Source organism: Kribbella sp. NPDC026596 (assembly GCF_040638415.1).
In the GTDB taxonomy this organism is placed as follows: Bacteria; Actinomycetota; Actinomycetes; order Propionibacteriales; family Kribbellaceae; genus Kribbella.
The window spans coordinates 1-46,295 of the sequence record NZ_JBEZYF010000069.1; the positions used below are offsets into that span (position 1 = coordinate 1).

46 protein-coding genes are annotated in these 46,295 nt (G+C 68.5%); 32 read left to right on the plus strand and 14 right to left on the minus strand.

What is annotated here, in order from left to right:
* Positions 1-107: 107 nt before the first annotated feature.
* Both AB0E63_RS37490 and AB0E63_RS37495 read right to left on the minus strand, forming a co-directional pair.
* Complete coding sequence (locus tag AB0E63_RS37490; protein WP_360376865.1) at positions 108-1,274, minus strand: class I SAM-dependent methyltransferase; 1,167 nt, start codon at positions 1,272-1,274, stop codon at positions 108-110.
* A gap of 9 nt (positions 1,275-1,283) precedes the next feature.
* A complete protein-coding gene (locus AB0E63_RS37495; RefSeq protein WP_360376868.1) occupies positions 1,284-1,892 on the minus strand; it encodes a peptidoglycan-binding domain-containing protein in 609 nt (202 codons plus the stop codon).
* A gap of 295 nt (positions 1,893-2,187) precedes the next feature.
* Between AB0E63_RS37495 and groES the strand changes: the two genes are divergently transcribed.
* The 9 genes from groES (at position 2,188) to AB0E63_RS37540 (ending at position 10,932) form a co-directional block, all read left to right on the plus strand.
* Entirely contained in the window at positions 2,188-2,484 is a 297-nt protein-coding gene (gene groES, locus AB0E63_RS37500) for a co-chaperone GroES (protein ID WP_130384566.1), read from the plus strand.
* A 162-nt stretch (positions 2,485-2,646) separates the two neighbouring features.
* Positions 2,647-4,266, plus strand: a complete 1,620-nt coding sequence (gene groL, locus AB0E63_RS37505; RefSeq protein WP_360376870.1) for a chaperonin GroEL — start codon at positions 2,647-2,649, stop codon at positions 4,264-4,266.
* Between the two features lie 157 nt (positions 4,267-4,423).
* On the plus strand, positions 4,424-4,906 hold the full coding sequence (locus tag AB0E63_RS37510; RefSeq protein ID WP_360376872.1) for a GNAT family N-acetyltransferase: 483 nt from the start codon (positions 4,424-4,426) through the stop codon (positions 4,904-4,906).
* A gap of 110 nt (positions 4,907-5,016) precedes the next feature.
* The gene (gene shbA, locus AB0E63_RS37515; protein ID WP_360376874.1) at positions 5,017-5,631 is read left to right on the plus strand and encodes an RNA polymerase sigma factor ShbA; all 615 of its coding nucleotides are present in this window, start codon (positions 5,017-5,019) and stop codon (positions 5,629-5,631) included.
* Complete coding sequence (locus tag AB0E63_RS37520) at positions 5,624-7,009, plus strand: hypothetical protein (protein ID WP_360376876.1); 1,386 nt, start codon at positions 5,624-5,626, stop codon at positions 7,007-7,009. The genes shbA and AB0E63_RS37520 overlap by 8 nt, the downstream gene beginning before the upstream one ends.
* Before the next feature lie 127 nt (positions 7,010-7,136).
* The gene (gene guaB / locus AB0E63_RS37525; protein ID WP_360376878.1) at positions 7,137-8,648 is read left to right on the plus strand and encodes an IMP dehydrogenase; all 1,512 of its coding nucleotides are present in this window, start codon (positions 7,137-7,139) and stop codon (positions 8,646-8,648) included.
* 26 nt (positions 8,649-8,674) lie between these two features.
* Positions 8,675-9,781, plus strand: coding sequence for a GuaB3 family IMP dehydrogenase-related protein (locus AB0E63_RS37530; protein WP_360376880.1), 1,107 nt, complete (start codon positions 8,675-8,677; stop codon positions 9,779-9,781).
* 4 nt (positions 9,782-9,785) lie between these two features.
* Positions 9,786-10,508, plus strand: coding sequence for an alpha/beta fold hydrolase (locus AB0E63_RS37535; RefSeq protein WP_360376882.1), 723 nt, complete (start codon positions 9,786-9,788; stop codon positions 10,506-10,508).
* Positions 10,509-10,530: 22 nt separating this feature from the next.
* Positions 10,531-10,932 carry a hypothetical protein gene (locus tag AB0E63_RS37540; RefSeq protein ID WP_360376884.1) on the plus strand — a complete coding sequence of 134 codons (402 nt, stop codon included), beginning with the start codon at positions 10,531-10,533 and terminating at the stop codon, positions 10,930-10,932.
* Here AB0E63_RS37540 and AB0E63_RS37545 read toward each other — a convergent pair.
* Entirely contained in the window at positions 10,929-11,489 is a 561-nt protein-coding gene (locus AB0E63_RS37545; RefSeq protein ID WP_360376886.1) for a TIGR03086 family metal-binding protein, read from the minus strand. The two genes, AB0E63_RS37540 and AB0E63_RS37545, sit on opposite strands and share 4 nt — an antisense overlap.
* Positions 11,490-11,537: 48 nt before the next feature.
* Positions 11,538-12,989 carry a hypothetical protein gene (locus AB0E63_RS37550; RefSeq protein WP_360376888.1) on the minus strand — a complete coding sequence of 484 codons (1,452 nt, stop codon included), beginning with the start codon at positions 12,987-12,989 and terminating at the stop codon, positions 11,538-11,540.
* 125 nt (positions 12,990-13,114) lie between these two features.
* Here AB0E63_RS37550 and AB0E63_RS37555 point away from each other — a divergent pair, with 125 nt between their 5' ends.
* The 5 genes from AB0E63_RS37555 to AB0E63_RS37575 all read left to right on the plus strand — a co-directional run bounded on the left by AB0E63_RS37555 (position 13,115) and on the right by AB0E63_RS37575 (position 19,360).
* Positions 13,115-14,707 (plus strand): succinic semialdehyde dehydrogenase, encoded by a 1,593-nt coding sequence (locus AB0E63_RS37555; protein WP_360376891.1) that lies wholly within the window; start codon positions 13,115-13,117, stop codon positions 14,705-14,707.
* Positions 14,704-16,413 (plus strand): GMC family oxidoreductase, encoded by a 1,710-nt coding sequence (locus AB0E63_RS37560; protein ID WP_360376894.1) that lies wholly within the window; start codon positions 14,704-14,706, stop codon positions 16,411-16,413. Before AB0E63_RS37555 ends, AB0E63_RS37560 begins: the two co-directional genes overlap by 4 nt.
* Before the next feature lie 664 nt (positions 16,414-17,077).
* The gene (gene bioB / locus AB0E63_RS37565) at positions 17,078-18,073 is read left to right on the plus strand and encodes a biotin synthase BioB (RefSeq protein WP_360376896.1); all 996 of its coding nucleotides are present in this window, start codon (positions 17,078-17,080) and stop codon (positions 18,071-18,073) included.
* A complete protein-coding gene (locus AB0E63_RS37570; protein WP_360376898.1) occupies positions 18,073-18,261 on the plus strand; it encodes a hypothetical protein in 189 nt (62 codons plus the stop codon). The genes bioB and AB0E63_RS37570 overlap by 1 nt, the downstream gene beginning before the upstream one ends.
* Before the next feature lie 19 nt (positions 18,262-18,280).
* Positions 18,281-19,360 carry a hypothetical protein gene (locus AB0E63_RS37575; RefSeq protein ID WP_360376901.1) on the plus strand — a complete coding sequence of 360 codons (1,080 nt, stop codon included), beginning with the start codon at positions 18,281-18,283 and terminating at the stop codon, positions 19,358-19,360.
* Positions 19,361-19,428: 68 nt separating this feature from the next.
* Here the strand turns inward: AB0E63_RS37575 and AB0E63_RS37580 are convergent, their stop codons facing one another.
* Both AB0E63_RS37580 and AB0E63_RS37585 read right to left on the minus strand, forming a co-directional pair.
* Entirely contained in the window at positions 19,429-19,665 is a 237-nt protein-coding gene (locus tag AB0E63_RS37580; protein ID WP_360376903.1) for a hypothetical protein, read from the minus strand.
* Positions 19,666-19,734: 69 nt separating this feature from the next.
* A complete protein-coding gene (locus AB0E63_RS37585; protein ID WP_360376905.1) occupies positions 19,735-19,917 on the minus strand; it encodes a hypothetical protein in 183 nt (60 codons plus the stop codon).
* 196 nt (positions 19,918-20,113) lie between these two features.
* Here AB0E63_RS37585 and AB0E63_RS37590 point away from each other — a divergent pair, with 196 nt between their 5' ends.
* From AB0E63_RS37590 to guaA, 8 genes are all read left to right on the plus strand, one after another.
* Positions 20,114-20,554 carry a hypothetical protein gene (locus AB0E63_RS37590; RefSeq protein WP_360376907.1) on the plus strand — a complete coding sequence of 147 codons (441 nt, stop codon included), beginning with the start codon at positions 20,114-20,116 and terminating at the stop codon, positions 20,552-20,554.
* The gene (locus AB0E63_RS37595) at positions 20,551-21,489 is read left to right on the plus strand and encodes a zeta toxin family protein (RefSeq protein WP_360376910.1); all 939 of its coding nucleotides are present in this window, start codon (positions 20,551-20,553) and stop codon (positions 21,487-21,489) included. Before AB0E63_RS37590 ends, AB0E63_RS37595 begins: the two co-directional genes overlap by 4 nt.
* Positions 21,490-21,578: 89 nt before the next feature.
* A complete protein-coding gene (gene bioA, locus AB0E63_RS37600) occupies positions 21,579-22,892 on the plus strand; it encodes an adenosylmethionine--8-amino-7-oxononanoate transaminase (RefSeq protein WP_360376912.1) in 1,314 nt (437 codons plus the stop codon).
* Entirely contained in the window at positions 22,892-24,013 is a 1,122-nt protein-coding gene (locus tag AB0E63_RS37605; protein WP_360376915.1) for an 8-amino-7-oxononanoate synthase, read from the plus strand. Before bioA ends, AB0E63_RS37605 begins: the two co-directional genes overlap by 1 nt.
* Complete coding sequence (bioD, locus tag AB0E63_RS37610; RefSeq protein ID WP_360376918.1) at positions 24,010-24,663, plus strand: dethiobiotin synthase; 654 nt, start codon at positions 24,010-24,012, stop codon at positions 24,661-24,663. Before AB0E63_RS37605 ends, bioD begins: the two co-directional genes overlap by 4 nt.
* The gene (locus AB0E63_RS37615) at positions 24,660-25,763 is read left to right on the plus strand and encodes a hypothetical protein (RefSeq protein WP_360376920.1); all 1,104 of its coding nucleotides are present in this window, start codon (positions 24,660-24,662) and stop codon (positions 25,761-25,763) included. The genes bioD and AB0E63_RS37615 overlap by 4 nt, the downstream gene beginning before the upstream one ends.
* A gap of 35 nt (positions 25,764-25,798) precedes the next feature.
* Positions 25,799-25,996, plus strand: a complete 198-nt coding sequence (locus AB0E63_RS37620) for a hypothetical protein (protein WP_360376922.1) — start codon at positions 25,799-25,801, stop codon at positions 25,994-25,996.
* Between the two features lie 10 nt (positions 25,997-26,006).
* Positions 26,007-27,569: a glutamine-hydrolyzing GMP synthase gene (gene guaA, locus AB0E63_RS37625; RefSeq protein WP_360376925.1), complete on the plus strand. Its 1,563-nt coding sequence runs from the start codon at positions 26,007-26,009 to the stop codon at positions 27,567-27,569.
* Between the two features lie 15 nt (positions 27,570-27,584).
* Here guaA and AB0E63_RS37630 read toward each other — a convergent pair whose 3' ends face one another.
* The 3 genes from AB0E63_RS37630 to AB0E63_RS37640 all read right to left on the minus strand — a co-directional run bounded on the left by AB0E63_RS37630 (position 27,585) and on the right by AB0E63_RS37640 (position 32,455).
* Entirely contained in the window at positions 27,585-30,230 is a 2,646-nt protein-coding gene (locus AB0E63_RS37630; protein ID WP_360376927.1) for a hypothetical protein, read from the minus strand.
* Complete coding sequence (locus AB0E63_RS37635) at positions 30,227-31,984, minus strand: HSP90 family protein (protein WP_360376930.1); 1,758 nt, start codon at positions 31,982-31,984, stop codon at positions 30,227-30,229. The genes AB0E63_RS37630 and AB0E63_RS37635 overlap by 4 nt, the downstream gene beginning before the upstream one ends.
* Before the next feature lie 72 nt (positions 31,985-32,056).
* Complete coding sequence (locus AB0E63_RS37640) at positions 32,057-32,455, minus strand: hypothetical protein (RefSeq protein ID WP_360376932.1); 399 nt, start codon at positions 32,453-32,455, stop codon at positions 32,057-32,059.
* A gap of 210 nt (positions 32,456-32,665) precedes the next feature.
* Here AB0E63_RS37640 and AB0E63_RS37645 point away from each other — a divergent pair, with 210 nt between their 5' ends.
* Positions 32,666-33,628, plus strand: a complete 963-nt coding sequence (locus AB0E63_RS37645; RefSeq protein WP_360376935.1) for an endonuclease/exonuclease/phosphatase family protein — start codon at positions 32,666-32,668, stop codon at positions 33,626-33,628.
* Here the strand turns inward: AB0E63_RS37645 and AB0E63_RS37650 are convergent.
* Entirely contained in the window at positions 33,623-34,438 is an 816-nt protein-coding gene (locus AB0E63_RS37650) for a TetR/AcrR family transcriptional regulator (RefSeq protein WP_360376938.1), read from the minus strand. The two genes, AB0E63_RS37645 and AB0E63_RS37650, sit on opposite strands and share 6 nt — an antisense overlap.
* Before the next feature lie 73 nt (positions 34,439-34,511).
* Here AB0E63_RS37650 and AB0E63_RS37655 point away from each other — a divergent pair, with 73 nt between their 5' ends.
* The 4 genes from AB0E63_RS37655 to AB0E63_RS37670 all read left to right on the plus strand — a co-directional run bounded on the left by AB0E63_RS37655 (position 34,512) and on the right by AB0E63_RS37670 (position 37,649).
* On the plus strand, positions 34,512-35,345 hold the full coding sequence (locus tag AB0E63_RS37655) for an NAD(P)H-binding protein (protein ID WP_360376940.1): 834 nt from the start codon (positions 34,512-34,514) through the stop codon (positions 35,343-35,345).
* Between the two features lie 32 nt (positions 35,346-35,377).
* Positions 35,378-36,394, plus strand: coding sequence for an Rv2578c family radical SAM protein (locus AB0E63_RS37660; RefSeq protein WP_360376943.1), 1,017 nt, complete (start codon positions 35,378-35,380; stop codon positions 36,392-36,394).
* 466 nt (positions 36,395-36,860) lie between these two features.
* Positions 36,861-37,322: a hypothetical protein gene (locus tag AB0E63_RS37665; protein ID WP_360376946.1), complete on the plus strand. Its 462-nt coding sequence runs from the start codon at positions 36,861-36,863 to the stop codon at positions 37,320-37,322.
* A gap of 27 nt (positions 37,323-37,349) precedes the next feature.
* Entirely contained in the window at positions 37,350-37,649 is a 300-nt protein-coding gene (locus AB0E63_RS37670; protein ID WP_360376948.1) for a hypothetical protein, read from the plus strand.
* 179 nt (positions 37,650-37,828) lie between these two features.
* Here AB0E63_RS37670 and map read toward each other — a convergent pair whose 3' ends face one another.
* On the minus strand, positions 37,829-38,596 hold the full coding sequence (gene map, locus AB0E63_RS37675; RefSeq protein ID WP_360376950.1) for a type I methionyl aminopeptidase: 768 nt from the start codon (positions 38,594-38,596) through the stop codon (positions 37,829-37,831).
* A gap of 53 nt (positions 38,597-38,649) precedes the next feature.
* On the opposite strand from map, the gene AB0E63_RS37680 reads away from it, so the two are divergent.
* Together AB0E63_RS37680 and AB0E63_RS37685 are read left to right on the plus strand one after the other, a co-directional pair.
* Positions 38,650-38,937, plus strand: coding sequence for a helix-turn-helix transcriptional regulator (locus AB0E63_RS37680; RefSeq protein WP_360376952.1), 288 nt, complete (start codon positions 38,650-38,652; stop codon positions 38,935-38,937).
* Positions 38,938-39,120: 183 nt separating this feature from the next.
* A complete protein-coding gene (locus AB0E63_RS37685) occupies positions 39,121-39,663 on the plus strand; it encodes an rRNA adenine N(6)-methyltransferase family protein (RefSeq protein WP_360376955.1) in 543 nt (180 codons plus the stop codon).
* Positions 39,664-39,699: 36 nt separating this feature from the next.
* Here the strand turns inward: AB0E63_RS37685 and AB0E63_RS37690 are convergent, their stop codons facing one another.
* Both AB0E63_RS37690 and AB0E63_RS37695 read right to left on the minus strand, forming a co-directional pair.
* Positions 39,700-41,436, minus strand: a complete 1,737-nt coding sequence (locus tag AB0E63_RS37690; RefSeq protein WP_360376958.1) for an ABC transporter ATP-binding protein — start codon at positions 41,434-41,436, stop codon at positions 39,700-39,702.
* Positions 41,433-43,151 carry an ABC transporter ATP-binding protein gene (locus AB0E63_RS37695; protein WP_360376961.1) on the minus strand — a complete coding sequence of 573 codons (1,719 nt, stop codon included), beginning with the start codon at positions 43,149-43,151 and terminating at the stop codon, positions 41,433-41,435. The genes AB0E63_RS37690 and AB0E63_RS37695 overlap by 4 nt, the downstream gene beginning before the upstream one ends.
* A 133-nt stretch (positions 43,152-43,284) precedes the next feature.
* Here AB0E63_RS37695 and AB0E63_RS37700 point away from each other — a divergent pair, with 133 nt between their 5' ends.
* On the plus strand, positions 43,285-44,250 hold the full coding sequence (locus tag AB0E63_RS37700) for a glycerophosphodiester phosphodiesterase (protein ID WP_360376963.1): 966 nt from the start codon (positions 43,285-43,287) through the stop codon (positions 44,248-44,250).
* An 86-nt stretch (positions 44,251-44,336) separates the two neighbouring features.
* Here AB0E63_RS37700 and AB0E63_RS37705 read toward each other — a convergent pair whose 3' ends face one another.
* Positions 44,337-44,684: a PspC domain-containing protein gene (locus AB0E63_RS37705; RefSeq protein WP_360376965.1), complete on the minus strand. Its 348-nt coding sequence runs from the start codon at positions 44,682-44,684 to the stop codon at positions 44,337-44,339.
* Positions 44,685-44,841: 157 nt separating this feature from the next.
* Here AB0E63_RS37705 and AB0E63_RS37710 point away from each other — a divergent pair, with 157 nt between their 5' ends.
* Together AB0E63_RS37710 and AB0E63_RS37715 are read left to right on the plus strand one after the other, a co-directional pair.
* A complete protein-coding gene (locus tag AB0E63_RS37710) occupies positions 44,842-45,333 on the plus strand; it encodes a SigE family RNA polymerase sigma factor (protein ID WP_360376967.1) in 492 nt (163 codons plus the stop codon).
* On the plus strand, positions 45,330-46,199 hold the full coding sequence (locus AB0E63_RS37715; protein ID WP_360376970.1) for a PASTA domain-containing protein: 870 nt from the start codon (positions 45,330-45,332) through the stop codon (positions 46,197-46,199). Before AB0E63_RS37710 ends, AB0E63_RS37715 begins: the two co-directional genes overlap by 4 nt.
* Positions 46,200-46,295 lie beyond the last annotated feature (96 nt).

Genomic DNA, 46,295 nt, shown 5'->3' on the forward strand with positions numbered 1-46,295 from the left:
TGCTCCAACAAGCCGTCGACACCGACCCCCACCCCCTCAAGGAACTCATCGGCGGCTGAGCGGCAACTGCACTCAAGCAGAGATGCAGGTCATATGTTCGAATGCACTCAGAATGCAAGTCCGGGCTGGATGCGGTGGCAGGAGTAGGCGACGGCGTCTCGGCCGATGCGAGTGATGATGAGAGTAGCTGTGGCGGAGCCCTTGGGGGCGAGCTTCTTGCGGAGCTGCGCCGGATCGACATCAACCCCGCGTTTCTTGATCTCCAGCGTCCCGATGCCCTGCGTACGGACCCAGGAGCGCAGTGCCTTCTCCTTGTACGGCAGCTCCTCGACCACCTCGTACGCCGAGGCCAGTGGAGTCGGCGCGAGCGTCGAGCCGGTGACATAGGCGATCCGTGGATCCAGCAACCACCCATCGACCGCGGCCGCCACAGCGGTCACCAGACCGGCGCGCACTACGGCCCCATCGGGCTCGTAGATGTACTGACCGACCGGACCGCTCTCAACCTGCGGCGCCTCGGTGACACTGGCTCCGCCGGGTAGCAGAGTCGCCCGCCGCGCCACACCGGCGTACAAGGCGCCAGACCACAGGGCAGCCTCCTTCACCTCGCCGGCGTCGCTGATCCACTCCGCCTCGACTCCGTCGGGTACGGCGTCGTGCGGGATACCCGGTGCGACCTTCACACACACAGTCCGCCGCAGGAGCTCCGTCACAAAGGACCATGGCGGCGAATAGGCGTTGTGGTCGAACACCCGCCGCCCATCGGCCCGTCGCGCCGGGTCGGCGAACACCACGTCGTACGGCGTGAGGTCGGTGGACTCGGCGTCACCCACCAAGACCTCACCGGGCAGCTCGAGCGCGGCAAGGTTGGCGCGGGCCGTGGCTGCGGTCTCCGGGTCGCGCTCGACACCAGTGACCCGCAGGCCGGCGCGGGCGGCGCTGATCAGGTCGCCTCCGATGCCGCAACCCAGGTCGACCACGCTGCCTCCCGGCACGGCGGATGCGATGCGTGCGGCTCGGTGTGAGCCGACAGTGGTTCTGGTGGCCTGTTCCAGGCCATCCGGGGTGAAGTACATCCGCGTGGAGTCCGTACCGAACTTGGCGACGGCTCGGTGGCGCAGTGCGGCCTGGGTGACAGCAGCAGTCACGAGGGTGGCGTCGTACCGTCGCCGGAGCTTCTCCACGAGCTGCAGTTCGCGGCCGGGGTGGTAGTCGGCGCAGGCAACGGCAAGCACCTCAGCCCCAGGGCCCTCCAGCAAGGCGGTGACTGTCACCCGGCAACTCTAGAGGGGACTCGAGCAGCCCTTGCTCCAGCTGTTGGTGGCGGACGAGTAGAGGCGCCAGTTCATGGCGGAGCGGGTCTTGGGGCCGTAGATGCCGTCGGCCACGAGCTTGTGCTTGCTCTGGACCGCCTTGACCATCGCACGGGTGTTGCTGCCGTAGATGTCGTCGACGGCGAGCTTAGAGCCGTAGCAGAAGTTCAGGTTGCGCTGGAGGACCCGGATGGCGGTGTCGGGGTCGCCGTACCGGGTGGAGCCGCGGTCCGGGTCGTCGCCGTACATGAGGTTGCAGGTCGTGCTGGTGCTGCCGTAGATCGAGGGTATTGGGATGCCCCAGCTGCGGTTCACCGGTACGAGCCGAGCTGAGCGGCACTGCGGGAGGGCGGCCGCGGCTTTGGTCTCAGCATCCGCGGACGTGCGCGCGGCGTCCCCGCCCTGGTCCGCGTCGGCCTGCGGGGCCGGGCCGGCAGCGGGGGCTTGGGCGCCGGGACTCGCGGGTTGATCCTTCGAAGCGCCGGCGGCTACGGCACCGATGGCGACTGCTCCGACCGCGGCCAGAACCGCGACGGTGCGCCCGGACAGCTTGGGCAGAGACGGGAAGCTGAGAGCCATGGCCTCTCCTCGGGGCGGCACACCGTTGTCACAGAACGGTCGCACGCCGGCACCGGTTCGGCCCAGCGTTTGACCACATTCCGTGCCCGATTCGTCACAGCTGACCCGGCGGCGTGATGTCTCACCCTGAGAAGTGTCTGGCACTCGAGTTGACCGAGTGCTAATCGCGGCCTAGATTCGGTGTTGGCACTCTCCACCCGAGGGTGCCAGCGGTCCGGCCTCTGACCCCCGCGACGGCAGGGGAGCGCGACCACCCTGAAGTGCAGACAAGCAAATCGACCGTGGAGGTCAGCAAGTGTCGGTCACGATCAAGCCGCTCGAGGACCGCGTCCTCGTCGCGCCGCTCGAAGCCGAGCAGACCACGAAGTCCGGCCTGGTGATCCCGGACACCGCCAAGGAGAAGCCGCAGGAGGGCGAGATCCTCGCCGTCGGTCCGGGCCGGATCGACGACAACGGCAACCGCGTCCCGCTGGACGTCGCCGTCGGCGACAAGGTCATCTACTCCAAGTACGGCGGCACCGAGGTCAAGTACGACGGCCAGGACTACCTGATCCTGGGCGCCCGCGACATCCTCGCAGTCGTCAGCAAGTGACGACCGCTCGCTGTTCCTGACTGACACCGCCCTGGTGCCGTACCGGCGCCGGGGCGGAGTCGGTCTGGCGCCCGACCGGGGTGGTGGGGCGGGGGAGTTGGACACAGCGCTCGGTACCTGCTGTCACGAAAGAGCGAATTTCAGAGAGGGACTGGATTTTTCATGCCGAAGATCCTCGAGTTCGACGAGAACGCTCGGCGCGCGCTGGAGCGCGGCGTCGACAAGCTCGCGAACACGGTGAAGGTGACGCTGGGGCCGAAGGGCCGCTACGTCGTCCTGGACAAGAAGTGGGGCGCCCCGACCATCACCAACGACGGTGTCACCGTCGCCCGTGAGATCGAGCTGGACGACCCGTTCGAGAACCTTGGTGCGCAGCTCGCCAAGGAGGTCGCCACCAAGACCAACGACATCGCCGGTGACGGCACGACCACCGCGACGGTGCTCGCGCAGGCGCTGGTGCACGAGGGCCTGCGGGCCGTCGCGGCCGGGGTCAACCCGATGGGCCTGAAGCGCGGTATCGAGGCGGCCGTCGAGGCCGTGTCGGCCCGGCTGGTCGAGACCGCGCGGCCGGTGGACGACAAGGGCGACATGGCCCACGTCGCCACCATCTCCGCCCGCGACGCCGAGATCGGCACCCTGATCGCGGACGCGTTCGACAAGGTCGGCAAGGACGGTGTCATCACCGTCGAGGAGTCGAACACCTTCGGAACCGAGCTCGAGTTCACCGAGGGCATGCAGTTCGACAAGGGCTACATCTCGCCGTACTTCATCACCGACGCCGAGGCCGGCGAAGCGGTGCTGGAGGACCCGTACATCCTGATCCACCAGGGCAAGATCTCCGCGATCGCGGACCTGCTGCCGCTGCTGGAGAAGGTCGTGCAGTCCGGCAAGTCGCTGCTGCTGATCGCCGAGGACGTCGAGGCCGAGGCCCTGTCCACCCTCGTGGTGAACAAGATCCGCGGCAACTTCACCTCCGTCGCCGTCAAGGCGCCGGGCTTCGGTGACCGCCGCAAGGCGATGCTCGAGGACCTGGCCGCGCTGACCGGCGCGCAGGTCGTCGCCCCCGAGGTCGGCCTCAAGCTGGACCAGGTCGGCCTGGAGGTGCTCGGTTCGGCTCGCCGGATCGTGGTCACCAAGGACAACACCACGGTGGTCGAGGGCGCCGGCAAGGCCGACGACATCGACGGCCGGGTCAACCAGATCAAGGCCGAGATCGAGCGCACCGACTCCGACTGGGACCGCGAGAAGCTGCAGGAGCGGCTGGCGAAGCTCGCCGGCGGCGTCTGTGTGATCAAGGTCGGCGCGGCCACCGAGGTCGAGCTGAAGGAGAAGAAGCACCGGATCGAGGACGCCGTGTCCGCGACCCGGGCCGCGATCGAGGAGGGCATCGTCGCCGGTGGCGGCTCCGCTCTCGTCCACGCGGCCACCGTGCTGGACGGCGGCCTGGACCTCGAAGGTGACGAGGCCATCGGTGTCCGGATCGTCCGCAAGGCGATCGTCGAGCCGCTGCGCTGGATCGCCGAGAACGGCGGTTACGAGGGCTACGTCGTGACGTCGAAGGTGGCCGAGCTCGAGTCCGGCAGCGGCTTCAACGCCGCCACCGGTGAGTACGGCGACCTGCTGGCCGAGGGCGTGCTGGACCCGGTCAAGGTGACCCGGTCCGCGCTCGCCAACGCCGGCTCGATCGCCGCGCTGCTGCTGACCACCGAGACGCTGGTGGTCGACAAGCCCGAGGACGAGGAGCCCGCCGCAGCCGGTCACGGCCACGGCCACGGTCACTGATCCTCAGGTAGTACAAGCACTATCAGCACCGCCCGCCCGGTGCAGCGGTACTGGCGGGCGGTGTTCTTGTATGGCCGGACCTGCGGTCCGGGGTGATGGGATCGGGGTGCCGCCCCGCCCACCGGGCGGGTGGCGTGGATCTGGTGGGATGGGGTGTGTGGCGGAGATTCGGGAGCGGGCTGACGACGATCTGGATGTGTGCGTGGGGTTGTTGGGGGACGTGCATGAGGTGGCGGGGTATCCGATCAACTGGCCTGCGGATGCTCGGCGGTGGTTGACGCCGGCGGACGGCCTTGGCTGCTGGGTGGCTGTGGCCGACGGGCGGGTCGTGGGGCATGTGGCCTTGACCCCGAACGGCGCCGGCGGCGCGTCCGTCGAGCGGTTGTTCGTGGATCCGAAGGTGACTCGGGCGGGAATCGGGCGGCAGTTGTTGGACCACTGCGTCACCATCGCGGCTGAGCTCGGGCGCAAGCTGTCGTTGGAGGTTGTGGACAACCGGGGTGCGGCGGTGACGCTGTACCGGCGGGCCGGCTGGCGGGAAACCGGTCGTACGCCGATCGACTGGGGCGGCGATCACGCCTCCGCCGTCCTGCACTTCGACGCCCCGGGATCTGAGAGGGAAGTCCGTACGGGCGAGTAGTGACGGATCGTAATCAATATCTGAATTTGCTCACGAATTGCCACTAGGCAACTGAAGGTGAGCGCCGTACCATCTTTCAGGCTGACCGGTCTGACACGAGGGGGCGAGGGGTGACCGAGGTACAAGTACCGCACACCCACGACCGGGTCGAGCTCAAGGATCTTGCCGCGCTGGCCGGCGACGGGGACCGCACAGCTCTCAACGACCTGCTCACCAGGGTGCGCGCCGTTGCGCACCGCTACGTACGGTCCCGTCTGTGGACCTATCCCGGCGGCGCCGACATGGTCGACGACGTCGCTCAAGAGGTTTGTGTCGCGGTGTTCGGCGCGTTGGGCCGGTATCGTGACGAGGGGAGGCCTTTCGAGGCTTTCGTCTACGGCATCGCGGCCCGCAAGGTCGCCGATGCCCAGCGTGCGTTCGCGGTGGCCGACGTTTCGACGCCGGATCTGCCGGACGGCGCGGACGAGTCACCGACGCCGGAAGAGCACGCGGTCCGGCACTCGGAGGTCCAGCACATCATGGGGCTGCTGGACAAGTTGCCGGAGAAGTTGCGGGAGATTCTGCGGCTCCGGGTGGTAGCGGGGATGTCAGCCGAGGAGACCGGCCGGGCACTGGGGATGACACCGGGGGCGGTGAGGGTCGCACAACATCGAGCGTTGAACACGCTCAGGGGGTATGTGGTGGGGCATGAGGGACGAGGAGCAGGGGAGGGGCATCATGGCTGACCGTTTCGACCTCGACGCGATCGACGCCGATGACGCACTGCTCGACCTGCTAGCTGCTGGTGGGGAGTCCGCGCGAACCGCGGGCGAGCACGACCCGGCCGTGAAGCTGCTGGCCGATCTGCGGCTCGCAGTGGAGGTCGAGGACGAGCTACCAGTTGAGACGATCGACGATCCGGAGAGCTTCCTGGCGCGCTGCGCGGCGCTGAACCCGGTGATGGACCCGTTCGCCCGCAAGATGGCGGCGCGGGGTCTGGCACTCGGTGTCGCCGCGGTGGCCGCGCTGTCGGTCTCCGGGGTGGCCGCGGCCGTCAACGGTGACCCCTTGTCGCCGTACGAGAAGGTCATCGAGAAGGTGGTCGACGCGGTCAGCCCGCAGACCAGCTTCCCGAAGGAACAGCTCGACGGCATGCCGGTCGTCGACAAGACGAAGATCGTCAAGGTCGCCAAGGACTACAAGCAGCAGCAGGACCAGAAGGCCGCGGCCGACGAGAAGCAGATCCAGACGGATCCGATTCCGCCGGCGTCGGTGCTGCGTCCGAAGGACCAGCAGGACGTCCTGCAGCGGGCGCTGCCGCAGATCCCCGAGCAGCCGACCGTCACGGAGCTCGAGCCGACGGACCCGCAGCCGACCAAGCTGCCGGCGAAGACGGACGACACCAAGACGGACAACCCGACCACGACGGAGCCGACGGACCCGACGACGACGGAGCCGACGACCCCGCCGACCACCGAGCCGACGACCCCGCCCACCACGGAGCCGACCGACCCGCCGACCACCACGGAACCGCCGGTCACGACGCCGACCGATCCGCCCACCACTGGTACCGGTGAGACCGGGACCGGCGAAACTGGGACTGGGACTGGGAACACCGGTGAGACCGGGACGGGCAGCAGCGGGGACGCCGGCACCGGTGACAACAAGGGCGAGACGTCGGACCCCGGCGGTACGACGACGGCCCCGCCGAGCGACACCGGGTCCGGCACCGGCGGCACGGATCAGTCCGGCACGGACCAGTCGGGTTCGGACCAGACCGGCACCGGCCAGACCGGGACCGGTGACGACCAGAAGCCGGCCGGCGACGTACCGGTGATCGACCCGCTGGCCGCGATGGTCGAGAAGATCCTGAAGCCGATCCTGCCGACGCCGGCCGAGGTTCAGAGCGCCGAGCAGTTCTTCGGCAGCAGTGTCGCGGCGATCGGGAAGCACTCGAGCGGGCAGGTCACCTCCGGTTCGGTCCGGAACGTCTACCCGACGGGCAAGCACTCCACCGGCCTGTACGCCGAGGGCAGGCATGCCGCGATCGCCCGTACGCACGGCTCCACCGACGACGCGAACGTCCTGAAGATCCTCGGCATCGTCAACACGCCGACCAAGTAGTCCACACCTCGTCCCGCCCGCCGCTGACAAGCGGCGGGCGGACTTGTGGACGGCCGGTTCGGGGCTCCGGGCGGGCGCGGATACCATGGGGTTCCGATCTCGCCGTGTAAAGGTGCTCGCTTTCCCCATGGACATCACACCCACTGGAGTTCCCGACAAGTTCGCCGTCCTCGGCCTCACCTTCGACGATGTGCTCCTGCAGCCGAACGAGTCCGACGTCATCCCGTCCGAGGCGAACACCCGGTCCCGGGTCAGCCGCAACATCGAGGTGAACATCCCGCTGCTGTCCAGCGCGATGGACACCGTCACCGAGGCCCGGATGGCGATCGCCATGGCCCGCCAGGGCGGCCTCGGCGTTCTGCACCGCAACCTCTCGATCGAGGACCAGGCCCAGCAGGTCGACCTGGTCAAGCGGTCGGAGTCCGGCATGATCGCGCAGCCGATCACGATCGGCCCGGACGCCAGCATCGGCGAGGCCGACGCGCTCTGCGCGCAGTACCGGATCTCCGGCGTCCCGGTGGTCGACAACGCCGGCGTCCTGGTCGGCATCGTGACGAACCGTGACATGCGGTTCGAGAACGACCTGTCCCGCCCGGTCCGCGAGGTGATGACCAAGCAGCCGCTGATCACCGGCAAGCAGGGCATCTCCGCCGACGACGCGATGGCGCTGCTCAGCAAGCACAAGGTCGAGAAGCTGCCGCTGGTCGACGACGCCGGCAAGCTGACCGGCCTGATCACGCTGAAGGACTTCGTCAAGCGCGACCAGTTCCCGCTGTCCACCAAGGACGGCACCGGCCGGCTGCGGGTCGGTGGCGCGATCGGCTTCTTCGGTGAGGCCTACAAGCGGGCGATGACGCTCATCGAGGCCGGCGTGGACGTGCTCGTGGTGGACACCGCGCACGGTCACTCCCAGGCCCAGCTGGAGATCATCCGCAAGCTCAAGGCCGACCCGGCCACCCGTGGCGTCGACGTCGTCGGCGGCAACGTCGGGACCCGCGCCGGCGCCCAGGCGCTGGTCGACGCGGGCGCGGACGGCGTCAAGGTCGGCGTCGGCCCGGGCTCGATCTGTACGACGCGGGTCGTCTCCGGCGTCGGCGTACCGCAGGTCACCGCGATCTACGAGGCGTCCCTGGCCTGCAAGCCGGCCGGCGTGCCGGTGATCGGCGACGGCGGCCTGCAATACTCCGGTGACATCGCCAAGGCCCTCGTGGCCGGTGCGGACACCGTCATGCTTGGGTCGCTGCTGGCCGGCTGCGAGGAGTCGCCGGGCGACCTGGTGTTCATCAACGGCAAGCAGTTCAAGGCCTACCGCGGGATGGGCTCGCTCGGCGCGATGCAGTCCGGCGGCCTGCGCAAGTCGTACTCCAAGGACCGCTACTTCCAGAGCGACGTCGGCAGCGACGAGAAGCTGATCGCCGAGGGCGTCGAGGGCCAGGTCCCGTACCGCGGCCCGCTCTCCGCGGTCGCGCACCAGCTGATCGGCGGCCTGCGGCAGTCGATGTGGTACACCGGCGCCCGCACTGTCACCGAGCTGCAGGAGAAGGGTCGCTTCGTCCGGATCACCTCCGCCGGCCTGCAGGAGTCCCACCCGCACGACATCCAGATGACAGTCGAGGCCCCGAACTACTCCGGCCGCTGACACTGCCTGCCAACCGAAGGAACCAGATGACCGAGATCGAGATCGGCCGCGCGAAGCGGGGGCGGCAGGCGTACGCGTTCGACGACATTGCGATTGTGCCGTCGCGCCGGACGCGGGACCCCGAGGAGGTCTCGGTCGCCTGGCAGATCGACGCTTACCGGTTCGAGCTGCCGATCCTGGCCGCGCCGATGGACTCGGTGATGTCACCGGCCACCGCGATCGCGATCGGCAAGGCCGGCGGCCTCGGCGTCCTCAACCTCGAGGGCCTCTGGACGCGGTACGAGGACCCGTCGAGCCTGCTGGAGGAGATCACCACCATCAGCAAGGAGCAGGCGACGCATCGGCTGCAGGAGATCTACTCCGCGCCGATCAAGCCCGAGCTGATCTCGCAGCGGGTGCAGGAGATCCGCGACTCCGGTGTCACGGTGGCCGGCGCTCTGTCGCCGCAGCGCACCAAGCAGTTCGCCAAGCACGTCGTGGACGCTGGCGTCGACCTGTTCGTCATCCGGGGTACGACGGTCTCCGCCGAGCACGTGTCGGGTCAGGCGGAGCCGCTGAACCTGAAGCAGTTCATCTACGACCTCGACGTACCGGTGATCGTCGGTGGGTGCGCGACGCACCAGGCCGCGCTGCACCTGATGCGGACGGGTGCGGCCGGCGTGCTGGTCGGGTTCGGCGGCGGCGCGGCGCACACCACCCGGAAGGTGCTCGGGGTCGCGGTGCCGATGGCGTCGGCGGTGGCCGATGTGGCGGCGGCGCGGCGCGACTACATGGACGAGTCCGGCGGTCGGTACGTGCACGTGATCGCGGATGGTTCGGTCGGCCGGTCCGGCGACGTGGCGAAGGCGATCGCGTGCGGCGCGGACTCGGTGATGGTCGGTTCGCCGCTGGCCCGGGCGAGCGATGCGCCGGGCGGTGGGTACCACTGGGGCGCCGAGGCCTGGCACCAGGACCTGCCCCGCGGCGAGCGGGTCGAGGTCGGCGTGACCGGCACCCTCGAGCAGATCCTGTTCGGCCCGTCCTGGGTCCCGGATGGCACGATGAACCTGGTCGGCGCCCTGAAGCGCGCGATGGCCACCACCGGCTACACGGAGCTCAAGGAGTTCCAGCGGGTCGAGGTCGTCGTCGGGTGACGGCATGACCACCGGCGTCCTGCTCCTGCACGGATCAAGCGGCACGCCGGACATCGAGCGCGCCCAGCTCCTCAAGGCCGAGGGGTACGACGTACTCGCGCCGCGATGGACCGTCCGCAGCGAGGTCCCGCTGGAGTCGTTCCCGCTGGACGAACTCGCGGAGCGCAACGACCGGTTGGTTGTGATGGGCAGCTCCTGGGGTGCCGAGGCCGCGCTACTCCTGGGTGCCCTCGACGACCGCGTGGATGCGGTGGTCGCCTTCGCCCCGAGTGCCTACGTCTGGGGCCGATTCGTGGAGGACGGGCTGCAGCGATCGGCGTGGACGTGGCAGGGCGAACCGTTGCCGTTCGTACCGTTCGATCTGGATTGGAAGGCGGACGACGACCCGCCGAGCTACACCGGGTGGTACCGCAAGAGCCTTCAGGTATACGACGCGTACGCCGAGCTGGCCCGGATCCCGGTGGAGCGCATTCGCGAGGTGCTGCTGGTGGCGGGCGGTGACGACAAGGTCTGGCCGGCCGTGGAGTTCGCCGAACAGATCGTCGCGTCGCGCGGTGATCGAGCGACTCGCGTGGTGACGCTGCCCGAAGCCGGGCACCGCGTCGTACTGCCAGGCGAGCAGCCGAAGACCGCCGGGCAGCGGATGGCCCGCGGTGGCTCCGGGGACGCGGACCGGGAGCTCGGTGCCAGGGCGTGGGACGACGTGCGGCGAGTGCTTGCGGGTTGAGAGGTTCTGGAAGGATTGCGTCATGGGATTGTTCAGCCGACACAGCAGCCAGGACGCGGACAATGTTGCCCTCGCCGCAGCGCGGGCGCGACTGTCCCCCGATGATGTCGATCAGGTGCGGTTCCTGATCACCACCAAGAAGATGGTGCACGCGGTCAAGCTGATCCGCGAGCGTACCGGCCTGGACCTGAAGCACGCCAAAGGCATGGTCGACGACATCCGGCTCGGCCGCTACGTGCCACCCACCACCGGTACGCCGGTCGTCCGCCTGCCGGGCGCGAACCTCGCCGAGCGCACCCGCACGCTGAAGGCCGCCGGCGACCTTCACCAGGCGACCGCCCTGGTCGTCTCCGAAACCGGCATGACCGAGGCCGAGGCCGGCCTGTTCGTCGGTGCCTTGCGGACCGACCCCCAGGACTCCTAAGGCTTCCACCGCGGATCGCGGCCGAAGGCTCCGAGCAACTGGTCCGCCGGGTCGGTGAAACCTTCGACCGGTTCGCCGATCATTCCGGACGAGCGGTAGATCTCCTCGCGTTCCGCGAACCAGCCGGCCACCGCGGCGACCAGTTCGGGGGCCAGCCGGGTGTCGGCGCCGATCGCGGCCGCCAGGTCCCAGCCGTGGATCAGGTGATCGGCGGCGAGTTGCCGCAGATACTCGGCCGGGTCCTCGTCGCCGTACGACAGGTGCACCTTGGCGATCGTCCGGCCGGCCGCGACCTCGGCGTCGCGTGCCGCTGTGGACGCGGCGGCGACGGGGTCGTCGCCGAGCAGGTCGCCGTCGAGGGAGTCGCCGACGTCGGCGATCGTCTTGCCCTCCATCAGCGGGACGGTCCAGCGCTCCTCACCGACGACATGGTTCACCAGCATGCGGACGTCCCAGTCCGCGCACGGCGTCGGCTGTGACCACTGGTCCGGCCCGACCTCGTTGACCAACCTCGCGAACTTGGCGACGGTCTGGTTGTGCAGCTCCACGACATCCATGACGAAGTCCCCCTCTCAGCGTCAGCGTCCGCCAGAGGGGGCAGTGCGTCAACGGCCGAGCTGGAGTTGCTGGGCGGCTTCGTGAGCGTGCTGGGACGCGGTCAGGTCGCCGGTGGCGGCCAGCAGGTCGCCATGGTGGCGGTAGCAGGAGCCGGCCAGGTCCTTCATCACGGCGTCCTCGTCCGTGAACGGGATGAGCGCGGTCGCCACCTCCGCGCACCAGCCGCCCAGGTCGAGCGCCATCTCGGTCCGCCCGCCCTGGTAGTAGGCCTCGGAGATGTCGAGCAGCAGCTGTGCCCAGATCGGCGCGTAGGTGCTCGTCTCGTACCGCATCCGGTGCGACTCACGCTCGGACGAGATCGCGAACAGATAGTGCGCCTCGAGCCCGAGCGTCAGAGCAGTCTCCACGTCCTGGAGCAGCAGCGGCCGGATCACCTCGGCCAGTTCGGTCGCCCGGACGGCGGCCGACTCGGGATCGGTCCGGCCGGACACGGTCGCCAGCGTCATCCCCGGCGCGGGCTCGCTCAGCGCCAGCAACCGGTGGTACTGCTCGAACGGACCGAGCTTGATCTCCGCGTTCTCCAGCGCCGCGACCAGGGTGAGCGGCAGGCCGCGGTCCAGCTCCTCGGTCACCCGGTTCGCCGTCTCCGGGTCGGTGTCGTACGCCGTCCGCAGACAGGCCTCGCCTTCCATCAGGCGACCGACGATGCCGAGGTGTTTGCCCTTCCGGGTCAGGGCAGCGACCAGCGTGCGCATGTCCGTCGCCGAGTCCGAGTCGGCGAGCGTGTCGGCCGTGGTCAAGCCGATCTCGTCGGCCTCGAGTGCCAGGTCGAGCCGGCCCTCGGCCGCGTGCACGTCGGCCGACACGGCGGTCGCCGTACACAGATAGCGCGCGTACGACAGCGACTGCGGGCTCTCGTTGATCTGGTCGGCCAACTGCAGGAACAGCTGGGTCGCCGCGTCCGCGGAGGCGACTGCCAGCGCGGGATCGCCGTACCGCCGCAGGATCAGCGCGTTCATCGCGAGGACCCGGGCGAAATCCGGCTGGTGCTTGAGGCCCTCGTCGCCACCGACCAGCTGGCCGTACGCGATCACCGCGCCGTCCATCTCCAGTACGGCGGTCGCACCGTGACCGCGGTGCGCCTGGGTCATCGCCCGCCGGGCCCGTACGTCGGCCAGGAACGAGGTCGCGACGAGCACACCGGCGTCGCTGAGCTCGGTGTACCCGAGTTGGGCCTCGTGCAACGCGGCAAGCGCTTCCTCGTGCCGGCCGGACGCGTTCAGCGAGCCGGCCAGCTCGTACTGGGTCGCGGCCATCAGATGCTTGGCCTCGTAGTGGTTCGGGTGCCCTTCGGCCCGCTCCCTGGCCAGCTCGATGACGCGTTGCTGGTACGGCCCGGCCTCGTCGGCACGGCCTTCCTCGATCAGCACCTGGGCTGTCTGCAGCGCCTCGCCGAGCTCGTCCTCAGGAGGCGTCCAAAGCCCCCCGCTGTCCACCATCTTGACGTTCCACCCCTTCGCAGGTTCAACGGATCACCTTAACCAGGATTTGCCCTGAACTCTCAGTCCTGACACGACCGAGTTCCACTACTGACATGGCTATTACCGGCAGGTAGCCTGGGTGAATGAGTGAGCAGACCTCGATTCCGGCGGACCCCGAGCTCGATCCGACGGCGTCGTACTCGACCGATCAGTCGGTCATCCGGCGGCTCTCGGGGCTGCTGCGGGCGACGGCCGGAACGCGGACGTCGTACGCGCCGGCGACCGGTCAGCCGATCGCGGACCTGCCGGTGTCCAGCCCGGACGACGTGATCGCCGCGGTCCGGTCGGCCCGCAAGACCCAGCAGACCTGGCGCCGGGTGCCACTCGCCGAGCGTGCCGCGATCCTGCTGCGCTACCACGATCTCGTCCTGGACCATCGGCACGAGCTGGTCGACCTGGTCATCCGGGAGTCCGGCAAGGCGCGCAAGCAGGCGTTCGAGGAGGTCGCGCACGTCGCGCTGACCGCTCGGTACTACGGCCGCAAGGCCGCCGAGTTCCTCGAGCCGCAGCGCAAGCTCGGCATGTTCCCGATCCTGACCCGGGCCGAGCAGCGGTTCGTGCCGAAGGGTGTCGTCGGCGTCATCTCGCCGTGGAACTACCCGCTCAGCATGGCGATGGCCGACGGCCTGCCCGCGGTGCTGGCCGGCAACACGGTCGTGCACAAGCCGGACAGCCAGACCCCGCTGACGGCGCTCCGGGCGATCGAGCTGCTCTACGAAGCGGGCCTGCCCCGCGACGCCTGGCAGGCGGTGAACGGCGACGGCCCGACTGTCGGCGGCGAGCTGATCCAGAACGCCGACTACATCTGCTTCACCGGCTCGACCAAGACCGGCCGGCTGGTCGCGAAGCAGGCCGGTGAGCGGCTGATCGGCTGCAGCCTCGAGCTCGGCGGCAAGAACCCGATGCTCGTCCTGCGGGACGCAGACATCCAGCGCGCGGCCGAAGGCGCCGTCCGGGCGTGCTTCGCCAGCGCCGGGCAGCTGTGTGTCTCGATGGAGCGGCTCTACGTCGCCGACCAGGTGTACGACGCGTTCGTCACGGCGTTCGTGGACCGGGTGAAGAAGATCCGGCTGTCCGCCGGGACCGGCTGGGATGTGGACATGGGTTCGCTGATCTCGAGGGCGCAGCTCGACACTGTGACCCGGCACGTCGACGACGCCCGGGCGAACGGCGCCACGGTGCTCGTCGGCGGCAAGGCCCGGCCGGACATCGGTCCGCTGTTCTACGAGCCGACCGTACTGTCCGGGGTGACGCCGGCGATGGAGTGCTTCGACAACGAGACCTTCGGGCCGGTCGTCTCGATCTACCGGTTCTCCGACGAGTCCGAGGCGATCCAGCGCGCCAACGAGGGCGAGTACGGGCTGAACGCGAGCGTCTGGACCCGGGACGGCCGGCGCGGTCGCGCGGTCGGGGCCCAACTGGTGGCGGGCTCGGTCAACGTGAACGAGGGGTACGCCGCGAGCTTCGGCTCGATCGACACCCCGATGGGTGGGATGCGCTCGTCCGGCCTCGGCCGTCGGCAGGGCGCCGAGGGGATCCGGCGGTACGTCGATCCACAGACCGTCGCCACCCAGCGCGTGCTGCCGATCGCGGCCTCGCACGGCTTGTCCGACGAGACGTACGCCGAGCTGATGACCGGCGCACTGCGGATCCTCAAGAAGCTGGGCCGTCCATGACGTTCGACTACGACGTGGTGATCGTCGGGTCCGGGTTCGGTGGCAGCGTCAGTGCGCTGCGGCTGACCGAGAAGGGCTACAAGGTCGCCGTCCTCGAAGCCGGTGCGCGGTTCGACGACGCCGGGTTCGCGAAGAACTCGTGGGACACCAAGCGGTTTCTCTTCGCGCCGAAGCTCGGCTGGTACGGCATCCAGCGGATCAGCGGGCTGCGCGATGTGATCATCCTGTCCGGCGCCGGAGTCGGCGGTGGCAGCCTGGTCTACGCGAACACCCTCTACGAGCCGCTGCCCGCGTTCTACACCGATCGCCAGTGGGCGCACATCACCGACTGGAAAGACGAGCTCGCGCCGTACTACGACCAGGCCAAGCGGATGCTCGGCGTCACGACGTACCCGGGCTTCACGCCGGCCGACCAGGTGATGAAGCAGGTCGCCGACGACATGGGTGTGGGGGAGACGTTCCACCCGACCCCGGTCGGCGTCTTCTTCGGTGAGCCGGGTGTCGAGGTCGACGATCCGTACTTCGGCGGCGCGGGCCCCCGGCGTACCGGGTGCATCGACTGCGGCGAGTGCATGACCGGCTGCCGGCACAACGCGAAGAACACGCTGACGAAGAACTACCTCTACCTGGCGGAGAAGGCCGGCGCCGAGGTCTACTCGATGACCACGGTGACGTCGGTCGAGCCCTTGCCGGACGGCGGGTACGCCGTGGACACCCGGCGTACGTCGAATCGCAAGAGCACCCGCCGGTTCACCGCCGGCCAGGTCGTGTTCGCTGCTTCGGCCTTGGGTACGGCGAAACTCCTGCATCGGCTCCGGGACGAGGGCAAGCTGCCCCGCCTGTCCGACCGGCTCGGTGTGCTGACCCGGACCAACTCGGAGTCGTTGCTGGGGGCGATCTCGCGGGACCGCGACATTGACTACAGCCGTGGGGTTGCGATCACCTCGTCGTTCCACCCGGACGACATCACCCACATCGAGCCGGTCCGGTACGGGAAGGGCAGCAACGTGATGTCGCTGCTGCAGACCGTGCTGACCGACGGCGACGGCGACAAGCCGCGGTGGCGGACCTGGTTGCGTGAGCTCGGTGTGCAGCGCAAGAACATCCGCCGGCTGTACGACCTGAAGCACTGGTCCGAGCGGACCGTGATCGCGCTCGTGATGCAGACCGCGGACAACTCGATCACGACCTTCGGCAAGCGGGATCGCCTCGGTCGCTGGAAGCTGAGCTCGAAGCAGGGCCACGGTGCCCCGAACCCATCCTGGATCCCAGTCGCGAACCAGGTGGTCCGGCGGATGGCCAAGCTGATGAACGGGACTCCGGGAGGGACCATCGGGGAGCCGTTCAACGTGCCGATGACGGCACACTTCATCGGCGGCTGCGCGATCGGCGACTCAGCCGAGACCGGCGTGGTCGACCCCTACCACCGCGTCTACGGGTACGACGGCCTGCACATCGTCGACGGGTCCACGATCTCGGCGAACCTCGGCGTCAACCCGTCGCTGACGATCACCGCCCAGGCCGAGCGCGCTCTCTCGTTCTGGCCGAACAAGGGCGAGCACGACACCCGCCCCGCCGCCGGATCGCCGTACCAACGGGTTCAGCCCGTGAAGCCGGGACACCCCGTCGTCCCAGCCGACGCCCCCGGAGCCCTCCGCCTCCCGATCATCCCCATCACCCCGAAACAGTCTGTGACGAACCCGTAACACCACCACGACATTTCTCGGTGCCTTGAACAGCATCTGGTGACCTTGAACAGGTCATTGCCTGTTCAAGGCCCCGACAAAGGGTGCAATCCCCCCGCAGGTCGCCGGTCGTGGGGCCGCCGGTTGCCGGGCGCGGGGCATGTGGGGAATGGTCTCGAGGAGAAATGAAAAAACCTCAGCGCCGGTGGGGCTGAGGTTTTGCAAAGGCCTGGAAAAAGGGAGCAGGTCCCTCGGGAACGTTTCCGCCCAAATCGTTTCCCGAGGGACCCACTCAAGCCGGGGTGAGGCGCCCGGCGCTTTGGGATCGGGTCACCAACCATAGCTGGCGACCCGAGCTCTTGGTCACTACCTTACATCCGATTCCCGGAGTTTCGACCCTTACCGAGCGGTTGTGACCACTCTGCGTGCTGATCGTAATGATCAGCTATTCGTCGCTCCTAGTAACCGGGTGGCGGTCTTCCTTGCGGTAACCGCCTCTGTACACATCAACGAGCCCATCTACAGGGGGTTACGAGGTTCCGGAGAAAATCCAAAAACTTTCTCCGGGATGTGCGGAGCGTTGCTGAAGCAGGTCGCCCCCAGGTGTTCCACGTGACGCCCGCCGCAGAGACGACGTACCCGGCTGTCCTACTGTGAGCCGACCGTTCGATGAGGCAGGAGAACCATGAGCGACATCCTGGACGTGGCACGTGAGCAGGTTCTGGAACAGGGCGTCGGCCTGAGCCAGGAGCAGCTGGTCGAGGTTCTCCGGTCGCCCGACGAGCAATTGCCCGAGCTGCTCGCGCTGGCTCACGAGGTCCGGGTCAAGTGGTGTGGCGAGGAGGTCGAGGTCGAGGGGATCATCTCGCTCAAGACCGGCGGCTGCCCGGAGGACTGCCACTTCTGCTCCCAGTCCGGTCAGTTCACCTCGCCGGTCCGGTCGGTCTGGCTGAACATCCCCGAGCTGGTCGAGGCGGCGAAGGAGACCGCGAAGACCGGTGCGACCGAGTTCTGCATCGTCGCCGCCGTCCGCGGCCCGGACCAGCGGCTGATGTCGCAGGTGAAGGCCGGCATCGAGGCGATCAACGCCGAGGTCGACATCAACATCGCCTGCTCGCTCGGCATGCTCACCCAGGAGCAGGTGGACGAGCTCAAGGCGATGGGCGTGCACCGCTACAACCACAACCTCGAGTCGGCGCGCTCGTACTTCGGTGATGTCGTCACCACGCACTCCTTCGAGGAGCGCTGGGACACCTGCCTGATGGTTCGTGAGTCCGGGATGGAGCTGTGCTGCGGCGGTCTGGTCGGCATGGGGGAGTCCCTCGAGCAGCGCGCCGAGCTGGCGTCGCAGCTTGCCGAGCTCGGCCCGCACGAGGTCCCGCTGAACTTCCTCAACCCACGCCCCGGTACGCCGTTCGGCGACCTGGAGATCATGGACGGCAAGGACGCGCTGCGGACCATCGCCGCGTTCCGGCTCGCGATGCCTCGCACGGTTCTGCGGTACGCCGGCGGCCGTGAGCTGACCCTGGGCGACCTGGGGACCCGCGAGGGCCTGCTCGGCGGGATCAACGCCGTCATCGTCGGCAACTACCTCACCACGCTGGGCCGCCCGGCGACAGCGGACCTCGACCTGCTGGCCGAGCTCAAGATGCCGGTCAAAGAACTCCAAAAGACTTTGTGATGACCGAGGTGTACTGCGGCCACTGCGGCCGTGACCTCGCCGACGGCAGCCACGAGGACTGCCGCCAGGCCCTGGCGCTGGAACCACCCAGGTACTGCGCCGAATGCCGCCGCCGGATGGTCGTCCAGGTGCACCCGATGGGCTGGTCGGCCCGATGCTCGGTTCACGGTGAGCTGTCGTCGTACTGACCTCGACTAGGGTTGAGCCATGCCCGACGCCGCGCCCCGCCTGCTGATCGCCCTCTACGGGCCGACCTCGGCGGGGAAGACCGGGGTGTCGATCGACCTGGGCCTGCGGATCCGGGACGAGCTGGGACTTGAGCCGATGGTCGTGTCGGCCGACTCACGCCAGGTGTACCGGTACATGGACATCGGTACCAGCAAGACCACGCCAGAAGAGATGCGCGGCATCCCGCACACGATGATCGATGTCACCGAGCCGGTGCGGAAGCTGGAGCTCGAGACGTTCGTGGCCGAGGCGCGGCAGCACATGGACGGCTGCTGGGCCTCCGGCGGAGTCCCGATGATCGTCGGCGGTACGAGCGTCTACGTCCGCTCGCTGCTCGAGGGCTGGGAGGTGGACGCGGTCGCCGAGGCGCGGAACGCGATCCGCCGCGACTTCCCGCGCAGCATGGCCGAGGACGCGTACGCCGTACTCGGCCGGCTCGACCCGAAGGCGGCCGGGAAGATCCACGCCAACAACTACGACGCGATCGTGAACGCGCTGGCCCATGCCATGGGCAACGATCCGGACCGCGCGAGTACGTCGGTCGCGGCCAGGCCCGTCGTGCTTGGGGTGGACCGGCCGGCCGCGGACATCGATCGCCGGGTGGCGGCGACGTACGACGAGCAGGTCCGCCGCGGGCTGCGGGACGAGGTTCTCGGTCTCGACGAGCGGTACGACGTCCTCGCGCAGTACCGCCGGCTGGGTCAGAAGTCGCCGAACCAGGTCGTCCACACGCACGGGTACACTGAGTGGTTCGATGTCGCGCTGGACCGCGGCAAGCCGGTCGACAGCCTGGGGGAGGCGGACCTGGCCGAGGTTCGCGAGCGGGTGGTCGAGCGCATCCGCGTCCATACTCGTCGCCAGCGGTCGGCGATTCCGAAGCTGACCGGGGTGAAGATGGTCCGCGGTGCCGCGGACGCTTTCGCGGCGGTCAAGGCTGCTCTGGAGGCAAGGCCTGTCAAGCAGGCGCCTTCCGGGAAACAAGGATCGGGCGGGCAGCGCCCTCGTCGCTCGAGTGGTAACAACCGACCCAGGCAGGGGAAGCGCGGACCTCGCCGCTGAGGCTCAGAACGTGAGCCGGCCGGGGCCAACCGATCGACGGTCGCCCCGGCCCGGCGGGCGAGCAGCGGTCAGCCCTTACCCTTGCCTTTGCCCTTGCCGCCCTTCGGGTTGCCGTTCTTGTTCGGGTTGCCGCGACGGCGGGCATCGCCCTTCTCGCCCTGCTTGTCCCGGCCACGGCGCGAATCACCGCGCTCGTGCTTGCCCTGGGTCGACGGCCGGGCGTTCTTGTCGTGCCCCTTGGCCGGCTCCGGCTTGTCTTTGTCCTTGTCGTTACCGCCACTGCTGGACCTACCGAACAGCCCCATATCCACCCTTCCGGAGAGGCCGCCCCTCGCGGCCCGGATTCATTGCCTGAGTCAACCGATCAGCGGTTGTTACTTGCCCTTGCCCTTGTCTTTGTTGGCCTTGATGATCGCCCGGCCGGCCCTGGTGTTCGGGTTGGGGTTGCGCTGCTGGTCGGCCTTGTTCCGGGACTGGCCGCCCTGGTGCTGGTCCCTGGAACTCTTGCTCTTGCTGGTCGTGTGCTCGCGCTCTTTACCGTCCTTGCCCCAGGCCATGGCCGGTCCCTCCTGTCGAAGCCGCCCGACGCGGCTGATCATCGTTGGTTTGCGTTCAAGCAGACGCTCCGATCCGGTCCCTGGTTCCCTTCCGGTCGGAGCATCGGAAACATAACTGCGGCTGGGGTTCATCTGCCGTTCAGCAGGGCGTGCAGGTCGTGTATGCGTGACCCGGCTGGTCCGCTAAAGTCCAGGCGTGGTTAACGTCAACGTGCTCGCCGAGCTGGGTACGGCGACGTGGACGGTGCCGCAGGCGATCGCGTACGAGACCGCGCAGGAAGGTGTTCGGCAGGCGATCGGCTACTACGCCCAACTGATCGGGGCGGAGGAGTCCGCCGCCGAGCCGGATGCCGACGTCATCGCGGGCCTGCGGGCGGACCAGCAGGTCTGGGCGGCGCGCGGGCAGGAGCTCACCCCGTCGGACACTCGCGCGATCAAGCGCATCCGCGCCGACGCCGACGACCTCCTCAGCGTCCCGGACGACGACGATGATGACGACGAGGACGAGTCCGACGACGCGGATGACATCGACGACGAGGGTGATGACTCCGACGAGCGCGACGACGAAGACGACTTCGACGAGGCGGATGGGGAAGACGAGGCGGACGGGGACGACGAGGTGCAGGGGCGAGCGTGACGGAGGGGTGGGGGACTGAGTCGGCCGGAGACGACCGCTATCTGCTGGGTGAGGCGGAGAGCGGGCGGATCTTCCGCGACCGGATCGTGCCCGACCAGCTGGCCGGCGTCCCGCAGGAGCAGCCGGTCGTGGTGTTCGTCGGTGGTCAGCCGGGTGACGGCAAGGCCACGATCACCGCGATGGTCAAGGCGGTCCTGCATCGCCGCGGCCGTCCCGTCGTACTGAGCGCGACCGCCTACGAGCCGTACCATCCACGCTTCCACGAACCGATCACCGACGTCCTGCCGACGGCCGGCAAGTACGTGCGAGCCGACGGCCGCCGCTGGCTCGCACGGGCCGAGGACTGGGTGATCCAGGAGCGGTACGACGCGATCGTCGAGACCGAGTTCCTCGACCCCGATGGGTTCGCCGCGTCGGCCCGCAGGTTCAAGGAGGCGGGCTTCCAGGTCGAGGTCGCGATCCTCGCGATGCACGAGGCGCTCAGCCGGTTCGGCGTACTCGAGCGGCACATGCGCGCGCTGGAGAACTTCGGCTTCGGCCGGCTGGCGGTGCAGAGCGTCCACGATGCCGGGTACGCCGGCGTACTGCGAGCCGCTGAGCTGGTCGACGAAGGAGACTGGGTCGACCGGATCGCCGTACTGCGTCCGGACGGGCAGCTGATCTACGGCAACCAGCGTGACGACGGGCAGTGGCAGCAACCGGGGCGGACCGCCGAAGCGGTCACCTGGGAGCGGGATCGTCCGTGGACCGTGGTGGAGTCGCGGCACTTCCTGGAGACCACCTCGCAGGTCGGGCGGATCGGGCTCGCGGCGCCGGTGCAGTGGATCCGGGACGAGTCACTCGACGGAGCCAAGACGGTGACGGCGATGGCCCGCCCGCGACTGCATCCCGACGCAGTGACGTTGCACATCGCAACCGCCGGCACGCAGCTGTAGGAGATGTCGCCCACATCCCGACCACCCGCGCCGCTGCGGGTGTCGACCAGCGATTACCGTGGTGAATCCTCAGGATGGAGGCGGGCACGGTGTCACAGTCGGTCAATGCACGGCTACAGCGGGATTCGGAGCTGCTCTGGCATCCGTACTCCTCGCTGACCGAGCCCTCGCCGGTCCGGCTCGTCCGGGGTGCATCCGGCGTACGGCTGCAGCTGGACGATGGGTCCGGCGGAGTGGTCGAGGCGATCGACGCGATGGCGTCCTGGTGGTGCATGATCCACGGCTACCGCAACCCCGTGCTGGATGCGGCGGTGAAGAGCCAGGTGGACGACTTCAGTCACGTGATGTTCGGCGGGCTGACGCACGAACCGGCCATCCGGCTGGCTGAGCGGCTGGTCGAGATCACGCCGGATCCGCTGCGGCACGTGTTCTTCTGTGACTCCGGCTCGGTCTCGGTCGAGGTCGCGATCAAGCTGGCGCTCCAGTACCAAGTTGCCCGCGGCAACAACGGGCGGACGCGGATGCTGACGGTTCGCGGTGGGTACCACGGTGACACGTTCGCGCCGATGAGTGTGTGCGACCCGGTGAACGGGATGCACTCGCTGTTCACCGGAGCCCTGAAGGAGCAGGTGTTCGGCCCGCAGCCGCCGGCCGGGTTCGACCGGCCGGACGACGATCCGGAGCTGCAGGCCTGGGCCGCTGCGGTGACCGAGTTGGCGGAACGGCATGCGGACGAGATCGCCGGCATCATCGTCGAGCCGATCCTGCAGGGTGCGGGCGGCATGTACCCATACAGCCCGGCCTGCCTTCGGGTACTGCGGGAGCTCGCCGACCGGCACGGTTTCCTGCTGATCCTGGACGAGATCGCGACCGGCTTCGGCCGTACCGGCACGTTCTTCGCTTCCGAGCACGCGGGCATCGACCCGGACATCCTCTGCGTCGGCAAGGCCTTGACCGGCGGCTATCTGACGCTGGCCGCGATGCTGTGTACGACGGACGTCGCGCAGACGGTCTCTGACGGGCCGGGTGGCGCGCTGATGCACGGGCCGACCTTCATGGCGAACCCGCTGGCCTGCTCGGTCGCGCTCGCGTCGATCGAGCTGCTGCTGTCCCAGGACTGGTCGTCGCGGGTTGCCCGGATCTCGGCGGGATTGTCGGCGGGGTTGGCTTCCGCGGCGTCGTTGCCTGGGGTCAAGGATGTGCGGGTGCTCGGCGCGGTCGGCGTCGTACAACTCGGTGGGCCGGTGGACCTGCCGCGGATGACCGAGGCGGCGCTGCGGCGCGGGGTGTGGGTCCGGCCGTTCCGCGATCTGGTCTACACGATGCCGCCGTACGTGTGCACCGATGACGAGGTCGCCACCATCGCGGCGGCGATCACGGGTGCGGTCGAGGAGGCCGGCTGATGCTCGAGGACTGGCTTTCCCCGAAGGCCGCGGCGCTGGAGTCCCGCGGCCTGACCCGCCGGCTCCGGCCGCGCGCGGCTCACGAACATCTGATCGACCTCGCCGGCAACGACTACCTCGGTCTGGCGCAGGACTCTCGCGTGATCGAGGCCGCAGCCGACGCCGTCTGCGCGTGGGGCACCGGCTCGACCGCGTCCCGCCTCGTCACCGGTACGACGACTCTGCACGAGGAACTGGAGTCCGCGCTGGCCGCTTATGTGGGCCAGGAGTCGGCGCTGGTGTTCTCGTCCGGCTACCTCGCCAACCTCGGCGTGGTCACGGCACTCGGCGGGCCGGGCACGCTGCTGGTCTCCGACGACCATGTCCACGCCTCGTTGGTGGATGCCTGCCGGTTGTCCCGTTCGCGGGTCGAGGTCGTTCCCCACAACGATGTCGACGCGGTCACCAAGATCCTTGCCGAACGCAACGAACCGCACGCTCTCGTCCTGACCGAGTCCGTCTTCAGCGTTCTCAGTGACGAGGCCCCGCTGGCTGCCCTCGCCGCCACGGCCGCCGAGCACAACGCCGTACTCCTGGTCGACGAGGCCCACGGCCTCGGCGTCACCGGCGGAGGCCGCGGCTCGGTCCACGCCGCCGGCCTCGCCGGTCTGGACCATGTCATCGTCACGATGACATTGTCCAAGGCTCTCGCCTCTCAAGGCGGCGTCGTCCTTGGCCCTCAGGTGCTGCGGGATCACCTGATCAACCGCGCCCGGCCGTTCATCTACGACACCGGCCTCAATCCCGCCGCCTGTGCCGCGGGGTTCGCTGCACTCCAGGTCCTGCAGGCGGAGCCCAGTCGGCCGGACGCGATCCACGCCGCAACTTTGCGCCTCGCCACCGCCTGCGGCGTCCCGCCCGCCGCCGGCCCTGTCGTTTCCATCCCCATGCCGGGTCCTCGGGAGACCGTTCAGGCCGCCGACCTTTGCTTGTCCGCCGGCGTGCGTGTTGGTAGCTTCCGACCGCCGTCCGTTCCCGATGGCATCTCCCGCTTGAGGTTGACCGCGAACGCCGGCTTGTCCGACGCCGACCTGGACCGCGCCTGCGCCGTGATCGTGGACGCGATCGGCCAGGTCTCATGATCATCCTCATCACCGGCACCGACACCGGCGTAGGCAAAACCATCACCACCGCCGCCCTCGCGGTCCGGGGTGGGGCAGTTGCCGTTGTGAAGCCTGCTCAGACTGGTGTTCTGGCGGACGAACCTGGCGACCTGGCCGACATCGAGCGGCTGACCGGCCTGACCGAACTGCATGAAGGCATTCGGTTGCGGGATCCGCTGGCGCCGACCACTGCGGCTCGGCGGGAAGGGGTTCCGCTGCCGTCGGTTGCGGAGCATGCCAAGTTCATCGACGATCTGGCCGGCAGCTACGACACCGTGCTGGTCGAGGGTGCGGGCGGTCTGCTGGTCGGGTTGGATGCTGAGGGCAACGACATCGCCGACCTCGCCGCCTGCCTGACTACGCCGTTCGCGTTCGTCGTGGTGGCACGGTCCGGGCTCGGCACGCTCAACCACACTGGGCTGACGGTCGAGGCTCTTCGCGCGCGTGGTCTGCCGATCGAGGGGCTCGTCATCGGCGCGTGGCCCGCTGAGCCTGACTTGGCTGAGCAGTGCAACCTCGAGGATCTGCCTGCGGTGACGGGGGTGCCGGTGATCGGGCGGATTCCGGCCGGCGCTGGGCAGTTGGATCGGGAGGCGTTCACTAGCGCAGCGCCTAGTTGGTTCGTATGACGGGGTGTCCGGCCCGGTACGACGAGGAGCTCGGGTACTGGGTCGTCGACGATCCGGCGCTCGCGCGTGAGGTGTTGCTGGATCCGGACACGTTCCGGCCGGACAACGCCGTACTGGCGCACAAGCCCTTGTCGGTGAAGGCGTTGCGGGTGCTGTCGGGCGTGGGGTTCGCGTTGCCGCCGACGTTGGCGAACAACGCGGGGGAGTCTCATCGGCCGATCCGGGCGGCGGTGGCGCGTTTCTTCAGCCCGGCGCGGGTGGCGGCGGTCGAGCCGTTGGCGCGGTCGCTGACGTCTGCTCGGGTGACGGGTGCTGCGGAGGCACTTGCTGGTGGTGGGCAGGTCGACCTGGTCCAGGCGATCGCGGCCGAGCCACCGGCGCTCGTCGTACTCGACATGCTGGGGTTGTCGGAGGTCGACGTACCGGCGCTGAAGGCGTGGAGTCTGGAGTCGCTGGAACTGTTCTGGGGCCGGCCGGACGAGGACCGGCAGCTCGAGATCGCACACAGTGCGGCCGAGTTCTATGCGTGGCTCAGATCGCGTACGACGGCCGCCCGCCGAGCACCCGGGGACGACCTGTTCGGCGTGCTGGTCGGCCTGGGCCTCACCGACGAAGAGGTCTGCGCGGTCGGCTACTTCCTCCTGATCGCCGGCCAGGAAACCACCACCCAACTCATCTCCACAGCCTTCCACCGGACCCTCCGCCGCACTCCGCGCGGCGAACACGAGGAGGGGAGGGGTGGCGAGGTCGTCGACCCCACCGAGGTGGTCGAGGAGGTGCTGCGGGAGGCATCCTCGGTGCCTACCTGGCGCCGTGTCACGGCGCAGCCCGCCGTGGTCGGCGAGGTTGAGTTGCCTGCGGGCGCTCCCGTGCTTCTCGGGTTATCGGGCCACGGAGGACCGGCGGATCTTGCGTTCGGGGTGGGGATTCACCGGTGTCTCGGCGCCGGGCTGGCTCGGCTGGAGGCTCGGGTCGCGCTCGAGTGTGCGGCCGGCCTGCTGAGCGCCGTACGCCTGGTGGAAGAGCCCCCGATGATCGACCTACTGTCGTTCCGCGCGCCGAAGCGCTTGCTGGTGACTTCAGTTCGTAACGCGGAGTAACACCGACGACAACCGCCGGCGCTAGCGTTCGGCGGGTGAGCTTCCCACCTCGCCGCCGGGTGCGGCTGTGGTTCGGCCGGCACCAGATCGCGGACTACATCGGCGACCCCGCCTCGGCCGCGCGCCACGAAGCCGCCATGCGCCGCCGCTTCCCCGGTCTCGAGATCACCAACGACCCGGTGCCGGTGAGCCGGGGACCGGCGGATTACAGCCCCGCTGACCTGCACCGATAGGCTTTGCAGGGTGACCCGGGAAACTGCACAGCATGAGTTGGTTCTGGTCGTCGACTTCGGCGCGCAGTATGCGCAGCTGATCGCCCGCCGGGTCCGCGAGGCCAAGGTGTACTCCGAGATCGTGCCGCACTCGATGCCGGTCGAGGAGATGCTGGCACGGGAGCCGAAGGCGATCATCCTGTCCGGCGGCCCCCAGTCGGTGTACGCCGAGGGCGCGCCGCGGGTGGAGTCGGACCTGTTCGACGCGGGCGTGCCGGCGTTCGGGATCTGTTACGGGTTCCAGGCGATGGCGCAGACGCTCGGTGGCGAGGTCCGGCGGACCGGTCTGCGGGAGTTCGGTCGTACGCCGGTCACGGTGAGTGAGCCGGGCACGCTGCTGGCCGGGATCCCCACAGATCTCAACGTGTGGATGTCCCACGGTGACGCGGTGCACGCGCCGCCCGCGGGCTTCGCCGTACTGGCCGGATCCGAGGGCGCGCCGGTGGCGGCGTTCGAGGATCTGGACCGGCAGTTGGCCGGCGTGCAGTGGCACCCGGAGGTCCTGCACTCGCAGGCCGGGCAGGCTGTGCTCGAGCACTTCCTCTACGACATCGCCGGCTGTACGGGCGACTGGACCACGACGAACGTGGTCGAGGAGCAGGTCGAGCTGATCCGGCAGCAGGTCGGTGACAAGCAGGTGCTGTGCGCGCTGTCCGGCGGGGTGGACTCCGCGGTTGCGGCAGCCCTGGTGAGCAAGGCGATCGGTGACCAGCTCACCTGTGTGTACGTCGACCACGGCCTGCAGCGGGCCGGTGAGTCCGACCAGATCGAGAAGGACTTCGTCGCCGCCACGGGGACCCGGCTGGAGGTCGTCGACGCGGAGGACCAGTTCCTCGGCGCACTCGCCGGCGTGACCGACCCGGAGCAGAAGCGCAAGATCGTCGGTCGGGAGTTCATCCGGACCTTCGAGGCGACCGCGCGCAAGCTCGACGCCGACCGGCACATCGAATTCCTGGTCCAGGGCACGCTCTACCCGGACGTCGTCGAGTCAGGCGGCGGCACCGGTGCGGCGAACATCAAGTCGCACCACAACGTCGGCGGTCTGCCCGACGACCTGCAGTTCTCACTGATCGAGCCGCTGCGCACCCTGTTCAAGGACGAGGTCCGCGAGCTCGGCATCGCCCTCGGCCTGCCCGAGACGCTGGTCTACCGGCACCCGTTCCCCGGTCCCGGGCTGAGCATCCGGATCATCGGCGAGGTCACCCGCGAGCGTCTGGACATCCTGCGCGCCGCGGACCTGATCGCCCGCACCGAGCTGACCGCGGCCGGCCTCGACCGCGAGATCTGGCAGTTCCCGGTGGTCCTCCTCGCCGACGTCCGCTCGGTCGGCGTCCAGGGCGACGGCCGCACCTACGGCCACCCCGTCGTCCTGCGTCCCGTCACCAGCGAGGACGCCATGACCGCCGACTGGGCCCGCCTCCCGTACGACGTCCTCGAGCGCATCTCCACCCGCATCACCAACGAGGTCGACGAAATCAACCGAGTCACCGTAGACATCACCAGCAAGCCCCCAGGCACCATCGAGTGGGAGTAGTCACCCCCGCGGGGTCTACCTCTCGCTGAGCTCGGCCTCCAGGGTGGTTGCTTCGGGGGTGCGGCCTTGGGTGTGGAGGCGGTCGACTAGGAGCCAGCCGGCGCGGTACCAGGGTTCGGTGCCGGGGGTGAGGGTGGGGAAGAGCTGTTCGAGGTACTGCTCGTCGGGGCCGTGTTCGGCGATGAGGAGGCGGGCGTTGAGGTGCTGGTCTTCGTAGCCGCCGCGTTCGTAGTGGTCGGCTGCTTGGGTCGCCTGCTGTACCGCGGTGGCCGAGTCTCCCTGGTGGAGGGCGATCATCGCGAGGTCCCAGTGGATGCCGGCGGTCTGGAAGATGACGGGCTGTTCAGCTGATGGCAGGGCGTCCAGGATCGGGCGACCGCTTTCGGTCAGCTCGACGGCTCGGGCGAAGTCGCCGGTATAGCGGGCGGACTGGGCGGCCAGGCGCAGTGCTTGCACCTGATCGATCGGTTGCTCCGCAGCAGCGCAGTACGACGCCGCACTGAGGAACACCTCGACCGCCTCGTCGTCACGGTCGAGTTTCTCGAGCAGCAGACCCTCGTCCTGCCGGACCATCGCCAGCCAGCCCGGATGCACGTCAGCGGGCGCCGACGCCTGCAACTCGCGCAGCTTGGTCAGTGCGGACTCCAGCTCGCCCAGAGCCTTGTACGCATCGATCAGTACGCCGCGTGCATCGGCCAGCGGCTCAGCCAGGTGAGCGTCGCCGGTGAGCGCCGGCAGTGCTTCCTCACCCGTCTCCGCAGCCTCCAACGGCCGCCCGGTCAGCAGGTACGCGCGGGCCAGCTCCAACTGACACAGCGCCACATGCACTTCCAGACCAGGCATCCCCGTGGCCAACGCGACCGCTTCGGTCAGGTCCTCGGCTGCCTCCGCAGGACGGTCCAGCTCGAGCCGGATCCGTCCACGCTGCCGGTGGGCGAAGGATCGCGGCAGGTCGTACGACGTACCCAGACCGATGGTTGCAGCCTGCTCCGCCTCCTCCATGCGACCCAGCTGGGCCAGCAGATTGCCCTGCAGGATCGCACCGCTCGCCCTGAGCTCGTTGTCGATGTCGGTGCGCTGCAGCATCGCAGTCAGCTCGCGTACGGCGTCGTCGAAGCGACCGGCCTGTGCGTACATGGTCGCGAGCGATTCCTGCCAACCACCGCGGCGGTGTGGGTCGTCGTTCTCGATCAGCCAGCGCAGAGGCTCCTCACCGGTCGCCAGACCTTCGTCGACCTGGCCCTGTGAGCACAGCGTCCGGCCGATGCGGCCGCGGTCGCGGAGTACGCGGACGTCCTCGCCGAGCTCGGCGTACAGAGTCAGGGCCTCGCGCCAGGCATCCAGTGCGACCTCTGCCTGGTCCTGCGCGACCAGACCGCGGCCGTCCAGCACACGCGCCCGGTCGAGGGGAGTCCACTCGGTCTCCGGGACCTCCTGCTCGAATGACTGCCAGGCCGCGATCGCCGCCTCCGGGCGCGCGCCCTGCCAGGCGTCTTCGGCTCGATCCAACCAGCCCCGCCCACTGGCCGGTGGGAGTTCCTCAGCAACGTCCTTCTGTACGGGCTTCCGGAGCTGGGCTCGCCGGGCGGTCTCCGACAGCGGTAGGTACTCCACCCACGGCTCGGCGGTCAGCGTCGCCCGGACCTCGTCGCTGCGATGCTTCGTACCGTTCCGCGCGTCGAACTGCGCTGCCAACTCCAGCGCTCGCGCAGCCAGCCGGTCAGCCAGCTCAGCCGCCGGCACGGCCTCGCCCGGCTGCCGGATCATCAGCCCGTCGTCGACCCTGCTCAGTGCGAGCGAGGCTCCCGCCGCGAACACCATCTCCGCGTACGGCGACGGCGGATCGGCCAGCTCAGCAGCGTGCCGCTCGATCAGCTCGACAGCCTTGAGCTCATTGCCGGTCCGGGCCAGAAAAACCACGTGGTCCGCGTGCTCGCTCAGCTCGCCGACCCGCCCGCGCAGGATCCGGTACGCCTTGCGATGTGCGTCCACCGCCTCGGAATACATGCCCTCGGCAACATACGCCGGGAGCAGTGCGGTCAGCATCTGCTGCGGCTGCTCTGCGCAGGTCAGTTGCCCGTCCAACACACTCACGGCCAGCGCGACGGCGTCCGCCGTACGCCCGACGTTGGTCAGGTGGTGCACCTTCGACGTCGGGTCGCAGCCGACACAGTCCGACAGGTCGTCGCGCGGTGCGGTCGACCACAGCCGGAACTGCTCGGCCGCCGTCTCCGCGTCACCGATGTGGTGCGCAACCAGCCACCGGTGCTGGTGAACGGCGTGCATGCTGTGACCACTCAGCCGCCACCGCCGTTCCATGTCGTCCAGTACGGCGTACGTACGCTCCAGCGGCACCTCTGGGAACTTCGACAACGTACTCGGCGCGTACTTGAAGCACCAGTGGAAGGTGTGCCCGTAGTCCCGGTAGCGATCGGGTTCCGCATCCCAGTCCGCCACACAGCGCGCGAACGGCACCAGCGACTTCCGCGGCTCCCCACCCATCACGTACGCCGTCACGAGCGACAGCCGGCTGTAGAACGCCAGATCCTCCTCACCAGCCGCATCGGCCCGCCGTACGACGTCCTCGAGCAAGGCGGACCGTGCTTTCCCGTACGGCGCGCTCTCCGCACGCTGCAGCCGGTCAACGAGTTCCTGGTTCATCGGGTCGGGTCCTCCTGCGTCGGGACGGCCTGATCGAGCAGACCGAGGAAGGAGCGGTTCACCAGCGCGGAGTCCGCCGGACTGATCGGGTGGTAGCCGAGCATCAGCGCATGTCCGTACAGGCCTTCCACTGCGAGCTGTGCGAGCTCACGGTCGTCCAGCGACGCCATCCGTCGTACCAAAGGGCTGCGGTAGTTCAGGACGAGTTGTGGACGGCTGTCGTCGTGGGTGTCGAGTGCGCCGAGCACTTCGGACCAGAGCGCGTCCGCGCGGTCCTTGGTGGCTCTGAGCTCATTGGCGAACTGCGCGGACCGGTCCACGAGGTAGAGCGCTGGCAGTCCGGCCGGCTCGAAGGCACGGACCACCACCTCGCAGCCGACCGAGTCGAGCGCGTCCTGCGCGAGCTGGACGAATGGGCGCAGCCGTAGCTCGGTGTCCGGGTCCAGACTGTCGAAGTTGGTGCTCAGCTCGGTCGGATCGAACCGGGTGATGACCAGATCGGGCACAACCTCCGGCAGGCGCTCGAGAAGCTCGCTATCGTAGGTATAGCCGCCGTTCACCACAATGATCTGCTGTGCGGCCGCTACCGCTGCCAACTGGCGGAACTCCTCGACCGTGGAGACGTAGCGGATCTCACCGCTGCGCTCCTGGAGCTCGGCTGCAGTCATCCGGCCGTGGTTGGTCTCGAAGCGCAGCCAGCGGTGCACCAGCCGCAGCATGTCGTCGTCATGCAGCGCGAGGGCCTTCACCCCGAGTTGGTGGATGCCGAGGAACCGGTCCAGCTTGGCGGGGTCCGTGTTGCCGAGTCGGACCAGCCAGCCGCGCAGCTGCGCACCCAACGCGTCCCGAGTGACCTCGAGATTGCCGTCGTCGAACAGTGCCTCACGGCTCGCGGTCGGCCGCAGCTCGGAGGTGTCGATGACCGCGCGGACGAAGAACGCCCAGTCGGGGAGGAGCCCTTCGACGTTCTCGGCGAGCAGCATCCGCTTCAGGTACACGCGATGCGTCGCCCGCTCAGCCGGGTTGGCGGCGAACGGCAGAACGAAGGCGACACCGGTCAGTCCGGCCGCCGGATTGTTCAGGTGGATCACGTCGAACGGCGTGAATCCGAGCTTGTCCTGCGCATAGCCGAGGAGGTCGGCACGGCTGCCTTCCCACGGCGCTGTACCGTCGGTGACCGGCTCGCCGTCGACCCGGATCTCGATCGGCAGCAATGCGCCGAAGAGCCGGATCAGCTCGACCACGGTGGCCTTCTTGTACCACTGCTCGGCACCACGCCGCGCCTTGATCGTCACCGTCGTACCCGGCTCAGACCGGTCCGCCGTGGTGGCGATCGTGTAGCGGCCATCCGCCGTACCGATCCAGTGCGTGGCCGGACCGCCGGCCGGTTGGGTGACGACCTCGATCTCGTCCGCGACCATGAACGCGGACAGCAGTCCGATGCCGAACTGGCCGAGGAACTCGGTCCGGGCGAAGCCGATCTCGTCCCGCTTCGAGCTCCGGCCGATCGTTGCCAGCAGCTCCCGAACTTCGTCCGGCGTGAGGCCGATGCCCGTGTCGGAGATGCTCAGCACGTCGTCGGCCGTGCGTACGTCGATCCGCCGCGGCGCACGGGGATCGGCGGCCTGTCGCGCGGTGATCGCGTCGACGGCGTTCTGCAGCAGCTCGCGCAGGTAGACCCGCGGGCTGCTGTACAGGTGGTTGCTCAGCAGGTCGACGATCCCGTGCAGATCGACCTGGAAGTTCTCACTCACCGATTCCCCTTCCCCATGGCGCCGGAACAACCTACGGCATCACGGTGTCCCCGGCGCCCGGGGAAGGATCGGTCAGCCGACCAGCTTGATCGAGTTGATCGGCGTCAGGTCGTAGTTGTTGGCCGTGTATTCCGGGTAGTACCAAGGGCAGTCCGTGCCGCTGTAGGTCTTGCACAGGTAGGCGCTCGCGCCGCCGTACTGGTTGTTGAAGACCATGTGCACGCCGACCTGGTTGACGAGCTTGTGGACGCCGTAGGTCCAGTAGATGTTCGAGGGCTGCCCGTTGTTCCAGCCCTTGTCCCGCGGGTAGATGCATACCGCGCCGTACGGGCACCCCTGGTAGGTACCGCCCATGACCTTCGTGGGCGTGGCGGCCTCGACCGCCTGCGCGGCCGGAGCGGTCACGGTCAGCATCGCCAACGCGCCGGTGGCGAGGCCGGCGCCGACGATGGCCTTGATGATCTTTCGCATGATCTCCCCTTGATCTGCTGCCCCCTGGTGGAGCGCTGCCTTCAGCTTCGGTCCCCGCGGACCCCGCCCGCCCCCGGTTTCGGGCCCAACCGAAGGGGGCCGGGCGCCTTTCGGGTGGCGCCGAAAGGAGTTGTCGGCAACTGTTCGCTCCGAGTAGGTGACGGACGGTGGCGTACGGCGCTACCTTGAGAGCGTCTTGGGGAGGACACGATGACGCTGACGGTGGGGACCTTCAATCTCAACAACCTGTTCGACCGGTGGAACTTCGAGGGCGCGCTCGAGGTGCTCGCGGCCGGGACCAGTTCGGTGCCGGCGACGTACACGTTCGACGACGAGCACCGGCGCCGGCTGCAGCTCGACGGGCACGGCAAGCTGCTGGTCGCGAAGAAGCCGGAGGACACCAACCGGGTGGCCGAACGGCTGCTCGCCGCCGACGTCGACGTCTGGGTGGTGCAGGAGATCGAGAACGTCGACGTCCTGCGCGAGTTCAATCGCGAGCACCTGAACGGCAGCTACCCGAACGTGATGGTGATCGACGGCAACGACTCGACCCGGTTCATCGACATCGGCATCCTGTCCCGGCGGCCGCTCGGCGGGGTGACGAGCTATCAGCGGGTCTTCCATCCCGACGTACCGGACCGGCCGATCTTCTCTCGCGACCTGGTCGAGGTGGAGATCCTGGACGCGCGCGGACGGAAGGTGCTGACCGTGTTCGGGACGCACCTGAAGTCGAAGTTCGTCGACTTCACCGTGGCGGATCCGGTGGCCGCCGCGGCGGCGGCACAGCTGCTCCGGACCCGGCAGGCCGAGACGATCGTGCGGATCATCTCGGCACGGACGAGCACGCGGCAGCGGTTCCTGCTGTGTGGGGACATGAACGACACGCCTGATTCGCCTGCGCTGGTGGCGTATGCGCAGTCCGGGTTGGTCAGTGCGTTGACGTCGCCGACCGAGGTGGGCACGGTGAAGACGACGGTCGCGTTGCCGGCGAGTCCGGCGTGGACGTCGACGTTCAAGGCGTCCGGGCAGCCGCGGTCGTTCGACCTGATCGACCAGATCTGGCTGTCGCCGGCGTTGGCGCCGCGATTGCGAGGGGCCTTCATCGGTCGGCGCAAGAAGCTCGCCCGCGACGGGACGGATCACGATCCGGCCTGGATCACCCTTGATTTATAGGCTTTCCCGGGCGGTGCTCTCGATCCCATCGAGGAGGCGGTCGAGGCCGTAGCGGTAGGAGTCTGCGGCGGCCTCGCGGGTGCTGGACTGGTAGCCGTTCGCGTTCCAGATCGTCGTCATCGCGGGATGTCTTTCGACGTCGAAGTACGTCTCCCACAGGTCGCTGCGTTCGTACCACCAGGCGTCGTTGCTCTGACCGGTGGCGCGCTCGATCAGTTCGCTCTCCGCCTCCAGCCCGGCGGCAGAGTCGACGTACGTCGTGATCGCGAGCGCGGCTGTGTTGGTGTCGGACGGGCTGAGGCCTGTACCGAGGAGCGCGGACAGCAGGTACTCGCGGGCGGCCAGCATGCCGGGGCCGATCGGCGGACGGATGGTGGACACCTGGCTCAGCCATGGGTGGCGGTGGAACATCGCTCGCGTCTGCACGGAGTAGATCTCGACCTGCTCGCGCCAGTCGTCCGGTCGGGGCTCACCTGGACCGGGTAGGTCGCGCTCACCGAGCACCTGGTCGACCATGAGGTCCAGGAGCTCGTCCTTGGATGGGATGTAGGTGTAGAGCGTCATCGTTCCGACGCTGAGCTCCTTGGCCAGCCCGCCCATCGAGGCTGCGCCCAGCCCTTGCTCATCTGCCAGCCGGATGGCCGCCAGAACGACTCCATCGACGTCCAGCGAGGGCCGTCGGCCCGCACCGCGTCGTCGCTCACGTCGCGCCTGCTCCTGCTCGGTGTCCGGTGTCGGAGGGCGGTGATTGCGCCACAGCAGCGCCAGCGTCCGCTCGGGCTGCCCCTCACCACTTCGCCGCACGGTCACAGAGCAACCATAGGCGCTGTGATTAATTCTCGTATACCCTACGAGAATTGGTATCCTCGGGAAGGAGTACGGCATGACGATCCTGGTGACTGGGGCGACCGGGAGTGTGGGGCGGCTGCTGGTGGATGAGTTGGTGGCGGCGGGTGCGCCTGTGCGCGCGTTGACGAACAACCCGGCTCGTGCGGCGTTACCTGCCGGCGTGGAGGTTGCCCGCGGGTATCTGGGGAAGCCGGCGACATTGCCCGCCGCGCTGGCCGGCGTCGACACGGTGTACCTCGCGCCACTTCCGGCGTACGTGGATGACTTCGTCCGGTGTGCGCAGGAGGCCGGCGTGCGGCGGGTCGTCGTACTGTCGGGTGAGCCGGCGGACTACGAGGCGCAGGGGGATCCGTCGACGTGGCACTACTACCGGATCGAGCGGGCGATCGAGGCGGGCAGGTTCGACTGGACCTTTCTGCGGCCAGGGCAGTTCATGAACAACACGCTGGACTGGGCTCCGTCGATCAAGGCGGAAGGCGTCGTGCGGGCGCCGTACGGCGGGCCTGTGCAGACGCCGATCGATCTGGGGGACATTGCGGCAGTGGCTCGGGTCGTGCTGTTGTCCTCGGGCTACAGCGGGCAGAAGTTGACGATGAGTGGGCCGGAGGCGCTCACGCCGCCGGAGCAGGTCGCGCACATCGCGGCTGCGATCGGGCGGGAGGTGAAGTTCGAGGAACTGACGCCGGCTGAGTATCTGTCTGGGCTGGCGCCGGTCATCGGGCTCGAGACGGCGCAGTGGTTGCTGGACGGGTTTCGGATGATGGCTGAGTACCCGATGAAGCCCGAGCCGACGGTGGGGTTGCTGACAGGTCGGTCCGGGGTGACGTATCGCGAGTGGGCGGTCGCTCATGCTTCGGACTTCAGTTGAAACACTGGCGAACATGTGTTCGACTGTAGTGCATGAGATGGGCTGGTCAGCAACTCGACGTAGAGACTCCGGGGACGTTGCCCGGGCTCGGGTCGATCGCGGGTCTGGTGCGTTCGGTGACGACGCCGGAGTTCCGCGGCATCACGTTCCATGAGGTGGTCGCGCGCTCGGCGCTGAACTCGGTGCCTGGTACGACGCTGCCGTTCAACTGGACCATCAATCCCTACCGCGGCTGCACCCACGCCTGCCGCTACTGCTTCGCCCGGCCCACGCACAAGTACCTCGAGCTCGACCAAGGCGCCGACTTCGATCAACAGATCGTCGTGAAGACCAACGTGGCCGAGGTCCTCCGCCGCGAACTCGCCCGCCCGTCGTGGTCCCACGAACAAGTTGCCCTAGGCACCAACACCGATCCCTACCAACGCGCCGAGGGCCGCTACCGCCTGATGCCCGGCATCATCACGGCACTCGCAGAATCCGGTACGCCGCTGTCCGTCCTCACCAAAGGCACCCTCCTCCGACGCGACCTTCCACTACTGGCCGCAGCTGCCCAGCAGGTCCCCGTCGGCGTCGGCCTCTCCCTGGCCCTAGGCGACGAGGAACTCCGCCGCCACGTCGAGCCCGGCGTCCCCTCCGTCCGCGGCCGCCTCGACCTCATCCGCGCCGTCCGCGACGCAGGCCTTCCCTGCGGCGTCATGGTCGCCCCCGTCCTCCCCTGGCTGACCGACTCCGCCGACCAACTGGACCACCTCTTCGCCGAACTATCCGCCGCCGGCGCCACCGGAGTCACCACCCTCGTCCTCCACCTACGCCCCGGCGTCAAGGACTGGTTCATGACCTGGCTGGCTCGCGACCACCCCCACCTCGTCTCCCGCTACGAATCCCTCTACGCCCACGGCTCCAACGCCGCCCCCAGCTACCGAACCGCCTTCGAACAAAAAGTCCGCCCCCTCCTAACCAAACACGGCTTCGCCCGAACCTCCTCCCACAGATCCGACCCCCTCCCCACCACCCCACAACCACCCCCACCCCAGCAACCCCTCTTCTAGCCGGGGTAGTTCATCCCGCGCGACAACTACGTTCACTCCTACGTCGCTCACTCGCGCAGCTCCCACCCGCCCGGTGCCACGCGGGCTCCTTTCGTCGCGCGCTCTGCGAAGCCCAACGACCGTGGTGGTTTCGGGTCGGTCGGGTGTCGGGTGAGTGTGGTTGGTCATCCCGCGCGGCGGCTAGGTTCGCTCCTGCGTCGCTCACTCGCGCCGCTCCCACCCGCCCGGTACCACGCGGGCTCCTTTCGTCGCGCTACGCGAAACCCCAACGACCGTGGTGGTTTCGAGCTGATCGGGTGTCGCGATGTGCATATCCGCGTGAACCACATCGAGCCAGCGACCGGGAGGCAACAGCAGGGCTATGTTCTCCCTGCGTCGCTTGGAGGTGACGGAGCCGACGACTCAAGTGGCAGCAACTTGCGCCGAGCACTTGAAGATGGCTTCACCGAGATCAGAGGACAGGGCTATGGATGCTGACAAGTCGAGAGAACCAAGGGTGTGGGCCGATCTCGAAGCGCGTATGGGCTGGTTGCCAAAGGAGCCGTACCTGCTTGAGTCCGGCGATCTGAAGGCGACCCTGCGCGAACTCGATGCGCTCGGATTTCGTGTCGTGCGGACGCGAGCACCTGAGGAAGGCAATCTCGAGGAGGCCCTGCTCATCGAGCTGACCGAGCGACTGGGGTTCGCCGCTGGTGGGGCCGGGAGCTGGGCTGCGTTCGAGGATCGATTGTGGGATTTGCAGCATGCCCCTGGAGAGCCGCCGATTGCGGTGGTAATCGACGGGTTCGATCGCTTCATGCGCCGGAGCGTGCATACCTTCGTGCGGTGTATTCACAACCTGGTCTCGATGACTGAAGCGGTTGGTCTGTCGGATGAGCGTGCCGACCTTCAGATCGAGTACTTCTTCGTGGGGGACTGGAATGGATGATGACCTGGTCGTCTTGGAAGGTGGCACGTGACTGAACAGACTCGCGTCCCGATCGCGACGCTCAAGCAGGCGGCGAAGGTCCTGTTAGAGCACGTCGAGGCGATCGAAGGAGAGTTCGTTTCGGTTGATAAGGACTACTACTGGGCGATCGCACCTGAGCAGCTGTACGACGTCCTGCATGAGCCGTCGGACCTTACAGTCGGCCAGCTCACGGAATGCCTGGACAACCTGAACTCGATCGTTGCCGATCCGTCGACGGCCACGTCCTATGGCTTGGTCTGGCTGGCCGACCTCGCGCGAGTAGTCGGGCAGAGCGTCGTGAGGTGATACCAGTCGTCGTGCTGTCCATCCGATCGCCTAGATGGGGTGAGGGCTGAGTGCGGTTGGCGGGACCACCTGGTGGTCGATTGAGCGGCGGCAGCCGCGCGCAAAGGGGTGGGTGGGAGCGACCGGCGTAGCACGCGACGATAGGAGCGCGCGGAGCGGGCGCGTGGGGCTGAAACCAGCTACGGGAGGGTGAGGATTTCGGGGCCTGTTGGGGTGATGGCGACGGTGTGTTCGGCGTGGGCGCCTCGGGTTTGGTCGGCGGAGCGGAGGGTCCAGCCGTCTTCGTCGATGACGTAGGTGGTGCCGGGGCCGGACCAGAACCAGGGTTCGATGGCGAAGACGTGGCCGGCGCGGAGTTTGAGGCCTCGGCCGGGGCGGCTGCCGTTGGGGACGTGGGGGTCCTCGTGCATGCGGCGGCCGATGCCGTGGCCGCCGAAGTCGAGGTTGGTGCCTAGGTTCGCGGCGTGGCCGATGCGGCCGATGGCGGCGCCGATATCGCCGAGGCGGTTGCCTTCGATGGCGGCTGCGATGCCGGCGGCGAGGGCTTGTTCGGTCGTCGCAATCAGTTCGAGGTCTTCGGCGCGCGGCGTACCGACGCAGAAGCTGGTGGCGGCGTCGGCGCACCAGCCGTCGACCGAGGCGCCGCAGTCTACGTTCAGGAGGTCGCCGTCCTGGAGTTTGAGGTCGGTCGGCAGGCCGTGCAGTACGGCGTCGTTGACCGACGTACAGATGACGCCGGTGAACGGGATGGTTGCGAAGCCGGGTTGGTAGCCCTCGAACAGGGACTCGGCGCCGGCCGACCGGAGTACGTCGCGGGCGACCTCGTCGAGTTCGCGCAGGGAGACGCCGACCGCGGCCTCCTTCTTCACTGCTGCGAGGGCGTTGGCGACGACGCGACCGGCGGCACGCATCTGTTCGATCTCCGCCGGCGTCTTCAACTCGACCATTGGCTGCTTCCTCAACTTTGCGGGATAGTTATACCGGTACTATTATCACGCTCATGGTCCGACCGCCTCTGTCCAGCTGGGATCGCGAACGTGGCCGCCAGCTCGGCCGCCTGCTCCGCGAGGCGCGGGGTGAGCGCAGCATGGTGGACGTCGCGGCCGCCTGCGGCGTCTCCGTCGACACGCTGCGCAAGATCGAGACCGGCCGCATCCCCACTCCGGCCCTGTTCACCGTCGCCGCCGTCGCCGCCACCCTCGACCTCTCCCTCGACACCCTGGTCGCCGCCTGCCATGACAACCACGTGGCCGACGCCCCACCGGACTCCTCCGGCCTGATCGCCTAGTCCACCTGTATTGGTTCGCGGCGACCGAGCCCACGACATCGCGGCCGAGGTGGCTGGAACTGGCGCAGCGTCGTACGGCGGAGACTGTCGGAGCACTCGGGGCGACGCCGAAAATGCTTTGAGTCAAAGGAGTTTGGCGGTCTAGGGTCGGTCGCATGATTACGTACTTCGTGATGGTCCGTCGTGCCCGGCTCCGGGCAGGCGAGGGGTGCCTGGGGATGGCATCCGCTCGATAGTCGTTGGGCCCAAAAGGTCGTGGACGCGGCCGGGGTCAGACCCGGTGAACTCGTCCTCGACGTCGGGGCCGGACTGGGTGCGCTGACCGCGCCACTGGTTCGGGCCGGTGCCCAGGTGGTCGCTGTCGAACTCCACCCACAAAGGGCCGACCGGTTGCGTCGGCGGTTCGCGGATGCGTCGGTGACGGTCGTCCGCGCCGACGCCGCGGATCTGCGGTTGCCGGCTCGGCCGTTCCGGGTGGTGTCGAGTCCGCCGTACAACGTCTCCACCGCACTGCTGAAGCGCTTGCTGGCGCCAGGTTCCCGCCTGGTGTCGGCGGATCTCGTTCTGCAGCGCCAGCTGGCGAATCGGTGGGCTCGCGGCGACGCGCCGGGGGCCAACCGGTGGTTCCGGCACTACGACCCGTCGATCGGGCTTCGCCTTCCCCGCAAGGCTTTCACCCCGCCTCCGCATGTCGACTCAGCAGTCCTCGTACTGCGCAAACGGTAGAAGGGTCCCCCACCGAACGGGTGGGGGACCCAACTGTTAGCCGTGCCAGGAGTTCCACAACGCGGCGTACGAACCCTGTCGGGCGACCAGTTCGTCATGGCTGCCCAGCTCCGAGATCCGCCCGTCCTCGACCACCGCAACTCGATCGGCATCGTGCGCCGTGTAGAGCCGGTGAGCGATCGCGATGACCGTCCTGCCGTCCAGCACCGCGGCCAGCGACCGCTCCATGTGCCGAGCGGCGCGCGGGTCGATCAGCGAGGTCGCCTCGTCCAGTACGAGCGTGTGCGGATCGGCCAGCACCAGCCGCGCCAGCGCCAGTTGCTGCGCCTGCGCCGGCGTGAGCGCCAACTGACCGGACCCGACGCGAGTGTCCAGCCCGTCCGGCAACGCCTCCGCCCACTCCCGCGCATCCACGGCCTCGAGCGCCGACAGCAACTCGTCGTCCGAGGCCGAGGGCCGCGCCATCGACAGGTTGTCCCGCAACGTGCCGACGAAGACGTGATGCTCCTGCGTCACGAGCGCGACCTGCTTGCGCAGTTCGTCCAAGGGGAGCTCGGTCATCCCGACCCCGCCGACCGTGACCGAACCGGTCCGCGGCGGATGAATGCCCGCGACCAACCTGCCCAGCGTCGACTTCCCCGCCCCGGAAGGACCCACCATCGCGATCCGCTCACCGGGCTGGATGGTCAGGTCCACGCCATGCAGTACGTCGCGGCCATCGACGTACGAGAACCGCACGTCGCGCGCCTCGACCAGCTCACCAGCCGGCGAACGGCCCGACGGGGTCCGGTCGTCCGGTACGTCGCTGATCCCCAGCAACCGTGCGAACGCGGCACCACCCGACTGCAGCTCGTCCATCCAGGAGATCAGCCGGTCGACCGGATCGATCAGCTGGTTGACGTACAGCACGCCGGCCGTGACCGCGCCGAGCGAGACCTGCCCGCCGAGGTGCAGCCAGCCACCGAACAGCAACGTCCCGACGACCGGCACCAGATACCCGACCTCGACGACCGGAAACCAGACCGTCCGCAGGAACAACGTGTACCGCTCGGCGAGGTATGAGCCCCGGATGTCCGCATCGCCCTGCCGGACGCGGTCGTCGTACCGCCGCAGCGCCTCGACCGTCCGCGCGCCCTCGACCGTCTCGGCCAACGAGCTCGTCATCTGGGCGTACGCCGCGTTCTCGCGCAGGTAACCGTCCTTCGCGCGCCGCAGGTACCACTTCGTGCTCAGCCAGAGCACCGGCACCATCGCGACCAGCGGCACGAGCACCCAGACGCCGACCAGCACCGTGGCCACGACCGTGAACAGCACCGTGACGAACGCGATGATGGTCTCCGGTACGGCGAACCGCACCGTCCGCGAGAGGGTGTCGACGTCACGCGAGGTCCGGGACAGCAGGTCGCCCGTGCCGGCCCGCTCCACCGTGCCGATCGGCAACGCGAGCGCGTTGTCGACGAAGTCCTCGCGCAGCTCGGCCAGCACCTGCTCGCCGAGCGCGAACGACTTGAACCGGGCCCAGCGCGTCAGCAGCGACTGCGCGACGATGAACACGGCGATCACGATGATCACCTGGTTGACCTTGCCGGCGGTCGTGCCGTTCTGAACGTCCTCGACCAGGTTGCCGATCAGGCGCGGCGCGGCCAGGCCGGTGACCGCCGCCAGTGCGTGCAGCAGCAGCGCGACGAGCAGGGTCCGTGGGTGCTGACGGGCCAGCCGCCGCGCGTGCCGCCGGATCTCGGTGGGCCCGGCGACGGGCAGGATCTGCTTCATCGGAGGACCTCCTCTTCGGTCTGGCGGGTCACGGTACGGCGGTACAGCGGTTCGTCCTCGAGCAACGCACGGTGCTTGCCTGAGGCAACGACACGTCCGGCGGCGACGAAGATCACCTCGTCGACGCGGTCCAGCAGCAACGGGCTTGCGGTCAGCACGACGGTGCTCCGGCCGGCGCGGTGGTCGCGCAACCGGTCCGCGATCCGCGCCTCGGTGTGCGCGTCGACCGCCGACGTCGGCTCGACCAGCACGAGCACGGACGGGTCGGCCAGCAGCGCCCGCACCAGCACGAGCCGCTGCCGTTGGCCACCGGAGAACGACCGGCCCTTCTCCTCGACGTCGGAGTCGAGCCCGTCCGTCAACGCGACCAGCACGTCCTCGGCGGACGCCGTACGCAGCGCGGCCATCACTTCCTCATCGGTACGACGGCCGGCCGGGTCGAGCTCGGAGCGCAGCGTGCCGGTGAACAGCTGTGAGCCGGTGTCGCTCACCAGGATCCGCTCACGCACGTCCGCACGAGTCGCGCTGGCCAGCGTCACTCCGCCGTACCGGACTTCACTCAAGTCGTCGTACCGACCTAGGCGGTCGGCCAGCTCGGCGTAGCTGTCCGGCTCGGCGGACACGATCGCGGTGAGCAGTCCGTCGTGTGCACGGATGCCTGAGACCGGATCGACCAGGTCACCGCGTTCGGGCAGGCGGACTGCCTGGACCGGCTCGGTGATGTCGGGCTGCAACGCCAGCACCCGGATCACTCGGCCCGCCGCGACCAGACCGCGCATCAGTTGGTTGGCGAACTCGGTGGCGGTGCGTAGTGGCAGCACCAGGAACGTCGCATAGCCATAGAAGGCGACCAGCGAGCCGGCGCTGAGGTCGCCGCGCAGTGCGAAGTGCGCACCGAGGCCGACCACGAGCACCACGAAGACACCGGGCAGCAGCACCTGGGCGGCGTCCAGCACAGACTGGATACGGGCGACTCGGACACCAGCTTGCCGGACCTGCTGCGACTCGGTGCGGTACCGCCGGGAGAAGGAGTCCTCGCCGCCGATCCCGCGCAGCACGCGCAGGCCGGCCACGATGTCGGAGCCCAGCGAGTTCAGCTCGCCGACCGCCTCGCGTTGCGCGGACTGCCGCTTGTGCAGCGGACGCAGCATCGGGCCGAGGGTGAACAGCATCACGGGGACGCCGATCAGCACCACTAGGCCGAGCGTGGTCGACGAGGAGAGCAGGATCGCCGCGACCACCGCGAAAGCCACGATCGCGCCCGCGAACCGGGCTGAGATCTCCATCAGGTTCCCGACGTACGCCAGGTCGCCGGCACCGACGCTGACCACCTCGCCGGTCGCCAGGTGCTTCGGCAGGCTCGCCCCGAGGTCGGCCGACTTCCGGGTCACGACCTGGACCGTGCGGTACGCCGCGGACAGCCAGTTCGTCACCGCGAACCGGTGCCGCATGATGCCGGCCAGCGCCTGCACCACGCCGACCGCGAACAGCGCTGCGGTCCACTTCAGCAGCGCCTCGCCGTCCTGCGCCGCGATGCCCTCGTCGATCGCCTTGCCGAGGATCGCCGGAATGAACGCCTGCGCCGCCATCCACAGGATGCCGAACGTCATCCCGCCGATCATCGTGGGCGCCTGCCGCCGCGCCACCCACCACAGATAGCGGGTCGGCGAGCGGTGATCGGGAACGCCGGGATCGGCGACGGGAAGCTGTTTCATAACCCACTAAGGCTAGGTGCGCGCACCGACAGTCCGCATGCGAATTATGGGTGCCGGTGACGGTCGGTAGACCTTCACCTTGCGTTGGGCAACGAGTTCCCGGTGGGCAATCTGCGGCCCCTGTCCTGGAACCATGCTGGTGATCGCGCATCGGGGAGCGAGTGGCTACCGCCCGGAACACACCCCGGCGGCGTACCGCCTGGCCGCGGCCCAAGGGGCCGACTATCTGGAGCCCGACCTGGTCGCCACCCTCGACGGCGTCCTGGTCTGCCGGCACGAGAACGAGATCTCCGGTACGACGGACGTCGCCGCGCACCCGGTCTTGGCGGATCGGAAGATCACCAAGATCGTCGACGGGACCGCGGTCAGCGGGTGGTTCGTCGAGGACTTCACCTACGCGGAGCTGCGGACCATCCGGGCGGTCGAGCGGATGCCCGGGTTGCGCGCGAGCAACACGGCGTACGACGGCCTCGAGGAGATCCCCACCTTCGACGACGTGGTGGCATTGGCGCGGCGGGAGTCGCTCCGGCTCGGGCGGCGGATCGGCGTCATCCCGGAGATCAAGCACCCGGCGTACTTCCGGCGGCTCGGACTGCCGCTGGAGGAGCTGCTGACCGAGCGGATCCTGGCTCTGGGGCTACGGGACGACGAGATCATGGTGCAGTCGTTCGAGCCGACCAGCCTGCGCCGGTTGTCGGTCATGACCAGAGTGCCATTGGTGCAGCTGGTGGACTCCGAGAGTGCTCCGAACGACTTCCTCCGCATGGGCGACGGTCGTACGTACGCCGATCTGCTCGAGCCGGCCGGGTTGCGTGAGATCGCGACGTACGCGCAGGTTCTGGCTCCGCACAAGGACCTGGTCATCCCGCGCACTGCCAGCGGGGCTCTTGGTGAACCGACTCGGCTCGTTGACCAGGCGCATCGCGCCGGTCTGGCGGTCCAGCTCTGGACCTTTCGCGCCGAGCGGCGCTTCCTGCCCACCGCCACGGACTTCCGCGCCGAACTGACCCGCTTCGCCGCACTGGGCATCCAGGGCCTGTTCGCCGACCACCCCGACCAGGCCGTCGCCGCACTCCGCAAACCGGCCCTGAAGGTCTAGATACTTCGCGGCGGGGTGACGAACGGTGTGTCGTCACCCCGCCGCAGTTTGGTCGTGTACTGCGCCCGAGTGGGGCGCAGGTCGGATCATGCTGCCGGCGGCTTGTTGTTGGTGTCGGTCTTGCTGTCGTCGTAGATGCGGGAGGCGATGTCGGCCTCGGGCGAGTTGTGCTGCTGGTTCACCGACTGCTGGACGTTCTGCCAGACCGCCTTGCCGTCGGACTCGGGGATCACGATCCAGGCCACCGCATAGCCGAGCAGAGCGGTGCCGCCGGTGATCAGGGTCAGGCCGACGATGCCGAGGCGGACCAAGGTGACGTCGATGTTGAAGTACTCCGCGATACCGCCGGAGACACCGGACAGCATGCGCTGCTCGCGGGAACGACGGAGGACCTTGCCGGAGAGGTTGGAGAACGGTGCGTTGGAGTTCGTCATGGCTCAACTCTCCCGTCCGAGGACCCTCCGGCACATCAGGATCGGTACCGACCGACCCCTGATCCGACCCCTGGGACCCTGATCCAGCCCCCTGACGACTTTCGTGGAACCTGGGCGTGCCGTCAGCCTGTCTTTACGGGTGAAAGGCGGGTGACGAATGGACGACTTCAGCGAGTACGTCGCGGCGCGCTGGCCCACGCTGGTGCGCTCCGCGGTGCTTCTGGGGTGCAGCCATCCGGAAGCCGAGGATCTCGTCCAGACCGCCCTGGAGCGGTGCCTGGTGAAGTGGAACAAGGTACGGGCGGCCGACGACCGCGACGCCTACGTGCACCGGGTCCTGATCAACAGCTTCCTCTCCGCCCGGCGCCGCCGCTGGCACGGGGAGAGACCGTCGGCGGTCCTTCCTGAGTCCTCCGCTAGCGACCAGACCGCCGGCGTGGACGAAACCGACGCAGTGATGCGCGCACTCGACCGGCTGCCGACCGACCAACGCACCGCCGTCGTACTGCGGTACTACGCGCACCTGAGCGAGCAGCAGATGGCATCCGCCCTGGGCATCGCCACAGGCACGGTGAAGAGCCGCCTGTCCCGCGCGGTGAAGGCCTTGGCGCAGGACCCGAACCTGGCAGAACTGCGAGAAACCCAATGATCGAATCGAAGCTGACCGAGCTCCTCGAACGCACCGGCGACCAGACCGCCGTCGGCCCCCCACCCCTGGACGCCCTGCGCGCGGGCGCCGCCCGCCGCCGCCACCGCCGTACCGCGGCCTGGTCGGCCGTCAGTGCCCTGACCGTGGCTGCCGTGATCGGTGGGACGACTCTGCTTGCAACACAAGGCTCCGGCGACCCGTCGCCACCGGTCGCCACCGCCACGCCAGGGCTGGTGCCTGCCGGTATGCGGTTGGTGGGTCTCGGGCACGCGGCGATCGCGGTGCCGAAGAATTGGGGCACCAACGAGTTGACCTGTGCGACGCCCAAGAAGGACACAGTTCTCATCGACGTCGGTGCGGTGACGCTGTGCGGCATGCCTCGCCCCGTCGGGGTCGAGAGCCTGGAACTGGGCCGCGGTGTCCCGCAGGTCTTTGATTTCCACGCCGAAGAGACCCTTGAGATCGACGGAGTGCGGGCGGAACGTCAACGGACGACCTGCTCGGACGAGGGCAACTTCTTAGGCCAGGGGACGATTTGTACCGGCGCCGTGTTCATCCCGTCGCTGGACGTGTGGTTCTTGGCTGAGTCATCGACGAACGCCGAAGAAGTCGACCGCATGCTCGGCCGCATCGTGGTTGAGCCGGACCTGGTCGGCGTACCGGGGTACCGCGCGATCGACCGGGACGGAAAGCAGCCCACCGGGGAGGACTATGCCCCCCTGCTCGAGCAGGCGGGGTTGAAAGCCGAGTTCCGGACCAGGAAGTCGCCCGGCTACCCGGCTGGAACGATCTTCACGGCTGTACCGGCTCCCGGCACGATGGTGGCCCCGGGAGCGACCGTGACGATCACCGTCGCTGGGTCGTGAACTGAGTTCCTAAGGGAAGTCAAGCCACCTGGGTAGCTCTTATGCTGGTGGTGGCGGGTCGGGATGTTGGAGCGCTTGGCGACTCCTGTGACTCCC

Coding starts and splice junctions, on each gene's coding strand:
- AB0E63_RS37495 (WP_360376868.1), bottom strand. CDS start 1,892: ATGGCTCTCAGCTTCCCGTCTCTGCCCAAGCTGTCCGGGCGCACCGTC.
- groL (WP_360376870.1), top strand. CDS start 2,647: ATGCCGAAGATCCTCGAGTTCGACGAGAACGCTCGGCGCGCGCTGGAG.
- AB0E63_RS37520 (WP_360376876.1), top strand. CDS start 5,624: ATGGCTGACCGTTTCGACCTCGACGCGATCGACGCCGATGACGCACTG.
- guaB (WP_360376878.1), top strand. CDS start 7,137: ATGGACATCACACCCACTGGAGTTCCCGACAAGTTCGCCGTCCTCGGC.
- AB0E63_RS37530 (WP_360376880.1), top strand. CDS start 8,675: ATGACCGAGATCGAGATCGGCCGCGCGAAGCGGGGGCGGCAGGCGTAC.
- AB0E63_RS37535 (WP_360376882.1), top strand. CDS start 9,786: ATGACCACCGGCGTCCTGCTCCTGCACGGATCAAGCGGCACGCCGGAC.
- AB0E63_RS37540 (WP_360376884.1), top strand. CDS start 10,531: ATGGGATTGTTCAGCCGACACAGCAGCCAGGACGCGGACAATGTTGCC.
- AB0E63_RS37545 (WP_360376886.1), bottom strand. CDS start 11,489: ATGGATGTCGTGGAGCTGCACAACCAGACCGTCGCCAAGTTCGCGAGG.
- AB0E63_RS37550 (WP_360376888.1), bottom strand. CDS start 12,989: ATGGTGGACAGCGGGGGGCTTTGGACGCCTCCTGAGGACGAGCTCGGC.
- AB0E63_RS37555 (WP_360376891.1), top strand. CDS start 13,115: ATGAGTGAGCAGACCTCGATTCCGGCGGACCCCGAGCTCGATCCGACG.
- AB0E63_RS37560 (WP_360376894.1), top strand. CDS start 14,704: ATGACGTTCGACTACGACGTGGTGATCGTCGGGTCCGGGTTCGGTGGC.
- bioB (WP_360376896.1), top strand. CDS start 17,078: ATGAGCGACATCCTGGACGTGGCACGTGAGCAGGTTCTGGAACAGGGC.
- AB0E63_RS37570 (WP_360376898.1), top strand. CDS start 18,073: ATGACCGAGGTGTACTGCGGCCACTGCGGCCGTGACCTCGCCGACGGC.
- AB0E63_RS37575 (WP_360376901.1), top strand. CDS start 18,281: ATGCCCGACGCCGCGCCCCGCCTGCTGATCGCCCTCTACGGGCCGACC.
- AB0E63_RS37580 (WP_360376903.1), bottom strand. CDS start 19,665: ATGGGGCTGTTCGGTAGGTCCAGCAGTGGCGGTAACGACAAGGACAAA.
- AB0E63_RS37585 (WP_360376905.1), bottom strand. CDS start 19,917: ATGGCCTGGGGCAAGGACGGTAAAGAGCGCGAGCACACGACCAGCAAG.
- AB0E63_RS37605 (WP_360376915.1), top strand. CDS start 22,892: ATGCTCGAGGACTGGCTTTCCCCGAAGGCCGCGGCGCTGGAGTCCCGC.
- bioD (WP_360376918.1), top strand. CDS start 24,010: ATGATCATCCTCATCACCGGCACCGACACCGGCGTAGGCAAAACCATC.
- AB0E63_RS37615 (WP_360376920.1), top strand. CDS start 24,660: ATGACGGGGTGTCCGGCCCGGTACGACGAGGAGCTCGGGTACTGGGTC.
- AB0E63_RS37630 (WP_360376927.1), bottom strand. CDS start 30,230: ATGAACCAGGAACTCGTTGACCGGCTGCAGCGTGCGGAGAGCGCGCCG.
- AB0E63_RS37640 (WP_360376932.1), bottom strand. CDS start 32,455: ATGCGAAAGATCATCAAGGCCATCGTCGGCGCCGGCCTCGCCACCGGC.
- AB0E63_RS37645 (WP_360376935.1), top strand. CDS start 32,666: ATGACGCTGACGGTGGGGACCTTCAATCTCAACAACCTGTTCGACCGG.
- AB0E63_RS37655 (WP_360376940.1), top strand. CDS start 34,512: ATGACGATCCTGGTGACTGGGGCGACCGGGAGTGTGGGGCGGCTGCTG.
- AB0E63_RS37660 (WP_360376943.1), top strand. CDS start 35,378: ATGAGATGGGCTGGTCAGCAACTCGACGTAGAGACTCCGGGGACGTTG.
- AB0E63_RS37665 (WP_360376946.1), top strand. CDS start 36,861: ATGGATGCTGACAAGTCGAGAGAACCAAGGGTGTGGGCCGATCTCGAA.
- map (WP_360376950.1), bottom strand. CDS start 38,596: ATGGTCGAGTTGAAGACGCCGGCGGAGATCGAACAGATGCGTGCCGCC.
- AB0E63_RS37680 (WP_360376952.1), top strand. CDS start 38,650: ATGGTCCGACCGCCTCTGTCCAGCTGGGATCGCGAACGTGGCCGCCAG.
- AB0E63_RS37690 (WP_360376958.1), bottom strand. CDS start 41,436: ATGAAGCAGATCCTGCCCGTCGCCGGGCCCACCGAGATCCGGCGGCAC.
- AB0E63_RS37695 (WP_360376961.1), bottom strand. CDS start 43,151: ATGAAACAGCTTCCCGTCGCCGATCCCGGCGTTCCCGATCACCGCTCG.
- AB0E63_RS37700 (WP_360376963.1), top strand. CDS start 43,285: ATGCTGGTGATCGCGCATCGGGGAGCGAGTGGCTACCGCCCGGAACAC.
- AB0E63_RS37705 (WP_360376965.1), bottom strand. CDS start 44,684: ATGACGAACTCCAACGCACCGTTCTCCAACCTCTCCGGCAAGGTCCTC.
- AB0E63_RS37710 (WP_360376967.1), top strand. CDS start 44,842: ATGGACGACTTCAGCGAGTACGTCGCGGCGCGCTGGCCCACGCTGGTG.
- AB0E63_RS37715 (WP_360376970.1), top strand. CDS start 45,330: ATGATCGAATCGAAGCTGACCGAGCTCCTCGAACGCACCGGCGACCAG.